The sequence below is a fragment of the Pseudomonas sp. WS 5021 genome, from assembly GCF_012985535.1.
GTDB lineage: Bacteria > Pseudomonadota > Gammaproteobacteria > Pseudomonadales > Pseudomonadaceae > Aquipseudomonas.
Window position 1 is genome coordinate 115,343 of record NZ_JAAQWP010000010.1, and the last position, 57,336, is coordinate 172,678.

Here is a 57,336-nt window from a genome sequence, read left to right on the forward strand (position 1 = left end):
GAACCGATGGCCCCGAGCAGCGCCAGGCCCGCCAAAGTGGTGATAAACGCGCGTGGCAGGACCATGAACAAGGTCGCCAGCGTCACGCCAAACACCCCGACCAGGATGTACAGCGCCCCACACACCAACCCGGCGATGTAGCGTTTGGACGGATCCTGATGGGTATCGCGCCCGGTGCAGATCGCCGCCGTGATCGCTGCGACGTTGAATGCATGGGCGCCGAACGGCGCCATCAGCAAAGAACCCAGGCCGGTGATAGTGATGATCGGGTTGGCGCTGGTCTTGAACCCGTCGTTGCGCAGCACCAGCATGCCGGGGATGTATTGCCCGGTCAGGGTAATCACGAACAGCGGCAAGGCCACGCCAAAAAACGCCGCGATGGAAAAGTGCGGCATTTCAAACACCGGGGCGGCCAGTTGCAGCTCCAGGCTGTGCAGGTCAAGCCGCTGTTGGGCGAGCAGCAACCCCAGGCCAATCAACAGAACTCCGACCATCGCATAACGTGAAGTGAAACGGCGCAGCACCGCGTAGGACACCACCAGGACAATCACCAGCAGCGGGTCCGCGTTGGCCCCGCCAAACGCCGCCACACCAAATTGCAGGAGGATCCCCGCCAGCAAACCCGCAGCAATGCCACCGGGGATCAGCCGCACCAAGCGCTCGAACGCACCGCTCAGGCCCAGCACGATAAAACCGATGGCGCACATCACATAGGCACCGATCACTTCGGCATACGGCGTAAACGCCATGACCGTCGCCAGAAAGGCCACCCCCGGCGTCGACCACGCCGTGATGATCGGCTCGCGATAGCGGTAGCTCAACCACGCACCGGTCACGCCCACGCCAATACTCACCGACCAGACCCAGGACGCGGTTTGCGCCGCGCTCAGTTGCGCCAGGTGCGCGGCCTGGAACACCAGGACAAAGGTCCCGGCGTAATTGACGATGACGGAAATCAGCGCGCTGATGCTCGGTGACAGGTAGTCGGCAAGGCGCAGGCGTGGGGCGGGTCGGTTCATGGCGCATTCCTTTGGTTGAGGCCGCAAAGGCTAACAAGCACCGGACCGCCCGTTCAGTCCACTTCCCGACCTTGCACCAGACCACCCTTGAGCACCTTGGCCAATTGCCGGCTGGCGCTGTCGATTTCACCGGGCGTCAGCGCCGAGAACCCCAGCAGCCAGCCGCCCCTTGCCGGCGGCTGGGCGTAGAGCCGCGTGAGGCCAGGCAGTTGGATACCCACCCGCGCCGCCTGGCGAATCGTCTCCAGCTCCGACCATCCCTCATGCAGCACGCAAGGCAATTGCAAGCCCCCGGGCGGCAAGCTGGCGGTGACCACATGGCTCAAGTGGCGCCCGACCGCCTCGGCCATGGCATCACGTCGCTCGCCGTAGACTTTGCGCATCGCGCGGATATGGCTGCCGAAATGCCCGTCGCTCATAAAGCGCGCCAGGGTCAACTGGGCGATTTGCGGAGTGTGGCCGTCGAGGATGCTGCGGGCGTAAGTCATGGGCTTGACCAACTCCCGGGGCAGCACCATAAAGCCCATGCGCAAGCCGGGGTACAGGGATTTGCTGAAGGTGCCGAGGTACAGCGTGCGCTGGTAACTATCCAGGCCTTGTACACAGGCGGTCGGCAGGCCTTCGTAGTGAAACTGGCTGTCGTAGTCGTCCTCGATGATCCAGCCTTGGCGCTGCTCGGCCCAGGCGATCAGGTCCAGGCGCCGTTCCAGCGCGAGGGTGGCGCCAGTGGGGTATTGATGGGACGGCGTGACATACACGGCATTGGCGCCACTGCGGTCGGCGCGCAAGGCGTCGATACACAGGCCTTTGGCGTCCACCGCCACCGGCACCACCTTGAGCTGGGCCATTTCAAACGCCTTGCGGGCGCCGAAGTAACCGGGGTCTTCCATCAGGATCGGCCGGCCTTCATCCACCAGCACCTGCGCGCACAAATACAGGGCCTGGCGCGTACTCGACAGCACCAGCACCTGATCCGGTGTAACCCGCGCGCCGCGCTCCAGGTTCAGGTAGTCGGCGATGGCCTGGCGCAGGGGTTCGGCGCCTTGCGGGTCGCCGTGCAACAGCAGGTTCGGGCGATAATCCTTCAATGCCTGGCGGTGCAGGCGCTCCCAGATGCCCACGGGAAAGGTGCGCGTTTCCGGCAGCCCCGTGGCAAACGCCTTGACCACTTGCTGGTCGGTAACGCCGCCGCTGGCGAGGATCTGCGCGCCCCTGGCACTCAGCGCCGCCGCCTGGTTCGCCATCACTGGCTGGCGCTTGCGCGTCCCCAGCAGGCTCGGCCCGATTTTCTCGGAGACAAAACTGCCCGAGCCTTCGCGCCGACACAGGTAACCGTCCAATTGCAGTTGGACGTAGGCCATTTCCACGGTATCCCGGGAGATGCCCAGTGACTTGCACAGCGTGCGCGTGGCGGGCAAACGGCTGCCGGGCGCGAGGATGCCCTCGAGGATCAACTGGCGCAGCACCCGTTGCACCCGCACCCGCAAATCCAGCGAGGCCAGCTTGGGGTCCGTCAGGCGGATCTTCAGCGTGTCCAGTTCCAGGTTGTGGGTCATTGACTTGGCCAAGGGCTAAAAAACCATGCATCTTTGTGCGAAGCCGCCGATATGTCCACGAGCAATATCGGCGAGCGTTGCGGGCGGGCGCTACAGGGCCATCCGATACTCGATGCAGCCCGAGTCTTCGGCGATCCAGTTGTAGAGTTTCTGCGCACGTTTATTGGTCTGCTGGGTATGCCAGTACAACCGGGCGCAGCCGTGGTGTTGCGCATAGCGCTGGACCCATTCGATCAACAGCTTGCCGGTGCCGCCGCCGCGCACGGTGGGGGCCACGTACAGGTCTTCGAGGTAGCAGAAATCAGCGACCGCCCAGGTCGAACGATGCAACAGCGCATGCACCAGCCCGACCAACTCATCGCCCTGTACCGCCACGGCGCAGGCCATGGCTTCATCGGCATCGAGCAAGCGACTGAAGGCGGTGCGGGTAGTGGTCTCATCCAGGGTGACTTGATAAAAGTCCTGGTAGGCCAGCCACAGTTGCAGCCATTGCTCATAGTCTTCGGGTTGCAAGGCTCTCACCACGATTGCCTGTGGATCGTTACTCATCGCGTTCTCCTATCGGGAAGCCCGCTCCAGTGTGGATCGGGACCTGGCAATGGTAGGTTTCCCTGGCGGCGGCGAACCGACCACTTCAAGGCTACTTGGCAGGCCAATCCACAACAGGTTCTGCGTTCACAATTTGTTAAGGATTGCCTTCGTATACTCCAACACTACCCCCTCTAGCATCCGGTAACCCACCCCATGACACGCCCTGCCCCGCTGTTGCTGCTGCTTGCCGGTCTGCTGTTCTTCGTGGCCCTGGGTAATCATGAGTTGCAAGGCTCCACCGAAGCCCGGGTGGCCGGGATTGCCATGGCCATGCACCTGGATAATGACTGGGTGGTGCCGCGCCTGTTCGCTGAGCCGTTCCTGGAAAAACCACCCCTGAGCCTATGGCTGGATGCCGGGGCGATTCGCCTGTTTGGCGCCAGCACCGGCGCGGTACGACTGGCCTCGGCGTTTGCCGGGTTGTTCAGTGTGATGCTGCTGTACGGCATGCTGCGCCGCTTCGGACGGCCCAAGCCCCTGGCGTTTGGCGCCGCGCTGGTGCTGGCGACCATGGCCAGTTACTGGAGCAACGTGCGCGGCGTAGGTGAGGATGCGCTGCTCAGCCTCGGCGTGACCCTGGCCCTGCTGGCGTTCTACCAGGCCACCCGCGCGGAATCCCAGCCCGGTGCCAATATCGGCACATGGCTGCTGTTTACCTTGGGGATGACCATCGCCACCTTGAGCAAAGGCGTGCTGGGCCTGGCGATGCCGGGCATTGTGATTTTTGCCTACCTGGCCTGCACCAGCCTGTTGGACAAGCGTGTGCGACCGGGCCAATGGCTGCGGCCCGGCATGTACACCCTACTGGCGCTGGTGCCGTTGTTGATCTGGCTGGGGTTTCTGTATCAACGGGGTGGGATGCAGGCGGTCGGTGAGGTGTTGTGGACCAACAGTGTCGGACGTTTCAGCGGCTCCTTCGTCGAAGCCGGGCATTACGAGCCGATCTACTACTACCTCGCAAAATTGCCCGAAGCCTTTTTGCCGTGGAATATCCTGGTGTACCTGGGCCTGTGGCACTTTCGCAAAAGCCTGGCGAGCAATCGTTACCGGCTGTTTTTCAGCCTGTGGCTGGTGGCGCAATTTACCCTGCTGACCTTCGCCTCCAGCAAACGCATCGTGTATCTGATGGCCCTGACCCCGGCGGCGGCGGTCCTCGCGGCCGAATATGGCGCGGTTCTGCTCAGCCGCGTGCCCGCCTATCGCCGTGGCTTGATCAGCGGCGTGTTTGCCGTGGTGATTGCCGGCTACCTGGGCGCTGCTATCTGGTATGCGCCCAAGGCCGACCGGCGAGAATCCTTCGTGCCGCTGACCCGCCAAATCCAGGAATTACAAGCCCAGGGCCACACGGTGGTGCTGTACCAGCCCAACGAGCGTGTGGCCGGCGCCAGCGTGTTTTACACCCAGAGCAACTTGCCGATCCTGCAGACGGAGGCACAACTGCGCACCTATCTCGATGCCAGGCCGGGCAACGTGGCGTTGCTGGACCGTATCGAGCAACTGACGACTCCGGTCACCGCTCTCAAGCAGATCACCGTGGGCAGCCGGCCCTACTCGTTTGTCGAACAGTAAGGCCTACCAGAGCGCCAGATCGTACGTCAGGTAGACCCGGTAGTTATCGCGGTCACTGGCATAGGTGGAACGGTAGGTGGCCTTGCGCAACTCCACGCCCAGGCCTTTGAGGGTGCTGTCCTGGATCACATAGCGCAGGTGGGTGTCGGACTCCCACTCGCGCGCTTCGCGGCCCTTGAAGTCGCCGTTCTGGCCCTTGTAGTAACGGGTCATGAAGCTCAGGCCCGGCAGCACGGCGGCGAAGTCATAGTCATAGCGCAGCATCCAGGTTTGCTCACCGGCCTGGATGAACTTGCCGACCCCAGCATTGCTGAACGAGTACACCGTCGACACGCTGGCATAGGGCAGCGCGGTATCGCCGCTGACTTTCTGGTAGCCCACGCCCAGTGCCTGCGGCCCCAGGCGATAGGTGAACAGGCCGCTGAACATGTCGCTGTCGACCTTGCCGTTGCGCGCCTTGCCGGCTTCATTGCTGATGAAGTAGCGCAAATCACTGGTCAGGCTGCCCGGGCCCAACGGCTGCTTATGCACCAGGCCGAGGAATTGCTGGCGATAGAATTCGCGCATTTCCCCGTAGTACCAGGTGCCACTGAGCGTAGGCGTGAAGGCATAGGTGGCGCCGGCGAAATCGAAGTCGCTGCCTTTTTTGCCGCTGTAGCCCTGTGGATAAATATCCACGCTGTCGGTGGAGTTACGCAGCTTGAATTGATCCAGGTGCCCGCTGTGCAGGTACAGGTTGCGGATGCCCGTGTATTCGACCTGGGTGCCGCGAAATGTCTGGGGCAGCAGGCGCCCATCGTTGTGCACCAGCACCGGGATCTTGGGCAACAGGGTGCCGGTTTTCACCACGGCCGCGCCGATGCGCATTTTTGCGGTCACGCCGAGGCTGGAGAATTCATTGGCGGCGCGCCCATCATCATGGACCGGCAACAAACCGGTGCCCGCATGGGTGCGGCTGGAGTCGAGCTTGATCCCCGACAGCCCCTGGGCATCCAGGCCAAACCCCACGGTGCCTTCGGTGTAGCCCGACTGCAGGTTGAGCAGAAAGCCTTGCGCCCACTCCTTGCGGTCCTCGCCACCGTCGCGATAACCGTCGTTGAAATAGTAATTGCGCAGGCTCAGCTTGCCCTGGGAATCCTCCCAGAACCCCTGGGCCATCAGCGCCGGCGACAGACTCGCCAGCAAGCCGGCGGTAACTACGCCGCCTCTCGTGAAAAGCTCACGCATCAGTGTTTCCTCAATGCCGTATTGTCGATTTTTATGGGCAGTTGCTCCGTGTGCCAGGCTGGACGCCAGGTCACATTGGGGCGGACACTAACGGCTTGCCGAACGCCCCACAACGTTATGCGAGAAGCGCATGACGCTATGCGCAAAGCCGCCCTTCGACAGGAAATCCACGGTGAACCTCAAGCAACTCGAAGCCTTCAAGGCGATCATGTCCACCGGCTCGACCATCGGCGCGGCCACGCGCATGGGCTTGTCGCAGTCTGCAGTCAGCCGCCTGTTGAGCCAGTTGGAGGACGCCCTGGGGTTTGCCCTGTTCCTGCGCAAAAAGGGCCGCCTGATGGCCACGCCAGAGGCCGAGGAGTTGCTCACCGAGGTCGCCGGCCTGGTGGACGGCATGCAGCGGATCCAGCGTCTGGCCGACGAAATGCGCGTCGGCCGCTCGCGCAAAAGCCTGCTCAAGGTCGGCGTCCCCACCAGCATGACCCAGCAATTGTTGCCGCGGATTGTCGCGGACTTTCTCAAGGACCATGACGACACCGTGGTCGAACTGCTGACCGGCTCCTACGACATGATCGAACGCGCCGTACTGGACCGCTCCGCCGACCTGGGCTTTGTGCGCCTGCCCACCGAGATTCCCGACTTCGATATCGAGCCGGTGCTGCACACCGAAGGCGTGTGCGTGATGCCAGCCGATCACCCGTTGAGTCGCCAAGAGTTCATCGAGGTGCAGCATCTGCGCAACGTGCCGCTGGTGATGCTGGGCCGGCAACGGGCGGTGCGTACCGAGTTGAACCAGATGTTCCGCGCCGCCAACCTGACGCCCCAGGTGCGGGTCGAGGTGCACTCGGTGGGCGCCGCCTGCAGCTTTGTCGCCGAAGGCCTGGGGGTGTCGATCGTCAATGGTTTGCTGGCCAGCCACTTCATGCATCTGCCGATTGTCAGCCGGCCGTTTCGCCCGGCGTTGCCCTATGAATTTGGCCTGGCATTTCGTGCCGACGAGCCACGCTCACAGTTGGTAACGGCCTTCGCCGACCACCTCAAAAGCCGCCTCGCCACCCCACTGTAGGAGCCGGTTTGCCGGCGATGACAGCCGCGCCAACACCATAGCCTCCCAGCCGAACCGCTCAATTTGTGTGTAAAACGCATACCCCAACCCGCCCCACGCATAACGTTGTGGGCCTGCGCGCTTTGCCCTAGTGTCCGCCCACCACAACAATAACAGCGCACTCACCCCGCCCAGACGGGGTCGCGCCGGGGCCGCCAGCATGACCGAACCGCAGATCCTCCGTACCCCGCCGCCCACCGAGGCGGCCGCAGACAAACCCGTGCAACGCAAGCAAATCAACCCGGCGATCATTCTGCTGAGTATCGTCCTGCTCGCCGTCGCCTTCACCTATGCGGTGAATGCCGGCAAGTTCCAGCGCCACAATGGCCTGGTGGTGCCGGGCTCGTACCAGGTGCTGGAAAAGCAGGACTCCTTCAGCCAACTGTTCTCCCTGGAACCACGCAAGGCCGGCGACACAACCGCGCGCCCGGTGTCGTTGGTGGAAGGCTTCATGGCCATCCCCCAAGGCATCGAAAAGCGTGCGGCGCTGATTTTCATGGTGCTGTTCATCGGCGGCATGTTCGGCGTGCTGAACAAGGCCGGGGTAATCGACGCCGGGCTGGAGCGCCTGCTGGGCCTGACGCGGGGCAATATCTACGTGCTGGTGCCGAGCCTGATGCTGGTGTTTTCCGCCGGCAGCACCTTCATGGGGCTGGCCAAGGAGTTCATCCTGATCGTGCCGTTGATGGTGGCCATGGCTAACCGCCTGGGGCTGTCGAACCTGATTGGCCTGGCCATCGTCACCATCTCGGTGAAGATCGGCTACCTGGCGTCCATCTCCAACCCGGTGGCGTTGTCCGTGGCCCAGCCGATGGTCGGCCTGCCGATCTTCAGCGGCTTGAGCATGCGCGTCGCCGCTTACTGCACCTTCCTGCTGGTGGGTATCGCGTTTGTGCTGTGGAGCATTCGCAAGCACGGCTTTGATGCCAGCGCGCAGATCACCTTTGAAAGCAAACCCCTGCCGATTCGCCACCTGCTGAACCTGCTGGTGCTGGGCGGCGGAATCGGCTTCCTGGTGTATGCCTCGAACCGCTGGGGCTGGAAATACCATGAACTGTCGGCGTTCTACCTGCTGCTGACCGTGGCCTTTACGGTGATCGCCGGCCTGGCTGCCAGCACTGCCGCCAGCGCGTTTGTCGATGGCATGAAAAAGGTGCTGATCGCCGGCGTATTGATCGGCCTGGCGACCGCCGTGGAAATCATCCTCAGCACCGGCCAGGTGCTGGACACCATCGTCAACAGCCTGGCCAACCTGGTGGGCGACCACGGGCCGGTGGTCTCGGCCTACGGCATGTTCTTCGCGCAACTGGGGCTGGACGTGCTGATCCCGTCCACCTCAGGCCAGGCGGCGGTGACGATGCCGATCTTCGGGCCGCTGGGCCAGTTGTCCGGGGTCAGCCCGCAAACCACGGTGTTTGCCTTTTTGATGGGCAACGGCCTGACCAACATGATCACCCCGACCTCCAGCGGCCTGCTGGTGCTGCTGGCCACCGCCAACGTCGGCTGGGGCCAATGGGCGCGCTACATCCTGCCGCTGTTCCTGATCTACGCGGTGCTGGCGATGGTGCTGTTGGCCATTGCCGTGCAAACCGGATATTGAGCCGATGAGTGTTTTACCTATGCAAACCCTGCACAACCAGATGATCGCCATGCGCGATGGCATCCACCTGGCCACCGATATCTACCTGCCGGCGGGCGGCGAAGGGCCGTATCCGGTGGTGATCGAACGTACGCCCTATGACAAGCGCAAACCGTCGCGCTCGGAAAAACAGCTCGACGGCCAGCACATCTCCCGCGAGCAGATGGCGGCGCGTTTTACCGCCCAGGGGTTTGTCGCGATATTCCAGGATTGCCGCGGGCGCTACGCCTCCGAAGGGGTGTTCACCAAATACACCGCCGAGGGCGAAGACGGCTTCGACACCCTGGCCTGGATCGTTCGCCAGCCATGGTGCAACGGCAAGATCGGCAGCATGGGCCTGTCCTACGCGGCCCACACCCAGCTGGCGATGGCCTGCCTGCACCCGCCGGGCCTGAGCAGCATGGTGCTCGACAGCGGCGGCTTCGCCAACGCCTACCAATGCGGGATTCGCCAGGGCGGTGCGTTTGAACTCAAGCAGGCTACCTGGGCCTTTCGCCAGGCCAAGGAAAGCCCGCTAGCCCTGGCCGACCCGCAAGTACGCCAGGCGCTGGAAGACGAGGACATCCATGAGTGGTTCCGCCGCATGCCCTGGCAGGCGGGCCAATCACCGTTGCGCCATGTGCCCGAGTACGAAGCCTATCTGCTGGAGCAGTGGGCCCAGGGCACTTTCGGCCCCTACTGGCAGAAGTCGGGAATTTATGCCGAAGGTCATTACGCGGACTTGCCGGATATTCCCGTGTTGTTCATGTCCAGTTGGTATGACGCTTATGTCAGCTCGACCCTGGCCAACTACGCCGCGTTCACCCGCGCCAACCGTGCACCGCAACAGTTGATCATGGGGCCGTGGTTGCACGGTGACCGCAATATCAGCCATAGCGGCGATGTGGAGTTCGGCGCCCAGGCCGCGTTTGACGGCCAGGTGGCGCAAGATTGGTTGAGTTGCCGCCTGCAATGGTTCGAGCAGTCCCTCAAGCCTGGGACGCAGCCACCGCAGGCCCAGGTGCAGGTGTTCCTGATGGGCGGCGGCAGCGGCTTGCCGGATGAAAAGGGGCGCCTGCAACACGGCGGCCGCTGGTTGCAGGCAGAGCAATGGCCGCTGCCCGGCACCCAGGCGCTGACCTTGTACCTGGATGAACAACGGCAATTGACCGAGGTTGCGCCCAGCGCTGACGAGGCCGTCCTGGGTTACTACGCCGACCCGGCCAACCCGGTGCCGACCGTGGGCGGCGCACTGACATCCGGTGCGCCGATCTTCGTCGGTGGCGCCTTCGACCAGCGTGAGCGCGCGGACTTTTTTGGCACCCATGGTGACAATCGCCCCCTGTGCGAGCGCGACGATGTGCTGAGCTTTGAGACCGCGCCCCTGACCGAAGACCTGATCGTCGCCGGCACGGTGCAGATCGAGCTATGGATCGACAGCGACGCGCCGGACACCGACTTCACCGCCAAGCTGGTGGATGTCTACCCGCCGAGCGCCGCTTACCCGCAAGGCTTTGCGATGAACATCACCGACGGCATCCGCCGCTGCCGTTATCGCGACGCGTGGGAGCAGCCCAAACCGCTGACACCCGGCGAGCGGGTGAAAGTGAACATCGAGCCATTTGCCACCTGCAACCTGTTCAAGCAGGGCCATCGCCTGCGCCTGGACATTTCCAGTAGCAATTTCCCGCGCTTCGACGTCAACCCCAACAGCGGCGAAGCCGAGGGCCAGGCCCACGACCCGCGCATTGCCCACAATCGCATCCACCTCAGCCGGGATGCCGCATCGTGTCTGGTCCTGAGCATCCTGCCCAACGGGTGAAGAGCGCCTACATCGGGAGTAATGACCGCTCATCCGCCAATCCCACATTGGCTAAAAAACCGTTTCAGCTCTCGCCCTGCCTGCCGATATCTCCTGACTATCCATCGGCTGGGCGATCTTCCAGCAACTGATGTACACGCAATCTGTTCCTGGAGGAATTCGATGAATACATGGTTTGGCAACATCAGCGTCAACTTGAAACTGGGCCTGGGCTTCGGCCTGGTACTGGTGCTCACCTCGATCCTCGCGCTCACCGGCTGGACCAGCCTGGGCAGCCTGATCGACCGCAGCAACTGGATGAGCGACATCACCCAGCTCAACGCCTCGCTGACCAAACTGCGGATCGTGCGCCTGCAATACATGCTCGCCAACGGCGATGAAACCGTGGCGCAGAACGTCCAGACCACCCTCGACAGTTTTGCCGCGCAGCAACAACAGTTGGTCAACAGCTTCAAGAGCCCGGAAAACCTCAAGCTGCTCAACGAGCAGAAAGACATCATCACCGCCTACCGGCAGTCGCTGAACAAAATGCGCGAGGCCTACCGTAACGGCAACGCGGCTCGCCAGACCATGGGCGAACGCGCCGACGCCGCCGGCCTGGTGATTGCGGCACTGGACCAGAGCGTGCGGCAGTTGCCTGAAAGCAGTGAACGCTTCGCCCAGTACGAAGCCGTCAACCACGCCAAGGAAGAGTTCCAGGTGGCCCGCTATGAAGTGCGCGGCTACACCGGCAACGTCAACCCGGACACCGAAGCCCGTGCCGCGGCGCAGATTGAATCGGCGATCAATGGCCTAAAAGGCTTGAAGAACGTGTTTGGCGAGTCCCAGCAAGCCGAGCTGATCGCCCTGGAAAATGCCCTGGGCGCCTATCGCAATGCGCTACAGGCGTATAAAGCGGCCAACGCCAATATCGTCCTCGCTCGCCAGGAAATGACCGTGCAGGGTGCCGATATCGTGTCGCGCAGCGAAGCGCTGTATGACATCCAGCTGCAACGCCGCGACGCCGAAAGCGCCCAGGCCCGCAGCCTGCAACTGATCAGCACCGTGCTGGCGCTGCTGGTGGGGATTATCGCCGCGCTGGTCATCACCCGGCAGATCACCCGCCCGCTGCAGGAAACCCTGGCCGTGGTCGAGCGCATCGCTTCCGGCGACCTGAGCCACAACATCCAAGTGACCCGCCGCGACGAACTGGGCGTGCTGCAACAAGGCATCCAGCGCATGGGCACCACCTTGCGCGAGCTGATTTCCGGGATCCGCGACGGCGTCACGCAGATCGCCAGCGCTGCCGAAGAGCTGTCGGCCGTGACCGAGCAGACCAGCGCCGGGGTCAACAGCCAGAAAATCGAAACCGATCAAGTGGCCACCGCCATGCATGAAATGACCGCCACCGTGCAGGAAGTGGCGCGCAACGCCGAACAAGCCTCCCAGGCCGCATCCGCCGCCGATGGCCAGGCCCGCGAAGGCGACAAGGTGGTGGCCGAAGCCATCGCCCAGATCGAACGCCTGGCCGACGAAGTGGCACGCTCCACTGACGCCATGGCCCACCTGCAACAAGAGAGCAACAAGATCGGCAGCGTGATGGACGTGATCAAGGCCGTGGCCGAGCAGACCAACCTGCTGGCGCTCAACGCAGCGATTGAAGCGGCGCGCGCCGGTGAAGCCGGGCGTGGGTTTGCCGTGGTCGCCGACGAGGTACGTGGCCTGGCCCAGCGCACGCAAAAATCCACCGAAGAAATCGAAGGCCTGGTCGCCGGCTTGCAGAACGGCACCCAGCAAGTGGCCAATGTGATGAACAACAGCCGCAGCCTGACCGACAGCAGCGTCGAACTGACCCGCAAGGCCGGCGTCTCCCTGGAGAACATCACCCGCACGGTGTCGAACATCCAGTCGATGAACCAACAGATCGCCGCCGCCGCCGAACAGCAAAGCGCCGTGGCCGAAGAGATCAGCCGCAGCATCGTCAATGTACGTGACGTATCGGAACAGACCGCAACGGCCAGCGACGAGACTGCCAAGTCGAGCGTCGAACTGGCACGGCTGGGCAGCCAGTTGCAGCAGATGGTCAGCCACTTCCGGGTCTAAGCAAAAAGCCGCCCCGGCCGAAACCGGGGCGGCTCCACTTCTCAGGCCTTAGCGGTCATCGAAGCTGTCTCGCAGGAATTTCCAGACGTGATAAACACGCAGGCAATTCACTACGAGGTCCCACGTACGTCGTGCAAACTTGGACATACTCGGCCCTCCTAAGAGTTGGGCCTTACCTCCAGCGCACTTACCGGAACACGTGAGCCTTTGGACGCAGGTCGATTACGTCTCTTGAGGTGGCCGGGCTAATGGTCCTTCCGCATGAATCCGGCACGGATTACTAGCCCGTGGCGGCCGGTCCGGAATTCGCCCGCATACCCGACTCACCTAAAAGCGACAGACGCAGAACGGGGGAGATCCTAACCAACATTTAGGCCAAAGGTGTGACCAATAGTGGTCAAACATCCAGTATTTGACGGTAGATTTATTGCAGCTTTTTACAGTCTGCTTTGACGCGAGCAAAGCTTCAGAAGCGATCGGTGCCGATCATCGTTGAACCTTGCGAACCTATATGGCCAACGTTAATATTCGCGGGCAGGTCGATTGCGTCTTTTGAGACAGCAACCCCAGCCACTAACTGGGATTGCAATAAAAAACCGCCCTACCAAGGCGGTTTTTTATTGCCTGAAATTTGTCGATCAGGCTTGCCCTTCCTCGACAAACACCAGCCGATTGCCAAACGGGTCCTTGATGCTCATCTCCCGCGAGCCCCAGGGAGTTTCCTCCACTCCAGGCTTGGCAAAGCGATAATTCTTGGCCTGCAATTGCTGCTGGAACCCATCCACCCCTGGTGCCTGGATCCGCACCGCTGCGCCCGGTGAGGCATCGCCATGGTGCTCGGATAGATGCAGCACGCACTCGCCCAACGACACTTGCAGGTACAACGGAAAATTCGCTTCGAACCGGTGCTGCCAATCGACCTTGAATCCCAGGAAATCGACGTAGAACTCCAGCGCCTTGGCCTCGTCGAAAATCCGCAGGATGGGGGTGACGTTTCCTAACCGCATAAGACTCTCCAAATCCAGAATACTCCCTGTTGAGGCGCCATCACCCTACCCCATAGCCCGTCCACTGTGAATGCCTGACGACGCTGCGTTCAACCATGGGGGATTTTGGTGATCCGCGCGTTCGACAGATCCTCATTGGACACATGCACCTCATCGAACCTATAGGCATTGGCCGCAAACTCATCCAGGCGCCCCTCGTTGCGCAGACGCTCAAGGGTACCGGGTGCAACGCACTGGCGGGCCTCGACGAACTGAGGGTTGGCGTCGATGTTTTCATTGAAGGACACAGAAGGAATGCCGCGGCTGTCGATTTCGTACAAATGGTAATCGCCGCTGAACTCTGTCTCGCCAAAATGCATGGCCGCGGCCTTGGAGCCAGAGGCCACCAGCACCTTGCCATCCATCATTTTTTCGGGCCCGGAAAAGAAGTTTGAGTCCCGAAAACCAACATCCAACGGGTCCCCCCGGCGCTCCACGCGCTCGGCCTTTTCGACGCGATACAACTTGGGCCGGTCGGTGCGCTCGATCATGCCCCGACTGTTGAAATACCCACCGGCAGGCAGGGTGACGCCGGCCTTGAAGGGGTTGGTCTTGATGACATTATCCTCATAGGGATCGTAATCCCCGGATGAAGTGGCATCCGAAGCCACGGAAGGTGGCGACTGCTCATCCTCCGACAGTTCCCCCTCCGAGTCGTCAAGCCTGGGTCTTTTGGGGCTGGGCTGTGGGGTCTCATACCTGGGCTGAACCTGCGGCCGCCGGGATCCCGACTGCAGGTAGATTTCCATGGAGGGATCCCACGCAGGATTCAGCTTGCCCCCCAGCGGCGCGGGTAAACGTGGCGGGCCGTCGGGGCTCATCAGCACGCCAATTTTGCCGTTCACTCGTCGATAATTGAAAAAAGGTCTGGCTCCCGCGCCGTTTGCAGCCTCGCCCTGGCCCGCTGGTGAGGCTGCCTCGACGGCAGGATCGGCAGTGAGAGGAACAGACTTGCCCAGCGCATGAAAAAACCCCATCGTCGCCACGTCCATCACCGCAGCATGCAAGCCACTCGCGCGCTCGGCCTGGGTATCGCCTTGCACAGCCGTGTCGATTTCCAGCCCCACCTGTGCTCCAAACAATGCGGTGCCAAGCGCCAGGCCAATCGGCCCGAGCAATGCCATCGGGATGGCAAAGACCGCATTGCCCGCTTGCAACAGGCCCAGGGCATCGTCCTTGTACACCTCGGCATTGGACTTCATTTCGGTATCGGCATCGTTGTTGATGCGCTCACGTGTCTGGCTGGCCATGAAGGAAAACACATCACCACCGACAGGGTAATTCAGGGTGTCGATATGGCTGTCGTTGGCCGCCAGGTCACGAAAACCTAGTTTTTTCAGGGTACTGTCCACACCGCTGGCAATCAGGGCGCCGAATACCCCCTGCTGGCGATCGCGCAAGGAAAAATGCGCCTCCAGCGCCGTGGCCTTCGCCGGGTCGTTGCTCTGCGCAAGTACCCACTGGTCCACTTCGGCACGGTCCTTGAACGCCAGCAAGGAGGGTTGGCCCCCGGGGATATACAAGGTTTCGCTGCCATCCTTCGCGACAAACCGCAGGATGTTGTTGGAGCGGTAGCCATTAATGTCGAAGCACAACACCCGGGTGTCCGGCCCTGGCGCCGCCTCGGCCTGTAACTGTTCTTTTGACACCGGGCCTTCGAGCGGCACGTTGGGCGCGGCCGCCTGCATGACGCTGGCATACGCCTGCGGGCTCAAGCCCTGGCTGGGATCTTTCTGGTTCAGGCTCCGGGCGGCTCGGGCTTGCATCACAAACTGCTTTTTCGCCAGCATGCGCCACTCGCTGCCGTGCTGGGTCCAGAAGTCGTCCAGCTTGGCAATCACCTTCTTCTGCAAGTCGCCCTCGCGCACCAAATCCAACAACTCGCTGGGCTTCATGCGCAGTTGATTGTCCGCGTTGTAGCTGCCCTTTTGCGGGCCATCCAGGTAGAGGCCGTAGACTGAATCCAGGTCCCGCCAGGCCTCCCGGGCATTGGGTACATCATCATGAATTTTCGAGTAAATGTAGCCAGGCCCGGTTCGATCAAGAACGAACCGGCCCAGACGGCTGAAAAAGTCCGTGACGCTTTCACTTTCAAACAGGGAGAACGGGCTTGTGTTCGAAGACAGGAAATGGGCTACCGCCTGGGCCTTCCCGGCAGCGCCATAGCGCTGCGCCGAGAAAAAATCGCTGGCGACGGCCTCGGTGAGGGTCATGGAGGATTCGGGAGCCCCGTTGTGCTCCCACCCCGTCACCGCACTGGGATTGTGCCTGCTGTGCGCCGACGAAAATTTATGCAGGTAGACCTTGTCAGGGTCGATCCATTGGTTGGTCAGGTTCCAGACTTTTTCCTGGATCCAGCCTTTGATCGTATCGCGGGGGAAAGGAAAGGCTGCCAGCGCATTGGCGGTCGCCGCATGAATGCTGGCAGCAGGGCCACTGGCGTACAACGCGGCCGCAACGTTGGGCGGGTTACCGAAACGACTGACGCTATCATATTGATTTGGCATACAGGCTCTCCGTAAGAAGTCCTGCCCATCTTAGATAGCGCTTCCACCGTCACAACCTACCTTTTGTAAGCCCTCATTGACCACAATCCGACACACCTCACGGCCGATCACACCTGGGCAAAACCCCGCCGCAAATCCCCGCTACGCGCCAGGAAGCGCCCAGCCCGCTGACCATTCGCCTGCCCCTCGCAGTAGCTCAACACACCATTGACCCACACCCCATCAATCCCCTCGGCGGCACGTTGCGGGTCCTTGAAGTCCGCCACATCCCTTACCCGCAACGGGTCGAACAGCACCAGGTCAGCCCAATGCCCCTCGCGGATTTCGCCACGCTCGGCCAGGCCAAAGCGCGCGGCCGACAGGCCGGTCATTTTGTGTACGGCTGTGTGCAGCGGGAACAGTCCCAGGTCGCGGCTGAAATGTCCGAGCACCCGTGGAAATGCGCCCCACAAGCGCGGATGGGGGAACGGGTCTTCCGGCAATCCATCGGAGCCGACCATCGACAGTGGGTGGGCGAGGATGCGCTGCACATCGGCCTCATCCATGCCGTAATAGACCGCCCCCGCCGGTTGCAGGCGGCGGGCGGCGTCCAGCAGGGATACGCCCCATTCGGCCGCGATGTCCTGCAGATCGCGCCCGCCCACTTGCGGGTGCGGCGTCGACCAGGTGATGGTGATGGGAAAGGCATCGGTGACTTGCTTGAGGTCCAGGGTCGAGGAACTGGCGGCATAGGGATAACAATCGCAACCCACCGGGTGGCTCTTCGCCGCCTGTTCCAGGGACGCCAGCAGCTGTGGACTACGCCCCCAGTTGCCGGCGCCGGCACATTTGAGGTGGGAAATGATCACCGGTGCCTTGGCGTGGCGGCCGATCAGAAACGCCTCGTCCATGGCCTCCAGCACTGGCTCGAACTCACTGCGCAGATGGGTGGTGTACACCGCGCCAAACGCCGTCAGCTCTTCACTCAGTTGCAGCACTTCGTCGGTGTCGGCGCTGAACGCGCTGGCGTAGGCCAGCCCTGTGGATAAGCCGAGGGCGCCCGCCGCCAGGCTTTCCTGCAGTTGCTCGCGCATCGCCGCGATTTCGGTGGCGGTGGCGGTGCGGTGCAGGTCGTCCATATGGTTGCTGCGCAAAGCGGTATGGCCAATCAATGCCGCGACGTTGAGGGCCGGGTGAGCGTTTTCCACCGCCGCGCGGTAATCGAGGAAACGCGGATAGGCGAACGCCTCGGCCTTGCCCAGCAGGTTCATCGGGTCCGGTGGGGCACCACGCAGGCTGACCGGCGCGGCGCTGATGCCGCAGTTGCCGACAATCACCGTGGTCACGCCCTGGCTGAGCTTGGGCAGCATCTGCGGCTGGCGGATCACCACGGTGTCGTCGTGGGTGTGCACGTCGATAAAACCCGGCGCCAGTACACGGCCATTGGCCTCGATCTCATGCTCGCCCCGGGCGGCCGACAAGTCGCCGATTTTCTCGATCCGCCCCTCGCGCAGCCCCACGTCGGCGAGATACCCCGGCGTGTTGCTGCCATCAATGATCAGCGCCTGGCGAATCAGCGTGTGGTACTTCATTTCAATCTCCAAGCGGCAGGCTGTCAGGGCCGCCGCGATAGTCGTCCAGGGCCAGCTTGATCCGGCGCAGGCGTTCCTGGTTGTCGTCCGGCATGGCCAGGGCCAGTTCGGTGGCGAGTAAATCGATGGCCAGCAACATGCCGTAGCGCGCCGCCGTGGGTTTGTAGATAAAACTGGTTTCCGCCGGTTGCAGCGGCAGCAGTACGTCAGCCAACTGCGCCAGCGGCGAATCGGCCAGGGTGATGGCGACGACCCGCGCGCCATAATTGCGGGCCAGTTCCACCACGCCCAGCAGCTCGGGCGTCAGGCCGGTGAGGGAGCAGACAATCAGTGCGTGCTCGGCGCTCAACGTGGCGGCCATGACCCGCATCATCACCGGGTCGCGGCAGGCGGCAATCAGGTAGCCCAGGCGTACCAGGCGCACCTGCAACTCTTCACTGCACAGGCTCGACGGGCCGCCCATGCCAAACGCGTGGATCATCCGCGCCTTGCCCAGCAGGTTCACCGCATCGACAAACCCGGCCTGGTTGAAACCCGACAGGTGCTGGCGCAACGTCGCTTCGATATCACCGAGGATCTGGCGATGAAACGCCGACTGCTCGGGCAACCCCGCCGGGTCCAGAAAACGACTGCCCACGCCACTGGCCTGGGCCAGTTGCAGGCGCAGGTCGCGCAAGTCGCGGCAACCGACGCTGCGGGCAAAGCGCGACAAGGTGGCGGTGCTGACCTCGGCCCGCTGGGACAGCTCTTCCAGGCTGGCGGATGCGGCAAAACCTACATCATCGAGCATCAGCCGGGCGATACGCCCTTCGCCAGCGCTGAAGGAATCCTGGCGGGCGCGGATCTGGTAGAGGATGTCCATGGGGTCTCCGGGTTACAGGATGAGGCTCATAAAACAAGAGACAGGCCGTAGGTCAGGCCGAAGGCGACCACTGAAATCAAAGTCTCCAGTACGGTCCAGGTCTTGAAGGTCTGGATCACCGTCATATTGAAGTATTCCTTGATCAGCCAGAAGCCGCCGTCGTTGACGTGGGAAAAGATCACCGAACCGGCACCGGTCGCCAGCACCAGCAATTCCGGGTGTGGGTAACCCAGGCCCAGGGCCACGGGGGCGACAACGCCCGACGCGGTGGTCATGGCCACGGTTGCCGAACCGGTGGCAATGCGCATCAGCGCAGCGAACAACCAGCCCATCACCAGCGGCGACAGGTTGAAGGCATTGGCCATGCCGAGGATTTCATGGGTCACGCCGGCATCTACCAGGATCCGGTTCAAGCCGCCGCCCGCGCCCACCAGCAGGGTGATGCTGGCGGTCGGCGCCAGGCATTCATTGGTGAACTTGAGGATCGACTCGCGGTTGAAGCCCTGGGCCAGGCCCAGGGTCCAAAAACTGACCAGGGTCGCCAACAGCAAGGCGATCACCGAGTTGCCGATAAACAACAGGAACTGGTTGAAGCCGCTGCCAGGCGTGGAGATCAGGTTGGCCCAACCGCCGATCATCATCAGCACCACCGGCAACAGGATGGTGCCCATGGTCAGGCCGAAACTGGGCAGGCGGGTGCGCGGCTCGCGCTCGATGAACTGGCGCTCCAGCGGGTTTTCGGCGGGCAAATGGATGCGCGGCACGATGAACTTGGCGTACACCGGGCCGGCGATGATCGCGGTGGGGATGCCGATCAAAATCGCATACAGCACGGTTTGCCCGACCGAGGCGTTATACGCCAGCACCGCCATCATCGCCGCCGGGTGCGGCGGCACCAGGGCATGCACCACCGACAGGCCGGCGACCATCGGCAGGCCGACCATCAGGATCGACACGCCCACACGCCGGGCCACGGTAAAGGCAATCGGCACCAGTAGTACAAAACCGACCTCGAAAAACAGCGGCAGCCCCACCAGGAAGGCAATGCACACCATGGCCCAGTGGGCATTGCGCTCGCCGAAACGGTTGATCAGGGTGCGCGCCACCTGCTCGGCGCCGCCGGATTCGGCCATCATCTTGCCGAGCATCGTGCCCAGGGCCACCACCAGTGCGATATGCCCCAGGGTCTTGCCGACGCCCGCCTCGTAGGAACCCATGATCGTATCCGCCGGCATCCCGGCCAGCAGCGCCAGGCCGATGGATACCAGGGTGATGACGATAAACGGGTTGAGCCGGTAACGTGCGATCAGCACGATCAATGCAATGATGGCGATGGCAGCGTATGCCAACAGCCAGACGCCCGGTGATGCGGCCATGCGGTACTCCTCGGAAAGGGTCACGTCGAATTGGTTGTGAAACTCATAAATCATTACCGAGGAAGGTTTTCAAATTTTATGAAAGTAATTTTCGCCCACAGGTAAGCGCTGTCGCTTTGGGACATGCCCGCAGAGCCAGGATGAAAATCGGGGGATAGTTCTTACATGCAGCACAGAGCAGATACGGGAAACTCGACTGCTGGCCTAAACTGCAACCCAATAACCGCCAGGAAGCCCAAGATGAACCTGAGAACTTTCACCGCCAGCACGCTGTGGCTGGCCTTGTGCGGCGCCGCAGTGGCCGCCGACAGCAGCCCGGCCCTGCAAAAGTGCCTGGACGCTGCCAACACCACGGCGGCGATGGTCAGTTGCAACGTTGAACAAACCAGGATTCAGGACCAGCGCCTGAACAACGCCTATAAAGCCGCGCTGGATGCCCAGGGCCAGCGCAAGCAACAACTGCAGGATGTGCAACGCCTGTGGATCAAATACCGCGATGCCAATTGCGCCTTCGTCGGCTCCGCGACCGGGGGCAGCATCGATCAGGTCAACGGCTCGGGCTGTGTGCTGGACATGACCCAGACCCGCGCCGAGGAACTGGAAAACCTCGTCGGCCCCTAACCCCCTCGCCTATCCCGCCAGGATCAGTCGTGCTGCACCCGCGCACGCTTGAGCAGTTTCTTGCAGCGCTCCGACAAGTGCAGCACCCGCAGGTGCTTGCCGGCCTTGGCGTAGCGCTCGCGCAAGGTCATCAACGCGGCGATGGCGGAGTAGTCGACAAAGCTCAGGTGCCGGCAGTCCAGCGTTACCTGGGCCGGATCGTTGGCCGGGTCGAACTGGTTCAAGAACGGTGTGGTCGAGGCAAAGAACAAGGTGCCGTGCAGGCGATAGAGCTTGCTGCCATCGGCCTCCAGATGTTCATCGGCGTACAGCTCACGGGCCTGCTGCCAGGCAAAGTTGAGCGCGGCAATCACAATCCCGCACAGCACCGCCGTGGCCAGGTCGGTGAACACCGTGATCACCGTCACCGCGATGATCACCAGCACATCGTTGAGCGGCACCTTGTTGATCACCCGTAGCGACGCCCAGGCAAAGGTCTGCTGGGACACCACGAACATCACCCCCACCAGCGCCGCCAGGGGAATGCGCTCGATCAGCGGCGACAGGAACAAAATAAACAGCAGGATCATCACCCCGGCAAACACCCCGGAAAACCGCCCGCGCCCGCCCGAGCTGAGGTTGATCACCGTCTGCCCGATCATCGCGCAGCCGCCCATGCCGCCAAACACCCCGCTGACCATGTTCGCCGCGCCCAGGGCCACGCTTTCGCGGTCGGGGTAGCCACGGGTCTCGGTGATTTCGTCGGTGAGGTTGAGGGTCAGCAAGGTTTCCAGTAGCCCGACCATGGCCATCAAACACGCATAAGGCGCGATGATGCCCAGGGTTTGCAGGGTCCAGGGGATCTGCGGCAGGGCAAACGTCGGCAGGCCGCCGGCGATGTGGGCCATGTCGCCCAGCGTGCGGGTGGGCAAGCCCAGCAGATACACCGCAAGCCCCACGCCAAGAATCGCCACCAGCGCCGGCGGCACCGCGCGGGTCAGGCGGGGCAGCAGGTAGACGATGGCCATGGTCGCCGCCACCAACCCCGTCATCACATACAACGGCGTGCCGCTGAGCCAGGCCTCAGCGCTTTTGAAATGCTCCAGTTGCGCCAGGGCGATGATGATCGCCAGGCCGTTGACGAAACCGAGCATCACCGGGTGCGGCACCATGCGCACCAACTTGCCCAGGCGCAGCAGGCCGAAGGCAATCATGATCAGGCCGCCGAGCACCACCGTCGCCAGCAGGTACTCCACCCCGTGTTGCACCACCAGCGCGACGATCACCACCGCCATCGACCCAGCCGCCCCCGAGACCATCCCCGGCCGGCCGCCGAACAACGCGGTCAAGGTGCAGATGATAAAGGCGCCATACAGTCCCATCAGCGGGTTGAGGTGGGCTACCAGGGCAAAGGCGATGCATTCGGGCAACAAGGCAAAAGACGTGGTGAGTCCGGCCAGGGCGTCGGCGCGCAGACGAGAGAGCTTCATGGGTTTACCGGGGGAGTTGCGGGGAATGAGGCGGCGATGGTACGCAAAACCACGAAACCGAACCAGTAGGAGCCGGCTTGCCGGCGATGAGGCCAGTTGCATCACCCCACAACCTTCAGGCCGCTATCGCCGGCAAGCCGGCTCCTACAACGGGCAGGTCAACAGGCGTAGCGCGCCAGTTTTTCCTGGATAAAGTCGAGGAAGCATTGGATACGCAGGGCCAGTTGCGAGTTGCGGTAGTACACCGCGTGGATCGGCTGGCGGTAACCGCTGTTGAACGGAGCCAGGACCGTCTGCAAGCGGCCGGCGTTGATGTCTTCGATGGTCATGAAGTGCGACAGGCAGGCGATCCCCTGCCCCTCCAACGCCAGTTGGCGCAGGGTTTCACCGCTGGACGCGGCAATGCCCGGCTCGATCTGCCAGCGGTCGCCCTGCACATGGCGCAGCGGCCAGTGGTTGAGGGTTTCGGTCTGGGTAAAGCCCAGCAACGTATGGTTGGCCAGGTCGGCCACGGTCGCTGGCGTGCCGTGTTGTGCCAGATAGGCCGGGCTGGCAAGGATATGCAGCGGGCTGCAGCCCAGGGAGCGGGCGTGCAGGGTCGAATCCGCCAGGGCGCCGATGCGGATGGCGATATCGGTGCTCTGCTCCAGCAGGTCGATGATCAGGTCGTTGCTGTTGAGCTCCAGCTGGATATCCGGGTACAGGCGGCGGAACTCGGCGACGTACGGCACGATGGCGTGCAGCATGAACGGCGACGCCGCATTGATCCGCAAGCGCCCGGACGGGGTTTTCTGGCGCGACGACAGGCGCTCTTCCAACGCTTGCATCTGTTCCAGGATCAGCTTGGCCTGCTCGAAGAAGTACTTGCCCTCTTCGGTCAGGTCCATGCGCCGCGTGGTGCGGTTGATCAGGGTGGTGTCGAGCTTGGCTTCGAGCCGCGACAGGGTGCGGCTGACCGCCGAGGGCGTCTGCCCGACTTGTTCGGCGGCGGCGGAAATCGAACCGCATTCAATCACGCAGACGAAGATCTGTAGCTCATCGGATCGGGCTTTCAACGTGCATCCTCGTGAATACGGCTGCGTGGATACTAGCCGTATTACGGCGCCAGGTTAAACACCTGGGCCAGATGCTGTTCGTAGCGCAGCACATCAGCCTCGATGGAGGGGCGTTTCATCACGTCCACACAGAGGAAAGTCGGCAGGCCGCTCATGCCGAGGAACTGGTTGGCCTTGTGGAACGGGAAGTACACCGCGTCCACGCCCTTGGCCTCGAAGAAGTCGCTGGGGTCGTCGAATGCGGCCTGCGGCGCGTTCCAGGTCAGCGACAACATGTACTGCTTGCCTTGGATCAGGCCGCCGCTGCCGTATTTTTGCGACGCATCGGAACGGGTGCGGCCATCGCTGGCGTACAGGCTGCCGTGGCCTTCGGTGAAGACCTCGTCGATGTACTTCTTGACGATCCACGGGGCGCCCATCCACCAGCCGGGCATCTGGTAGATGATCACGTCGGCCCAGAGGAACTTGGCGACTTCTTCGGCCACGTCGTAGCCGGCGTCGATATGGGTGACTTTCACGTCGATACCACCCCGGTCCAGCACCGCCAGGGCGGCGTCATGCAGGGTGTTGTTGTAGCGACCATCGGAGTGGGCGAATTTCTTGCCACCGTTGAGCAACAGAACTTTTTTCATGGAGGTTTACCTGAAGGTTGAAAATGTATGAGCGCAGGCTACGGGCAACTCCTCGGGGGAGTAAGCCACGGATCGGCAAAACACTTTTGACCCTAAGGCACGAGTAATCATTTGATTGTTGCGCTAGCCACCCACCAGCAAGTGCCCGCCCAGGGCTGCCATGCCTATAAAGAACACGCGCTTGAACAGCACAGCGCTGATGCGCTGGCGCAGCTTTTGCCCCAGCCACATGCCCAGCAGCGCCGGCACCAGCGCCAGCAACGAAGCATTGAGTTCGCCGGCCCCGAGGTTGCCGCGCCAGAACAGCCCGCCTGCCAGGGCCAGGGTCGACACGCTGAAGGACAGGCCCAGCGCCTGCACCAGTTGGTCACGGCTCAAGCCCAGTGCTTGCAGGTAGGGCACGGCCGGGATCACGAAGACGCCGGTGGCCGAGGTGATGATCCCCGTCAGCAGCCCACACAGCGGGCCCAGCCAGCGCTCGGTGCGGGCAGGCACACGGAACGTCGGCAGCAACAGCCCGCACAGCGCATACACCAGCAACGCCCCGCCCAAGGCCCGCACCACCCAGGGGCCACCGTCCATGCCCAGCCACAGCGAACCGAGCCCGGTGCCCAAGAAAACCAGCAGCAGCATGGGCCACAGGCGTTTGCTCAATGCGCCCAGGTGCCCCCCGAAGCTCAGTTGCCAGAGGTTGGTAATCGTCGAAGGGATGATCAACAAAGCCGCAGCCTGCGCCGGCAACATAGCCAGGCCGAGCAGGCCCATGGCGACGGTGGGCAGGCCCAGGCCGATCACGCCCTTGACGGCACCGGCCAGCAGGAAGGTGCCGATCACCAGCAGAGTCAGGGCTGAGCCCAGGTTTTGGTAGAACGCGAGGAAGGTGGTCATGGGGGCAGTTTGCGGGTTTGGCGCGGGGTTGGAAATTCGCCATATACTGAGGCTGCCTCTTGTTTTGTGTGAGGCTCAGACCGCTATCGCAGGCAAGCCAGCTCCCACATTCTGAATGTGTTCACCCTTCCAAATGTGGGAGCTGGCTTGCCTGCGATAAGGCCCGTCCAGGCACCCGAGAACCCCAGCCATGCACTTTGACCTGACCGACCTGCGCCTCTACCTGCACATCCTCGACACCGGCAACATCACCGCCGGCGCCGCCCGCAGCCACTTGTCCCTGGCCGCCGCCAGTGCGCGCATCCGCGCAATGGAGGCCTCACTGGGCGTCGAGTTCCTGCAGCGCGGCCGCCGTGGCGTGACCCCGACTGCCGCCGGTAACGCCCTGGCCCGGCACGCGCGCCTGCTGTTGCAACAGGCCGAACGCCTGCAACAGGAGCTGGCGGAATACGCCAACGGCGTCAAAGGCCAGGTGCGCCTGCTGTGCAACACCACCGCCCTCAGCGAATACCTGCCGGAGTTGCTGGCGGATTTTCTCTGCGCCCACCCCAACCTCGATATCGACCTGCAAGAGCTGCCCAGCCTGCGCATCACCCACGCCCTGCGCCAGGGCGCGGCGGACCTGGGGATTATTTCCGATGCGGTGGACACCCATGGCTTGCAGACCCGGCCGTTTCGCGATGACCCGTTGGTGTTGATCCTGCCGACGGGTCACGCGCTGACGGCCGGCGCGCTGAGTTTTATCGACAGCCTGCCCTACGACTACGTGGGCCTGGCCGCCGACAGCGCGCTGGCGGTGTACCTGGAGGAACAGGCCCTGCACGCAGGCTTTCGCTTGCAGACCCGGGTGCGGGCCGATGGTTTTGATGGGGTGATGCGCATGGTCGCCCGTGGCGCGGGCCTGGGAATTGTGCCGCTGGCCGCGTTGCAGCGCTGGCCCCGCGCGCGGCCATTCCAGGCCCAGCCCCTGATGGAGGACTGGGCCTGTCGCAAACTGCTGTTGTGCGCGCGCTCGTTCGAGCAGTTACCGGGTTACGCCAGGGCCTTGCTCGATGCCTTGTCCGTGCCTTTGCGGAAAAACACGTAATACACCGCCGAGAGAATCAACAGGAACGGCACGCCAAACACCAGGGTCATCTTGAACGCTTCGGTGAAGAACGTGGTGATCATCACCGCGCCCATCAGCACCAGCCCCAGCAGCGTGCTGTAGGGAAACAGCCGCAGTTGGAACGACAACTTCGGCCCGCCGTGGCGCTTGCGATAGCGGCGGAAGAACAGGTGCGTGAGGAAGATCATGAACCAGGTGAAGATCGCGCCAAACATCGAGATGGCCATCATCAAGGTGAAGGAACTTTCCGGGTACACCACGTTGAGCAGGGTCGCCAGGGCGATGCCCGAACTGGACAGCAACAGGGCATTGAGCGGGATCCCGTTCTTGCTCAAGGCGCCCATGGATTTTGGCGCGAAGCCGGCGCGGGACAGGCTGAACATCATGCGCGTGGTGATGTAGAGCTGGCTGTTCATGGCCGATAGCGCGGCAATCAGGATCACGAAGTTCATCACCCCGGTGGCGCCGGGAATGCCAATGGTCTGCATCACCGTGACAAACGGGCTCTGGCTCTGCCCGGACTGGTTCCAGGGCACGATGGCCAGCATCAGCGCCAGGGTCAGCAGGTAGAACACCACCAGCCGCACAATCGTCGCGCGGAAGGCTTTTTTCACCGCCTGCTCAGGGTCGGCCGCTTCGCCCGCCGCCACCGCGATCATTTCCACGCTCAGGTAGCTGAAGATCGACACGATCACCGCGATCCACATGCCACTCAGGCCATTGGGGAAAAACCCGCCATGGGCCGTGTAGTTCTGCACCCCGTAATCCGGGTTGCCGGAGCCGAACACCACATACACCGCGAGGATGATGAAGCCGACAATCGCGCTGATCTTGATCGTCGAGAACCAGTATTCGAAGTTGCCGAAGGTCTTGACGCTGATGGCGTTGAGCACGATCAGCACACTGGAGAACGAGACGATCCACACCCATTCCGGCACGTTGGCGAACCAGTACTTCATGTACATCGCCACCGCCGTGACCTCGGCGCCCACCGCCAGCACAATCGCCGCCCAGTAGGCATAGCGCACCAAAAAACCGGCCAGGGGGCTGATGTAGAACTCGGCGTAGGCGCCAAAAGAGCCCGAGGTGGAATGGGCCACCGTCATTTCCGCCAGGCAGCCCATCAACAACAAGGTGATCAACGCGCCGATGGCGTAGCTGACCAGCACGCTGGGCCCGGCATAGCCGATGGCGTAGGCACTGCCCATGAACAGCCCGGTACCGATGGCGCCACCGATGGCGATCATGCTCATCTGCCCGGAAGTGAGCTGGCGCCGCAGGCCCAGTTCGCGGTTGGTGATTGCTGCAAAGCCGTTGTCTGGCGTGGTCACGTGCGTGCCCCTTTTATTATTGTGATTGTTACTGCTGGCCAAGCACCTGTGGGAGCTGGCTGTGGGAGCTGGCTTGCCTGCGATGCAGACACCTCGGTAGTCAGTCGGACCGAGGCGATTTCATCGCTGGCAAGCCAGCTCCTACAAGGGTTTTGTGGTGTTTTCAGGTGACGCTGTGGCGCACCTTGAATTGTGGCTGGTCCCAGGTTTTTTCATCGAGGATTTCGCCAAGGATTTCTACCGCATCCCACACCTCGGTAAAGCTGGTGTACAGCGGGGTAAAACCAAAGCGCATGATCTTCGGCTCACGGTAGTCACCGATCACCCCACGGGCGATCAGGGCCTGGACGATGGCGTAGCCTTCAGGGTGTTCAAAGCTCACATGACTGCCGCGCCTGGCGTGCTCGAGCGGGGTGATCAACGTCAGGTCATGGGCCGCGCAGCGGCTTTGCACCAATTCGATAAACAGGTCGGTCAGCGCCAGGGATTTGCGGCGCAGGCTGGCCATGTCGGTCTGGGCGAAGATATCCAGGCCGCACTCGACCATCGCCAGCGAGGTGATCGGCTGGGTGCCGCACAGGTAGCGGGTGATGCCTTTGCCGGCCACGTAGTTGGACTCCATGGCGAACTGGCGGCTATGGCCGAACCAGCCCGACAACGGCTGCGTCACCAACTCGACCAGCGCCGGGTTGACCCAGACAAACGCCTGGGAACCCGGGCCGCCGTTGAGGTATTTGTAGGTGCAACCAATGGCGTAGTCGGCGCCGGCCTGGTGCAGGTCAATCGGCACCGCGCCCGCCGAGTGCGCCAGGTCCCAGATCGCCAGCGCGCCGCACTCGTGGCTCAGGGCGGTCAGCGCCTGCATGTCGTGCATGTAGCCGGTCTTGTAGTTGACGTGGGTGATCATCACCACGGCGGTGTCCTGGTCGATGGCCGCCGGCAGTTCGTCCGGGCTGTTCACCAGGCGCAGGCTGTAGCCCTGCTGCAGCAGTGCCGCCAGGCCTTCGGCGATGTACAGGTCAGTGGGGAAGTTGCTTGCTTCGCTGACAATCACCTTGCGCTGCGGCTGGCGTTGGCGCTGCACGCTCAGGGCGGCGCTGAGCACCTTGAACAGGTTGATTGAAGTGGTATCGGTAATCACCACTTCGGCCTCGCCCGCGCCGATCAGCGGCGCCAGGCGGTTGCCCAGGCGCTGGGACAGGTCGGCCCAGCCGGCACTGTTCCAGCTGCGGATCAAACCATTGCCCCACTCCTCGGCAATCACAGCTTGTGCCCGCGCAAGCGCCGCCACCGGGCGTGCGCCGAGTGAGTTGCCATCGAGGTAGATCACCCCTTCCGGCAGCGCAAATTGGTGGCGCAGTGGCGCCAGCGGGTCTTGGGCGTCGAGGGTCTGGCAATGATTTCGGCTGGTCATGAAAAGTCCTGTTTTTATAGGTGACGATGGACCAAATAATGAACGAAGATTTGCAGAATTTTCGTGCAAAGTGCGCTACAACTGGCTTAATAAGCTGTAGGAAATTCGAATTTAACCTCCAAATACGCGGATTAATTCTAAGCATGATTCTCGACGCCACCGACCTGCGCCTCCTGCATTTCCTGCAACAGGATGGCCGTATCAGCAACCAGGAACTGGCGGAGAAAGTCGCCCTGTCGCCGTCCGCCTGCCTGCGCCGCTTGCGCCTGCTGGAAAGTGAGGGGGTGATCAGCGGTTATCGCGCGGTGCTCAATGCCGAGCAGCTGGGGATCGAGTTGGAAGCCATCGTCCACCTGTCGTTACGCCAGGATGTGGAGGACTGGCACGAGACGTTTATCAAGAAGGTCCAAGGCTGGCCGGAAGTGGCCAGTGCCTATGTGATCACCGGCGCCAGTAACTATGTGCTGCGGGTGCAGGCGCGCAACCTCAAGCACTTCTCGGACTTTATCGTGAACCACCTGAACCGCACGGCGGGGGTGATGGATATCCGCTCGGAGATCGTGTTGCAGAAGATCAAGGACCGGGATGAGGTGCTGGACCTGGTTGTACGCAAATAACCAACACACCGCTGATCACCTGTGGGAGCTAGCTTTTGTGGGAGCCGGGCTTGCCCGCGATACAGACACCTCGGTTTATCTGCAATACCGAGGCGACACCATCGCAGGCAAGCCAGCTCCCACAAAAGCCTGCTCCCACATTGTTTACTGCATTCAGTCTTCGAGGGCGCGTACGCGTTGCATGCGTGTTTGCTCTACGGGCGCGGCCGCCGGCTGCAACTCGAAGTCGAAATCAATCTGCGCAAACTTGCCCTCCACGCCAAACTCCCGCGCCAGCTGCGGGTCTTCGCTGAAGCGAATTTCGGCAATCAGCTCATCCCGGGTCGCGTAGGCAAAGTCATCATGCAGATACGGATCATCCGACAGGTTGATCTGCGTGGTCAGGTGCCGATGCCCCGGTGCCGAGATGAAGAAGTGGATATGCGCCGGCCGCTGGCCGTGGCGCCCCAGTTGATCGAGCAACTGCTGGGTCGGGCCGGTCGGTGGGCAGCCGTAGCCAGACGGCACGATGCTGCGGAAACGATAATTGCCCTGGGCATCGGTCTCGATCCGGCGACGCAGGTTGAATTCCGATTGCGATGGGTCGAACCAGGAGTAAGTACCGCCGGTGTTGGCCTGCCACACATCCACAATCGCCCCGGCCAACGGCTTGCCGTTGATATCGCGCACTTGCCCGCGCATAAACAGCGGCACGGCCGCATCCAGGCCATCGTCCAGCCGCGCTTCGTATTTGGACAGCGGCGCACCCGCCACGTACAGCGGCCCTTCGATGGTGCGCGGGGTGCCGCCGGATTTGCCGGCTTGCTCGTCGGCGGCGTCCATCAACAGGTCCAGGTAATGCTCCAGGCCCAGGCCCGCGGCCAGCAGCCCGGCTTCCTGGTTCTTGCCCAGTTCGTTGAGGTAGTTGACCGCCTTCCAGAACTCTTGCGGGGTCACTTCCAGGTCTTCGATGATATTTACCGTATCGCGCAGGATCCGGTAGATCAGCGCCTTGGCCCGTGGGTTGCCGGCGTCATTGAGGTTGCCGCTGGCTTCTTCGAGGAAGCGTTGGGCGTGGGCAGTCTGGGACAGTCGAATGGACATGGTGCAATCCTCATCTTGTAATTATTAGGTGGCTAGACAGACTCAGCGATCATCCTCATGGATCGACGACGGATGCCGGCACAGGGCATTCACTTCGATGGCCATGTAGGGATAGAGCGGCAGTTGCATCAGCAGGTCATGCAGTTCCTGCACGCTGTCGACATCGAACACGCTGTAGTTGGCATACAGCCCGGCGATGCGCCACAGGTGGCGCCATTTGCCCTGCGCTTGCAGGCGTTGGGCCAGGGCTTTTTCGTCGGCCTTGAGGGCCGCCGCACGCTCGGGGTTCATGTCCACGGGCAGGTTTACGGTCATTTTTACGTGAAACAACATCGCAGGCGTCCTCTTAATGTTTGTCGCGACGGAAGAACGCCAGGCGTTCCTCATCGATGGCCAGGCCCAGGCCCGGGGCGGTCGAGACATGCAGGTGGAAATCGCGATACACCAACGGCTCGCTGAGGATGTCCTCGGTCAGCAGCAGTGGTCCGAACAGCTCGGTGTCCCACGCCAGTTTATTGAGGGTGAGAAACGCGTGGGCCGAGGCCAGGGTGCCAATACCGCCTTCAAGCATGGTGCCGCCATACAGGCCGATACCCGCCGCCTCGGCAATCGCCGCCGTGCGCAGTACGGCGCGCGGGCCGCCGTTTTTCGCGATCTTCAGGGCGAACACCGAGGCCGCGCCTTCGCGGGCCAGGTTGAAGGCATCTTCGACACATTCAATGGACTCGTCAGCCATGATCGGCGCCGGGCTCGAGAGGTTGAGCCGGGCCATGCCGCCACGGTTATTGCGCGAGATGGGCTGTTCGATCAGGTCGATACCGTTATCGCCCAGCACCTTGCAGGCGCGCAGGGCCACGGCTTCGTCCCAGGCCTGGTTGACGTCGACGCGCACGCTGGCACGCTCGCCCAGGGCTTTTTTGATCGCGACCACATGGGCCAGGTCCTGGCTGACTTCACCGGCGCCGATCTTCAACTTGAAGATGCGGTGGCGGCGCAGGTCGAGCATTTTTTCGGCTTCGTCGATGTCTTTTTGCGTATTGCCGCTGGCCAACGTCCAGGCCACCGGCAGGGCATCGCGCACGCGGCCGCCGAGCAGCTCGCTGACCGGCAGGCTCAGGCGCTTGCCAAGGGCATCGAGCAAGGCGCTTTCGATGCCGGACTTGGCAAAGGTGTTGCCACGGATGCTGCGCTCCAGGCGCAACATGGCGGCGTTGATGTTGCTGGCATCCTGGCCGATCAACAGCGGCGCGAAGTGTTGGTCGATATTGACCTTGATGCTGTCGGGGCTTTCGTTGCCGTAGCTCAGGCCACCGATGGTGGTGGACTCGCCGATCCCTTCGATGCCGTCGGCGCACCGCACGCGGATAATCACCAGGGTCTGGTTTTGCATGGTGTGCATCGCCAGCTTGTGCGGGCGGATGGTGGGGAGATCGACGATGATGGTCTCGATCGACTCGATGGCGCAAATCGGCATGGCAATACCCGTTGGGTTCTTTATAGGTCTTGCCCGATTCTGTCGCCCATTGTTGCTGGCTTCCAATATAGAATTGGTCTCGAACAATACCCTTAAGGTATGAGAGGAACCCGTATGGAACTGCGCCACCTGCGTTACTTCCAGGTGCTGGGGGAAACCCTGAACTTCACCCGCGCCGCCGAACGCCTGCACATCGCCCAGCCGCCGTTGAGCCGGCAGATCCAGCAATTGGAAGACGAACTGGGCGTGGTCCTGCTGGAGCGTGGCCGCCCGCTGCGGCTGACCGAAGCCGGGCGGTACTTCTATGAGCACGCCAATGTGCTGCTGGAGCAATTGGCCAAGACCTGCGACAACACCCGGCGCATCGGCCTGGGGCAGAAGACCTGGCTGGGCATCGGTTTTGCCCCCTCGACCCTGTACGGCGTGTTGCCGGAGCTGATTCGCCGCCTGCGCAGCCATGACGCGCTGGAACTGGAGCTGGGGCTGTCGGAGATGACCACCCTGCAACAGGTCGAAGCGCTCAAGGCCGGGCGTATCGACGTGGGCTTCGGGCGGATTCGCATTGATGACCCGGCCATCGTCCAGCGCGTGTTGGTCGAGGATCGGCTGGTGGCGGTGTTGCCGGCCGGGCATGCGCTGCTGGGCGCGCCGGTGACCCTCGCGCAACTGGCCGCCGAGCCGTTGGTGCTCTACCCCGGTAACCCACGCCCCAGCTACGCCGACCATGTGATCGCACTGTTCGACACCCACGGCCTGGCGATCAAAGTCGCGCAATGGACCAACGAGTTGCAGACCGCCATTGGCCTGGTCGGGGCGGGCATGGGGGTGACGCTGGTGCCGGCGTCGGTGCAGATGTTGCACCGGGCGGATATCGGCTATACGCCGATTGTCGAGGCCACGGCGACTTCGCCGATCATTCTCAGCCGGCGGATCAATGATCAGTCGCCGGGGCTGGGTCATTGCCTGCAATTGGTGGAAGAGCTGATCTGAAACAGCCCAGCCACCAATAATACCCTGTGGGAGCTGGCTTGCCTGCGATAGCGGTGGGGCAGTCAGTACATGCAGTGGCTGACCCACCGCTATCGCAGGCAAGCCAGCTCCTACATTTTGATCTGTAGTGTGTTCAGGCACCGCGCATGCGTCGGGCGTCGTTACGCTGCAGCGTCTGGCTGGGGGATTCGTCGAACAGCTTGCGGTACTCCGCCGAGAATCTTCCCAGGTGGGTAAAGCCCCAGCCCAGGGCGATTTCGGAAATGGTGCGGGTGGCGCCATGCTCGAGAATTTCCTGGCGCACCGCGCTCAGGCGGTACTTCTTCAAGTAGGCCATGGGTGACAGCGCGAAGTATTTGCGAAACGCATCGAACAGCTTGAACCGCGACACCCCGGTGGCCGCCTCCAGGTCTTCCAGGTGCAGCGCTTCGCGGGCGTTGTCGTGGATGTATTGGCGAGCGCGGACCAGGTAGTGAGGCAGCTTGACCCCCAGCACGTCGCGCAGCTCTTCGGAGTAGTTGTTCGGCTGGGCCAGGATCAGGCCCTTGATCAGCGAGCTTTCCAGGTCGCGGGTAAACGCGGCCTGGTCGTATAGCTCGCTGCTGTGCTCCAGCTCAGCGATAAAGTGCCGCGCCATGCGCCACCACGCCGCCGGCGCACCCTGCACCGCATCCATCACCGACTCAAAGCGCAGCGGCGCATCAATCGGGCGCTGCAACAGGCCCTCCAGGGTTTCGCTCATCGCCGCGCGGGTGATCACCACTTGCAGCTTGCGGCAGTCGCCGGAGATCGCCAGCACCTGGTGCTCATTGGGCGAGATGATCACACCCTGGTCGCGGTTGGAGCTCAGGCGCTGGCCCCCCTTGCTCAACTCCTGCTCGCCCACCAGCGGCAGGCTCAGGCTGTAGCTGCGAAAGTGCTCGGCGTCTTCGATATCGATGGTCACGTCAGTGCCGTACTCGATCACCCCAAGCGTGGTGGCGCGGGACTTGAACACATTGGCACTGTGGTGGAAGCGCAGGCGCTCCGGGGTGGCGGTTTCCAGCCGATGGGGCCCGCAGATGCCGGACATCCAGCTGCGGGCGCCTTCAAGGTCGAAACGTTCAATACGGATATCGCGTGTATGGCTACTCATCAGGTTGCACTCACGGCGGTTGTGGCCAGCGCGCTCTGACGGCGCGTCCGGTGGATCAAGGCAAGTTCTGCGCCACGTCGGGCACTTGTCCACTGGGTGGATAGCGAGCGTCGACTATGTGGATAAGAAGCCGGCTTTTGCGACAATTGCCTGGCCAGACAGTAGCGCATTCCCCGGCGCCGTTGCACCTGAGTGGGTACTTGCTCCCCAACTATGCGGCCCATCTTCCCCCATTAAGCGGATAGCTGGCCGCCCCCCTGCCCGCCTCTAATGAACCACCGATTAGCTACCCAATAAAAGGTGCCTCCCATGAGTGGTGCAAGAAGCGTCGAGCAGTGGAAAACGTTTATCGAAAGCTGCCTGGATTTTCGTCCGGCCGAGGGTGTGTTCCGCATCGCCCGGGACATGTTCACCGAGCCCGAGCTGTTCGACCTGGAGATGGAACTGATCTTCGAAAAGAACTGGATCTACGCCTGCCACGAAAGCGAACTGGCCAATAACCACGACTTCGTAACCATGCGCGCCGGGCGCCAGCCGATGATCATCACCCGCGACGGCGAAGGCCAGCTCAACGCCCTGATCAACGCCTGCCAGCACCGCGGCACCACCCTGACCCGTGTCGGCAAGGGCAACCAGTCGACCTTCACCTGCCCGTTCCACGCCTGGTGCTACAAGAGCGACGGGCGCCTGGTGAAGGTCAAGGCGCCGGGGGAATACCCGGAGGGTTTCGACAAGGCCACCCGCGGCCTGAAGAAGGCGCGCATCGAGAGCTACAAGGGCTTTGTGTTTATCAGCCTCGACGTGACTGGCACCGACAGCCTGCAAGACTTCCTTGGCGATTCCAAAGTGTTCTTCGACATGATGGTCGCGCAGTCCGCCACCGGTGAGCTGGAAGTGCTGCCCGGCAAGTCGGCCTACACCTACGACGGCAACTGGAAGCTGCAGAACGAAAACGGCCTGGACGGCTACCACGTCAGCACCGTGCACTATAACTACGTGGCCACGGTGCAGCATCGCCAGCAGGTCAACACAGAGAACGGCAGCGCCTGCGGCAGCACCCTGGACTACAGCAAACTCGGCGCCGGCGATGCCAATACCGATGATGGCTGGTTTGCCTTCAACAACGGCCACAGCGTGTTGTTCAGCGACATGCCCAACCCCAGCGTGCGCTCCGGCTACGCCACCATCATGCCGCGCCTGGTGGCAGAACACGGCCAGCAAAAGGCCGAGTGGATGATGCACCGCCTGCGCAACCTGAACGTCTACCCGAGCCTGTTCTTTCTCGACCAGATCAGCTCGCAACTGCGCATCATCCGCCCGGTGGCGTGGAACAAGACCGAGATCATCAGCCAGTGCCTGGGGGTCAAGCACGAGTCCGACGCCGACCGCGAAAACCGCATCCGCCAGTTTGAAGACTTCTTCAACGTGTCCGGCATGGGCACCCCGGATGACCTGGTGGAATTTCGCGAAGCCCAGCGCGGCTTCCAGGGCCGCCTGGAACGCTGGAGCGATATCTCCCGGGGCAGCCATCGCTGGGAAACCGGGCCGACGCCCAACAGCGAGGCCATCGGCATCCAACCGGCCATGACCGGTACCGAATTCACCCACGAAGGGCTGTACGTCAACCAGCACCGCAACTGGCAGACCTTCCTGCTGGACGGTCTGGACGCACAGTCGTTGAAACTGCACGAGGTGAAATGATGAGCGCGCAATTGCAGTATCAGATCGAGCAGTTTTTCTACCGCAAATCCGAGCTGTGCGACGCCCAGGACTGGGACGCCTACGTGCAGTTGTTCGACCCGCAGAGTGAGTTCCACCTGCCGCAGTGGGACTCGGAGCACGTCTACACCCGCGATCCCAAGCGCGAGATGTCGCTGATCTACTACGCCAACCGTTCGGGCCTGGAAGACCGGGTGTTCCGCCTGCGCACCGGCAAGGCCGCGTCCGCCACGCCGATGCCGCGCACCTTGCACCTGATCAATAACGTGCGGATCGCCGAGCAGGCTGATGGCTGCCTGCAGGTGCGATTGAACTGGCACACGCTGTTTTATCGGCTGGCGATGTCGGAGCAGTTCTATGGCCACGCCACCTACACCCTCAAGCCCCACGGCGACAGCTGGCTGATCACGCGCAAGCATGCGCTGCTGCTCAATGACACGATCAACTCGGTGCTGGATTTCTACCACCTCTGACGTTGACGCCCTCCCTTCAACTGTAGGAGCGAGCTTGCTCGCGAAAAAACCAAGGGCTGCGCGTGCATTCAGGATGCCCGCGCCATCGTTAACGTTTTTCGCGAGCAAGCTCGCTCCTACAGGTATTACCCAATCCATGGAGAACGGTGGATGAATCACAAAGTGGCCTTCAGTTTTGCCGATGGCAAGACCTTGTTCTTTGCGGTGGGCAGCAACGAAATCCTGCTGGATGCAGCATTGCGCAGTGGCATCAAGATCCCCCTCGATTGCCGCGAAGGCGTGTGCGGCACCTGCCAGGGGCGTTGCGAGTCCGGCGACTACAGCCAGGACTATGTGGATGACGAGGCCTTGTCCAGCCTCGACCTGCAACAGCGCAAGATGCTCAGTTGCCAGACCCGAGTCCAATCGGATGCGGCGTTTTACTTCGATTTCGATTCGAGCCTGTGCAATGCGCCAGGGCCGGTGCAGGTCAGCGCCAGGGTCTGCGAGGTGCAACAGGTGTCGGCCAGCACCGCGATTCTGGTGGTGCAACTGGAGCAGGCCCTGGACTTTCTGCCGGGGCAATATGCGCGCCTGTCGATCCCCGGCACCGAGTACCAGCGCTCCTACTCCTTCGCCAACCGCCCGGGCAACCGCTTGCAGTTTTTGATCCGCTTGCTGCCGGACGGGGTGATGAGCAATTACATACGCGAGCGCTGCCAGGTCGGCGATGAAATCACCCTGGAAGCACCGCTGGGTGCGTTTTATCTGCGGCACGTCACCCAGCCACTGGTGCTGGTGGCCGGCGGCACCGGGTTGTCGGCACTCTTGGGGATGCTCGATGAATTAGCCGAGCGCGGCTGCGAGCAACCGGTGCACCTGTATTACGGGGTGCGCGGGGCCGAGGATTTGTGCGAGGCCGAGCGCATCAAGGCGTATGCCCAAACCTTGCGCGGTTTTCGCTACACCGAAGTGCTCAGCGACCCATCGCCGCAGTGGCCTGGCAAGCGCGGCTATTTGACCGAGCATTTCGACCTGGCCGAATTGCGGGATAGATCGGCCGATATGTACGTCTGCGGCCCCCCTCCAATGGTCGAATCGATCAAGAAGTGGCTGCAAGAACAGGCACTTGATGGCGTTCAGCTGTATTACGAAAAGTTTACCGAGAGTAATATCTGACCCCTCAGCAGTGAGGGGCGGGTCTGGCGTGCAGGATCAACCCTGAAAAAAACAAGTAGAAGGGAATGTTAATGGCGGATGACATGGTTAACCCGGTGGGCCTCAAGCGTGGCCTGAAAAACCGGCATATTCAGCTGATTGCCCTGGGCGGGGCGATTGGTACGGGCTTGTTCCTCGGTTCGGCCGGGGTGCTGAAGTCGGCGGGGCCGTCGATGATCCTGGGCTATGCGATAGCCGGGTTTATCGCGTTCCTGATCATGCGCCAGTTGGGCGAGATGATCGTCGAGGAACCGGTCGCCGGCTCCTTCAGCCACTTCGCCCACAAGTACTGGGGCGGCTATGCAGGCTTCCTCGCCGGCTGGAACTACTGGGTGCTGTATGTGCTGGTGGGCATGGCCGAATTAACGGCGGTGGGCAAGTACATCCAGTTCTGGTGGCCGGAAATACCGACCTGGGTCAGCGCGGTGGTGTTCTTTATCGCCGTGAACCTGATCAACACCCTGAACGTGAAGTTCTTCGGTGAGACCGAGTTCTGGTTCGCGATCATCAAGGTAGTGGCGATCATCGGCATGATCGTGCTCGGCTGCTACCTGCTGTTCAGCGGTACCGGTGGCCCGCAGGCCTCGATCAGCAACCTGTGGGACCACGGCGGCTTCTTCCCCAACGGCGGCATGGGCCTGCTGATGGCGATGGCGTTCATCATGTTCTCGTTCGGCGGCCTGGAGCTGGTGGGTATTACGGCTGCCGAAGCCAGCGAGCCGCGCAAGGTGATCCCCAAGGCGATCAACCAGGTGGTGTACCGGATCCTGATTTTCTACGTCGGCGCCCTGACCGTGCTGCTGTCGTTGTACCCATGGGATCAACTGCTGCAAACCCTCGGCGCGTCCGGCGATGCCTACAGTGCCAGCCCGTTCGTGCAGATCTTCTCGTTGATCGGTAACGACACCGCCGCGCACATCCTCAACTTCGTGGTGCTGACCGCCGCACTGTCGGTGTACAACAGCGGCGTGTACTGCAACAGCCGCATGCTGTTCGGCCTGGCCGAGCAAGGCGACGCGCCCAAGGCGCTGATGAAGCTCAACAAACAAGGCGTACCGTTGCGCGCCCTGGGCATTTCGGCCTTGGTGACGTTGCTGTGCGTGGTGATCAACTACGTGGCACCCAAGGATGCACTGGTACTGTTGTTTGCCCTGGTGGTTGCTTCGCTGATGATCAACTGGGCGCTGATCAGCCTAACGCACATCAAGTTCCGCAAGGCCATGGGCGAGCAAGGCGTGGTGCCGTCGTTCAAGACCTTCTGGTTCCCGTTCAGCAACTACCTGTGCCTGGCGTTCATGCTGGTGATCGTTGGCGTGATGCTGGCCATCCCGGACATGCGCCCCTCGGTGTATGCGATGCCGGTGTGGGTGGGGATTCTCTTTGCGGCGTACTGGCTGCGTTCGAAGAAGGCCAAGGCCGTCGCCGTCGCACAATAACCTGTGTAGGAGCTGGCTTGTGTGGGAGCTGGCTTGCCTGCGATGGCATCGACTCGGTCTAACTGAATGACCGCGCCGCCTGCATCGCGAGCAAGCCCGCTCCTACAGGGGATCGGCGCTTGACTGACGGGCATTAGGGCAAGCCCGGCTCCCACATGAACAGGGTCACAATAAGAATGCATTGCCAACAAAAAGCCCCGGTACTCAATGAGTGCCGGGGCTTTTTGTTGGGTTTCAATCAGAGCGTCGAGCGCACCCGCCACAGCTCGGGGAACAGCACCGTATCGAGCATCTTGCGCAAGTACCCCACGCCCTCAGTGCCACCGGTGCCTGGCTGGAAGCCGATGATCCGCTCCACCGTGGTCACATGGCGGAAACGCCATTGGCGGAACGAGTCTTCCAGGTCGATAAACTTCTCGGCCAACTGATACAAGTCCCAGTAACGGTTCGGATCGCGATACACCTCGCGCCACGCCGTCTCCACGGATTCGTCGTGAACCGTGGGCGCCGTCGGGTCGCGTTGCGCACGCTGCGGGTCAATCGCCAGGCCCGCCTTGATCATCAGGTTGATCGCCTCGTCATACAGCGACGGCGTGGCAATCGCCACTTGCAGCTCCTTGAGCAACTCCGGGCGATGGGCGTGGGGCCGCAGCAGCGCCGCGCTTTTATTGCCGAGGATGAACTCGATTTCCCGGTACTGGAACGACTGGAAACCCGACGACTGCCCCAGGTACGGGCGGATCGCCTTGTACTCCGATGGCGTCATGGTCGCCAGCACGGCCCAGGCGTGCACCAGTTGGTCGAAAATCCGCGACACTCGCGCCAGCATCTTGAACGCCGGCGCCAGCTCACCCAGGCGCACGTGCTCACGGGCGGCCTTGAGTTCGTGGAGCATCAGCTTCATCCACAACTCGGAGGTCTGGTGCTGGATGATGAACAGCATCTCGTTGTGGTCCGGCGACAGCGGGTGCTGGGCCGTGAGCACTTTGCCCAGGTCCAGGTAATCGCCGTAGCTCATGGACTCGGAAAAATTCAGCTCGGCGTTATGCCACTCTTCAGGCGGCTGGTAATCAGGGGAAAAAGGACACTGGCTCATCGCGTGGGCTCCTTGAGCGGGCGCAGGATTGCTCGTACCGGGCTGGCATCGAGGTTGGCAAAACGCAGCGGCAGCGCGATCAACTCGTAATCGCCCTCCGGCACGTCGTCGAGCACGATACCTTCGAGAATCGCCATGCCATGCCGGGCGACGGCGTTGTGGGCATCCATGGTCTTGGACTGTTGCGGGTCCAGGGACGGCGTGTCGATGCCGATCAGGCGCACGCCGAGGCTGGCCAGCAGCTCGACGGTTTCGTGGGCGACGGCGGTGAAGTTCGAATCCCAGGTGGTCAGCGGCGCCTGTTGATAAGTGCGCAGCAGCACCCGTTCCGGCAGGTTATCCAGGCGACCTTGCAACTGCTCGGGCTGCACCAGCGCGCCGCTGCCCAGGCAATACAGGACCCGGCACGGGCCCAGGTAAACATCCAGCGACACTTCGCCGATGGGCGCACCGTCGGCGCTGTAGTGCAACGGCGCATCGACATGGGCGCCGGTGTGGGGCGAAAGGGTGATGCGCCCCACGTTCACCGGGCATTCAGGGCCGAACTGCCAGACGCGTTCTTCCTGGAAGGGCGTATCGCCCGGCCAGGTCGGGGTGGCGGTGCTCAAGGGCGGGCTGATATCCCACCACGTTTTTATTGGATTCATACGAGGCTCTCGGTTGTTTCTAAAGTGAATGATACGAGGGCCAGCGGTAAATATTCTTGCGAATTCCAGCGCAAAGGCTGATTTCTTTCGTACTTACTGCGAAGAAATGTCTGATTATTGAATGGATCCTTCAGTCGCCGCAGATCAAATGTGGGAGCGGGCTTGTGTGGGAGCGGGCTTGCTCGCGATGGCGGTGTGTCAGTCACCAGACGCAGTGGCTGACCTACCGCCTTCGCGAGCAAGCCCGCTCCCACAGGGGGTTTTGTGTAGTTTTTCAGATTGTGTGAGCTGCGCTTCTGGGCATCCCAGTGTCGAGTTCAGACCACTGGCATCCGGCCCGGGGCTATAGGGTTGGGCTTCACTTCCCTGCCTTGGAGCCATCATGTCCCAGCCGATCACCGTACTGCGCGATACCCATCCCCTGCCGGTCCTGGATGCCTGCAAATGGCAGAAACTCGAGGGCGACCCGCACACCGTCAACCTCAACGCCTACACCAGCGAAGACGGCAGCAAGATCATGGGCACCTGGATCTGCACCCCGGGCAAGTGGTACGTGGAATACGTGAAGTGGGAATACTGCCATTTCCAGGAAGGCTACTGCGTGATCACCCCGGACGGCCTGGAGCCGATCCATTTGCGCGCTGGGGATATCTTTGTGGTGGAGCCCGGTATGAAGGGCACGTGGGAAGTGGTCGAGACAGTGCGTAAGTACTTCGTGTTTGCCTGAGCACGAAAAACCCGGGAGCCCACCCGACGCGGGCTCCCGGAAAATCCCCTATTGAGGCTTGCGATAGCTGTTGATGATCGCCGAGAAGTCCTTGCCTCCTTCCCCACGCTGGCTCATGGCTTGATACAACTGCTGCGCGACCGCCCCCAGGATCACTGGCTGGTGCGCCTGGCGTGCTGCTTCGGTCGCCAGGCCCAGGTCCTTGAGCATCAGATCAGCGCCAAATCCACCGGTATAGCCCCGGGACGACGGCGCGGTCTCGATCACGCCCGGCCATGGGTTGTAGGTGTCCGAACTCCAGCAACGCCCGGTGGAGCTGTTGATGATGCCGGCCAGCACCTGGGTGTCGATGCCCAGCGCATCGCCCAGGGCCATGGCCTCGCTGACGCCGACCATGCTGATCCCCAGCAGCAGGTTGTTGCAGATCTTGGCGATCTGCCCGGTGCCGACTTCACCGCAATGCACGATGTTGCGACCCATCTGCGCCAGCACCGGTTGCAGGGTGGCGAACAGTTCCGGGGTGGCGCCGACCATAAACGTCAGCGTCCCGGCCTGCGCCCCGCCCGTGCCGCCAGAGACCGGCGCATCAGCCATCGCCACACCGTGCTTGGCTGCCGCAGCCGCCACGTCACGCGCGGTCTGCGGGTCGATGGTGCTGCAATCTACAGCGGGCACGCCTTTGCCGATGCCGGCGAGCACGCCGTCTTCGTTCAGCCAGACGCTGCGCACATGGGCGGCAGCGGGCAGCATGGTCAACACCAGTTCGGCGCCTTCTGCTGCCGCGCGCGGTGAGGCGCTGATGGTGCCGCCCAATTCGGCCAGTTCCTTGAGCACGGTCTGGTTCAGGTCGAACAGGTTCAGCGCGTGGCCAGCCTTGATCAGGTTGCGGGCCATGGGGGCGCCCATGTTGCCCAGGCCGATAAATGCAATCTTCATGGTCGTCTCCTTGATCAACGCAGGTTGATGGTGGTGTTGACGCCATCATTGACGCTGTCGTCGTCGAACCAGCGGCTGGTGACGGTTTTGGTCTGGGTGTAGAACTGCACCACTTGCTTGCCGTACGGGCCCAGGTCGCCGAGTTTCGAGCCACGGGAACCGGTGAAGCTGAAGATCGGCACTGGCACTGGGATCGGGATGTTGATGCCCACCTGGCCGACGTCGATTTCGCTCTGGAACTTGCGCGCCGCCGCACCGCTCTGGGTGAACAGGCCGGTGCCGTTGCCGAACGGGTTGGCGTTGACCAGGGCGATGGCTTCGTCGAGGGTATCGACTTCCAGCACCACCAGCACCGGACCGAAGATTTCCTGGGTGTAGATCTGCATGTCGGTGGTCACGCCCGAGAACAGGGTCGGGCCGACGAAGTTGCCTTGCTCGAAGCCCGGCACCTGGATGTCGCGGCCGTCCAGCTCCAGCTTGGCGCCTTCTTTCACGCCGCTTGCGATCAGGTCGAGAATGCGTGCCTTGGCGCGCTTGGAAATCACCGGGCCCACGTCGGTCCCGGCTTCGCTGCCGGCGTTGACTTTAAGCTTCAGCGCCAGGGCCTTGAGGTCCGGCAGCCACTGCTTGGCCGCGCCCACCAGCACCACCACCGAGGTGGCCATGCAGCGCTGGCCGGCCGCGCCGAAACCGGCGCCAACCAGCGCGTTGAGGGTCTGTTCACGGTTGGCATCGGGCAGCACCACCGCATGGTTCTTCGCGCCCATCATCGACTGCACGCGCTTGCCGTGCTTGCCCGCCAGGTCGTAGACGTGGGTGCCAACGGCGGTCGAGCCAACGAAGGACACGGCCTTGATATCTTTGTGGGTGCACAGGGCATCCACCACATCCTTGCCACCGTGGACCACGTTCAGCACGCCCGCTGGCACGCCAGCCTCCAGCGCCAGCTCCACCAGCATCAGGGTCGACAGCGGATCCTGTTCCGAAGGCTTGAGCACGAAGGTGTTACCGCAGGCGATGGCCATCGGGAACATCCACAGCGGGATCATCGCCGGGAAGTTGAACGGGGTGATGCCGGCGCAGACGCCGATGGGTTGGCGCAGGGTGTAGGTATCGACGCCACCGGCGACGTTCTCGGCGAACTCGCCCATTTGCAGGGTGCCGATGGAACAGGCGTGCTCGACCACTTCCAGGCCACGGAAAATATCGCCCTCGGCATCGGCAATGGTCTTGCCTTGCTCGGCACTGAGGACGACGGCGATGCGCTTGGAGTGTTCACGGATCAGCGCCTGCAGCTTGAGCATGATGCGCATGCGCGCGCCGATCGGCGTCAGCTTCCAGGTCTGGAAGGCGCGATGGGCAGCGTCGATGGCCGCGTTGACTTCATCGGCCGTGGCGAAGGGCACACGGGCCAGGACTTGTTGGGTCGCCGGGTTGACGATGTCTTGCCACTCGGTGGTCTTAGACTCGACCCATTCACCGTTGATCAACAGTTTGGCCTGTTTGACGGTGGTATCGGCAGACGTAAGCGATGCGTTCATTGTGGTCTCCAGATCTTGTAGTTATGCAGAGAGCCAAGGCGTGAAGCGCCTTGAGGATGAGGCGTTCGGACGATTTTTGGAGTATAGATGTGCAAACTTCCAATAAGAACCCACATAAAAGCCGGTCCAACATGCAAAAAAACATCACCTCCTTAGGGTCGCTGAACTGGGATGACCTGAAGTTTTTCCTCGAAGTGGCGCGCACCCGCAAGGCCAGCGTCGCCGCCAAGCGCCTGGCGGTGGACTACACCACCGTGTCGCGGCGCATCAGTTCGCTGGAAGGCTCGTTGGGCACCCTGCTGTTCGAGAAATCCCGGACCAGCGGCTTCGTCCTGACCAACGAAGGCCAGCGTTTGCTGGGTTACGCCGAGTCCATCGAAAGCACCTTGCACATGGCCTGCGAGCAAGTCTCCGGCTCCGGCGTGGCGCTGTCGGGGCATGTGCGCATGGGTTGCACCGAAGGTTTCGGCAGCTTTTTCGTCACCCCGCAACTGAGCCACTTCGTCGATACCTACCCGGCGATCTCGGTGGATATCTTGCCCCTGCCCCACTTCATCAGCCTGTCCAAGCGCGAAGCCGACATCGTCATCGCCCTGGAGCGCCCGGAGCACGGGCCCTACGTGTGCTGCAAACTGTGCGACTACAAGTTGCAGCTGTACGCGACCCAGGACTACCTCGACCAACACCCACCCATCCGCCGCCCCGCCGACCTGGCCGACCATCCGTTTATCAGCTATGTGGATGACCTGGCGTTCAGCTCAGAGCTGCTGTACCTGGCCAATGTCGTCCCGGGCGCCAGCGCCAGCCTGCGCAGCACCAGCGTGATCGCGCAGTACGTAGCGGCGCAGCAGGGGCGTTCGCTGGCGATCTTGCCGTGCTTCCTGGCGGCGCAGGACTCGCGGCTGCTGCCGGTGTTGGGGGAGGAGATCAATATTACGCGGCAGTTCTGGATGTACTGCCGGGAGGATTTGCGCAAGTTGAAGCGGATTACCCTGTTGTGGGATTACATCCGTGAGGTGACGGAGCAGAACCAGGGGCTTTTGATGGGCGAGACGCGAGAGATGGTGTTTGCCGACTGAACCGCTATCGCGGGCAAGCCCGCTCCCACAAGTGAGTAGCGGCGGGCGCAGAATTTTGGGGCGACACAAAAACTGTAGGAGCTGGCTTGCCAGCGATCGCGGTGGGTCAGTCAATACATACCCGGCTGAACCACCGCCTTCGCGAGCAAGCCCGCTCCCACAGGTGAGTGGCGTCGGGCGCAGAATTTTGGGGCGACACAAAAACTGTAGGAGCTGGCTTGCCAGCGATAGCGGTGGGTCAATCGATACATACCCGGCTGAACCACCGCCTTCGCGAGCAAGCCCGCTCCCACAGTTGAGTGGCGTCTGTCGCAGAATTTTGGGGCGACACAAAAACTGTAGGAGCTGGCTTGCCAGCGATAGCGCTGGGTCAGTCAATACATACCCGACTGAACCACCGCCTTCGCGAGCAAGCCCGCTCCCACAGGTGAGTAGCGTCGGGCGCAGTTTTGGGGCGACACAAAAACTGTAGGAGCTGGCTTGCCAGCGATAGCGCTGGGTCAGTCAATACATACCCGACTGAACCACCACCTTCGCGAGCAAGCCCGCTCCCACAGGTGAGTAGCGGCGGGCGCAGAATTTTGGGGCGACACAAAAACTGTAGGAGCTGGCTTGCCAGCGATAGCGCTGGGTCAGTCAATACATACCCGGCTGAACCGCCGCCTTCGCGGGCAAGCCCGCTCCCTCAGGTGAGTAGCGGCGGGCGCAGAATTTTGGGGCGACACAAAAACTGTAGGAGCTGGCTTGCCAGCGATAGCGCTGGGTCAATCGATACATACCCGACTGAACCACCGCCTTCGCGAGCAAGCCCGCTCCCACAGTTTGGTTGCACAGTTAGGCCGAGCTGTCGGCTCAGTCGGCGATCACTACAATCGATACCCGACGGTTCTCGGTACGGCCCGCGGCAGTGCTGTTGGAGGCCACCGGCTCGCTGCTGCCCAGGCCACGCAGTTGCACGTTTTCCTCCTTCATCCCCACATCCACCAGGACCTTGCCCACGCTTTTCGCCCGGCGCAGGGACAGTTGCTGGTTGTAGGCTTCCTTGCCCGAAGCGTCGGTGTGGCCGTCTACGCGTACGCGTTCGATGCCCACGCCGGTGAGGGCCTTGCCGATGCGTTCGACGATCTCGGTGCTGGGTTTGTTGAGCTTTTCGACGTCGCTGCCAAACAGCACTTTGCCCGACAGGCCAAACGCCCAGCCTTCGTCGGTCAGTTCGAAGCCTTGTTGCTTGAGCACCGCCACTTGCGCCGGTGTCAGGCCCTTGGGCGGGGCGGTCTGGCAGCCGCTCAGCGCCAGCAGCGCGATAAACAAGGTGATAAAGAGAACACGTGTGTTAGCAAACAAGGGATCAACTCCTGTGTTGAACGTTGGCAGCGGGGTGCTCCGACTCCGCCGTGTGCTGGCCGCCCTGGGAAAGGCGTTTGGCCTGGTACATCGCCGCATCGGCGGCATTGAGCAGGGCGCCGGGAGTGGCGCCATGATCGGGATAAACCGCGATACCGATACTGAGTGAGGTCAACACTTCGGTGTTGCCCGGCAGCGGGATGGGCTGGTCCATGCTGGCGATGATTTTGTCGGCGATGCGCTGGGCATCTTCAAGCTTGTGCAGGGGCGAGAGCAGGATGGCGAACTCATCGCCGCCCAGGCGCGCCACCAGGTCGCTCTCGCGCAGTTGCGCCCGTACGCGCGCGGCGACGGCCACCAGTACCGCGTCACCGGCGGCATGCCCGAAGTTGTCGTTGATGTCTTTGAAGCGGTCGCTGTCGAGAAACAGCACCGCCACCCGTTCGTTGAGCTTGGCCGCACTGCGCAAGGCCCGGATCAGGCGGCCCTCGAAGAAAGCGCGGTTGGGCAGCCCGGTCAGGCTGTCATGGCTGGCCTGGTGGGCGAGGGTTTCGTTTTCGCTTTGCAGGTGGGTTTGCCAGGCTTCGAGCTCGTCGAGCAGGGCATTGAAGTCATTGCCCAGGCTGTCGAGTTCGGCGATCTGTGCCGGCGGCACGCGGCGGTCGAAGGCCCGCTCGCTGCGCGCGGCGTGGGCGACGTCGGCCAGGCTGTGCAATGGGCCGGTGATGCCACGCAGCATGCGCCGCGCCAGGTAAATCGCGACCCAGCCACTCAAGGCGGTGCAGATAATGATCCCCGCCAGGCCGCTGAGCAAAAAGCGCAACAGGCTACCGCCGTGACCGCTCAACTCAACGGTGCCAATCTGCTTGCCTTGGTGCAGGATCGGCTGGCTGATGGCCTCTTCCAGCAACGTATGGGCCAGCTCCAGCTCGACCCTGGACAACATCCCGGTCTCCGGGCGCACCCAATGGGCCAGGGTTTTGCCATTAAGGTCCAGCACCCGGGCTTCGGCCACCTCTTCCGTGGAGGCAATCAACGCCAGGGCTTCGGTGGCCGCCACGCGGTCGTTGAACACCACCGCGGCTTCCACCGTGTAATTGATCGAGCGGGCGATCAGGTGCAGGTTGTGGTCGGCATATACCCGCAGGGCCAGCACGCCCAGCAGGGTCAGGGACACGCTAGCCATGGCGACCGCCAACAGCGCCACACTCAGGTGCCCGCGACCTAAGACCGAACGTAAAGTGGGGCGGCTTGTGGCGTTACGCAGCCTCATGGCTCCGGCGCTCGCCGGCGGGACAATTGCAACACGCTGGGATGAATGCGCACGCCGCTGCGGGCCACGGAGTCGAGGTTGACCTCGAACGACACCTGCTCATCGCCCACCCGCAGGCAGAACAGGCTGCCCACGGTGCATTGGTCGCCACCTTCGCTGATGCTCAGCACCGGGCGGCCGATCAAGGCGGTGAACAAGTGGCTGCGTTCTTCAGTGGAGAGCTTGCCGATATACAGCGCGTCGCAGGCGTTGACGATATTGGGGTTGTCCGCCAGCAGGCGCTGGACCACCACCGGCCGGCCTGTGGCCTGGGTTGTGCCCTTGACCAGGTCATCGGTGTATTGGGTCGGGCCCACGATGCACAAGCGCAGTTGGGTGGGTTCCACCGGCCAGCGGGCGTAGCTGAGAATCCCCAGTACCACCTGGGTGACGGCCTGGGCCCGCTGGTCGGCCGCACTGACAGTGGACGCCTGGGCAAAAGCCAGAGGCGTGACGAGGCACAGAACGGCCGATAGCAGCAATCGTCTCCAGCTCCAACTACGCTCTGCGGGCGAGACAGCCACGTTCATGCAGCGATTCTCTATGATCTTCTCGGGATGATGCCGCAACGATAGCATATTGGCGGAAACCCCATCGAGACGGGGCCTAGGTAGATCCCGCCATTTATTACGAAAAAACCGACATATCAGTCAGGTTTTTCCTACGCATCACACACCCAGCTCCAACATCAGCCCGCTCAACCGTTTCACTTTGCGCCGCACCGCTTCCTCGAATACTGCGCCACGGGTCTCGATCAAGCTGAAGCGGTCCTTGGCACGGGTGATGCCGGTGTAAATCAGCTCCTTGGTCAGTACCGGGTTCAGCGCATCCGGCAGGATCAAGGCAGTGTGGGCGAACTCCGAGCCCTGGGACTTGTGCACGGTCATGGCATAGACGGTTTCCACATCATTGAGGCGGCTGGGCAGTACAAAGCGCACCCCGCCCTGGCCATCGTTGCGCGGGAAGGCCACACGCAGCACCTGCGGCCCGCCGTCGCTTTCGGGCAGCTTCAAGGCGATACCGATGTCACCGTTCATCAAGCCCAGGCCGTAGTCGTTGCGGGTCATCAGGACCGGGCGGCCTTCGTACCATTGCTGGTCGCTGTCGATCAGCCGGGCCTTGAGCAGCGCGGCGGTGATGCGTTGGTTGAGGCCTTCGACGCCCCAGGGGCCCTTGCGCACCGCGCAGAGCAATTGGAAGGCATCGAAGGCTTGCAACAACTGGCGTGCCCAGTCGGTCCAGCGCGGGTCGTCGCGGGGTGTCTGGGCTGGCGGGCGCGTGGTGCGCAGCAGGTTCAGGTAGTAGCGATAGCCCTGGGCATGACCGCCCTGCCCATCCAGCACCAGGCGCTCCAGGGCGCGATCATGCTCGCCCTTGAGGCGCAGGCAAGACAGGTCGTGGCTGCCGGCATCCAGCAGTAGCCGGGCCTGTTCGGGGTTTTGCTGGTTGACCCAACGCGCCAGTTGGCCGATGCCACTGCCTTCGCCGAAACGCCGGGAATAGCGCAGCATCACCACTTGTTGCGCCAGCGGATGGCTGGCATCGAGGTCTTCCTGCAAGCCGCTGCCCGCCAGGCTCTCGCCGCTGACACTTTCCAGCCATTGGCGAGTGCCGGGGCTGTACCAGCCCGCCTCGGCATCGCGGCACAAATCGCCGAGTACCGCGCCGGCCTCCACCGAGGCCAATTGGTCCTTGTCCCCCAGCAGTACCAGGCGCGCATGGGGCGGCAGGGCATCTAGCAGGTTGGCCATCATTTCCAGGTCGATCATCGAGGCTTCATCGACCACCAGCACATCCAGCGGCAACAAGTTGCCCGCGTGATGGCGAAAATGCCGAGTGCCGGGGCGGCTGCCCAACAAGCGGTGCACGGTGGTGACCTCGGTGGGGATTTTTTCGCGCACGGCCTCTGGCACTTGCAGCGAGCGTACTTGCTGGCTGATGGACTCGGTCAAGCGCGCCGCCGCCTTGCCGGTAGGTGCCGCCAGGCGGATGCGCAGGGCCGTGCCCTGCTCCACCGCGGGCGCTTGCAGCAAGGCCAACAAACGCACCACGGTGGTGGTCTTGCCGGTGCCGGGGCCGCCGGTGACGATGCTGAACGCGCCACGCGTGGCCAGGGCACAGGCGAGTTTCTGCCAGTCGACCACGCCATCCGGTGGCGGCTGCTGGAACAGGCCATTCAAGCGCTGGGGCAGGTCCGCCGAGACCGCTTCCTGCGCGGCAAGACGCTGGCGCAGGGCGCTGTCGATGCGCCGCTCATAGGTCCAGTAACGCCGCAGGTACAGGCGCTTGCCCGACAACACCAAAGGCCGGCTCTGCGCCGCCACACTGCCATCCACGGCCAGCGCCACCAGCGGGCTTGCGGCCAGGGCCTGGCACCAATGGTCACCGTCCAGGCCATCGAGCAGTTGCGAGGGCAGCATCACGCCACTGGAAAGATCACCTTCAGGGGGCAACGACAGGGCGAAATCCGGGGCATTCAGGGTCTCGAACAAATCCAGGCACACATGACCGTGGCCCAGCTGGTGACTGGTCAGGGCGGCGGCCAGCAGCACCAGGGGGTCGGCCTGTGGGTCGAGCTCATGGAGGAAGCCGACGAACGCCTTGTCCAGCGCCCGCAGCCAGCCGCGCTCGACCCAGCGCTCCAGCAGGTGCATCAGGTCGTCAGCGCGATCCAGCGGTGCCAGTGCCTCCAGCGGCATTGTCGAGAGGCTCATAGCAGGACTCCTTGTTCCCAGGCCGGTTCGACCTTGGGCGGTTGCGGCTTGCCCTGGAACAGCAAGTCCAGGCGTTCGATCAGCTCCCGTGGCGGCCGGGTGAAGTACGCGCCCTGGCTCACGGCTTGGCTACCGCGCAGGAACAGGTAGAGCGCGCCGCCCACATGCCGGTCGTAATCGTAATCGGGCAGCCGCGCCTTGAGCTGGCGATGCAGGGCCAGCAGGTAGAGGACGTATTGCAGGTCATAACGATGGTCGAGAATCGACTGTTCCATGGCCTCGCGGGTGTAGGCCGCGTCGTCGGCACCGAGCCAGTTGGATTTGTAGTCCGCCACGTAGTAGCGGCCGTCGTGCTCGAAGGTCAGGTCGATAAAGCCCTTGAACATGCCGTTGAGCAATACCGGCTCGGCGGCGACCCGCGACACGCCGTCATGGGTGTACTGGCAGACCAGTTGGTCGAGGGCAAGCACATCGACTTTGTGGCTGGCGAACCAGAACTCCATTTCGATCTGGTAGTGCTGCAGGTCGCTCAGGCTCATCGCTGCCTGCCCATGGCCCAGGCCCAGCGGCACTTGCAACAGGTGCCCGAGCCAGCCGCTGAGGGTGCCGATCCAGCCTTCCCAGCCGCGTCGGTTGCAGCGCCGGGCGACGGCATCTTCGATGGCTTCGCCGGTTACGTTGAAGCCTTCGTTGCCGGCCCACTCCAACAGGCCGTGGAGAAAGGTCCCGGGGTTGGGGCCCCGTGGGAAACGGTGAATATCCCCGCCAGACGCGGCGACTTCGCGCGGTGCATCCGGGTCCAGGCGTTCGTCGTCGAACAGCTTTTGGGCTTGTGGGCTTTCCGGGGCTTCCAGGCTGGCGGCGCTCATGCTTTCGCCGATGCGCAGGGCGCTGTAGGAAGCAATCCACCAGTTTTCCGCCGCCTTGCGCTTGGGCAGGAGCGGCGCGAGCAAGGTCGCGTCATTGCGCGGTGGCTGGTAAGTGTTGCTGTCGGCTTGGGGCATTTGCCCGTAGGCAATTGCCGCGCAGCCGTCCTGCACATCCATCAGCCAGCGGGCCAGGGCTGCGGACTCACCCAGGGCCGCGCCGCCACCCAGCAGATAGCCCAGGGCTGACAGGTGCAGCACCGAACTGTTGTGATTGCCGCGCTTGAGGTCGGCCACGCCGAGCCAACAGGCATGTTTGGCCCGGGTCAGCGCCACGTAGAACAGACGCAGGTCTTCGGCCAGGCGCTCGTCATCGGCCTGGGCGATCAGTTCGGCGGTGGGTTTGAGGCTGACCTGGGACTTGCCTTTGGCATCGTGGTAATGCAACGGCAGGCGGCTGCCGTCGACCGGCTTGGCCGAGCAGATAAACGGCAGGAAAACCAGGTCGTATTCCAGGCCCTTGGACTTGTGGATGGTCACCACCTTGACCAGTTGCTCATCGCTTTCCAGGCGCAGGATCTGCTCTTCGCCGGCCTGGCCCGAGAGCGCCAGGTGCTCTGCAAGATGGCGGATCAGCGCTTGTTCGCCGTCCAGTTCTGCAGCGGCCTGTTGCAGCAATTCGCACAGGTGCAGCAGGTTGGTCAGCACCCGTTCGCCATCGCTGCGGGCGATCAGGGTTTGCGGCAATTTGAAGTCATGCAGCAGGCGCCGCAGCATCGGCAACACGCCCTGGGTGCGCCAGATCACGCGGTAGTCGCGAAACTGCATGACGCGCTGCTCCCAGGCCAGTTCGTCCTGGTTCAGTTGCTCCAGCTGGGGCAGCGACAAGTTAAGGGTGACGCAGGCCAGGGCCGCGCGTAGCGGGCGCTCGACATCCGGTTCGGCGCAGGCCTTGAGCCAGGCGAGCAGGTCGTGGGCTTCCTGGGATGCGAACACCGAATCCTTATCGGACAGGTACACACTGCGCACACCGCGCGCGGCCAGTTCGCCGCGTACGGCCTGGGCTTCCTTGCCGTCACGCACAAGGATGGCGATGTTCGACGGTTGCACGGGGGTAAAGTCCGTCCCCTTGATAAACCCCGCCGTGCCCTGCTGGCCACCATTGAGCAACGCGACAATCTGGCTGGCGCACGCGCCGGCCAATTGCTGGCGATACAGCACATTGGAGATCGGCTGGTCAGTGGCCAGGTGCCAGATATTCAAGGCCGGCAGTGTATGTCCATCGACCTGCAACTGCTCTTTGCGGCCCTGGGACGAGACCGGTAGGAAAGGCACCGGGTTGTCGCCGTCGGGCGTACGAAACAGAAACGCCCCACGCCCGGTTTCCGCACGCTCGAACACATGGTTGACCGCCTCGACCATGGCATGGCTGGAGCGAAAGTTGGTGCCCAGGGTATGCAAGCGCCCGGCGGTGGCCTGGCGGGCGCGCAAGTAGGTGTAGATATCGGCGCCGCGAAACGCGTAGATCGCCTGCTTAGGGTCGCCGATCAGGAACAGGCCGCTGTGCGGGTTGTTGTCTTCGATGCGGTAGATGCTTTCGAAGATCCGGTACTGCACCGGGTCGGTGTCCTGGAATTCGTCGATCAGGGCCACCGGGAATTGCTCGCGGATCACACTGGCCAGGCGCTCGCCCCCCTCGGCTTGCAGGGCGGCGTCCAGGCGGATGAGCATGTCGTCAAAACCCATCTCGGCGCGCCGGCGCTTCTCTTCCTCAAAACGTTTACCGACCCAGGCGGCCGCGTGTTGCAGCACCGCCGCGTCGGGCGTGGGCAAGGCGTCGAGGCTGGCTTTGAGGCCCGCCATGGCATCCAGGCCGGGGTGATGGGGTGCATCGCCCTTCCAGGCTTCAGCCATGCCATCGGGGGTCAGGCGCGTGAAACCGGTGCCGATATCCAGTTGCTCCAGGGTTTCGTCGGCAGCCCAGGCGCTGATTTTCTCGAACCAGGGCTCGAAATAACGAGCCTGCATCTTGCGCCCGTCCACCGCCTTGGCGGCGACGGCTTGCAGGCAGATTTCGCGCAACTCGGCGGCCCATTCCTGCCAAGGGGCCTTGAGCGCCACCAGGGCTTCGCGGCGTTCGTGCAGGCAGGTCTCGATCAGTTCGGCGGGCTCGCGCGGATCGTCAGCGGGGCGCTCGCTGCCAAACAGCGCACGTACTCGGGGCATCAGCGCCGCAGGGCCGCCCCAGTTGCTGCGGACCCAGTTCAGCGCATCGCCGTGCATCGGGTAGCAGAACAGGCGCCAGTAGTCGCGCAACACTTCGCCGAGCAAATCGCTGTGGTCGGTTTCCAGGGTCTGGGTAAACAGGCTGCCACTGTCGAACGCGTGTTCGCGCAGCATGCGCTGGCACCAACTGTGAATGGTCGAGACGGCGGCCTCGTCCATCCATTGCGCAGCGATATCCAGGCGGTTGGCGCAGCCAGGCCATTGCTCGGCGCTGTACTGAGCGCGCAGCTCGACGATCAAGGCGTCGGGCTGCTCGATTTCGTCACGAAAAAAGCGCGCCGCTTGGGCCAGGCGGGTGCGGATGCGTTCGCGCAGCTCTTTGGTGGCAGCATCGGTGAAGGTCACTACGAGGATCTGCGGCGGCAGCAATTCGCGACCAAAACCCGCCTCGTCGCCGCCGTGGCCCAGTACCAGGCGCAGGTACAGCGCGGAGATGGTGAAGGTCTTGCCGGTGCCGGCGCTGGCTTCGATCAGTTGGCTGCCACGCAGGGGGAAGGCCAGGGCCAGGGGTTTGATGGCACTCATGGACGGGCCTCCTCGCTGGTCAGTGATCGCCAGGGTGCGGTTATCAAGGGGCGATACAGGGTTTCAGCCCAGCCTTCGAAATCTTCGCTGGCGACCAGGGCCGCGTAGTCGGGGAACTGCCGGGTGAGGGCCGGGCTTTCACGGCGCTCGCCGTCGCTGGTGATGCCATCGCCTTCGTAGGCTTTAAGGGCGGCGGCCTGGGCTTTATCCGGATCAGTCTGGCCGAGCCAGGCAAACGCCGTCTTGACCGCGACCGGCAGCGGCTCACTCATGCCGGCCTGCCAGGCCAATAACAGATTACCGAGCACATCCTGGGCAAGGTTTTGCTCCAGGGGTGCCAGCAAGAGTGTGTCATCACTCGCCACCAACCCTGTGCTCAACGGCAAGCCGCAGGCACAGGCCACCAGGTGATTGACCCATGGGCGGATCAGGCGATGCCACTTGCGGGTCTTGATCGAGCCGATGCTGTTGGGGATGGTGGTCACGCTGAGCAAGCCGCCATCACTGCGCCGGTGCAAGCCGCTGATCCAGCCGTCGAGCGCAATCCCATGGTGCGCGAAGCTGACGGGCTCTGCGGTGTTGTGTGGCGTGGGCCAGAGAGCCAGGAGTTGCTGGTAGCGTTGCAGCAAGTCAGGCAAAGGTTCGATCAGTTCGTTGCGCAGGCACTCGCCGAAGCCGACCATGGGCAACAGGCCACTGCCTTGAAGACGTTGTGCCTGTGCCTCCAGGGCTTGCTCCAGATGATCCGGGTCGGTCAGCGCGGCGGCGAGCAGGCTGTCGCTCAAGGTGTAGCGCTGCAGGGCGTCGAGGACGAAGGGTTCTTCATCGGCCAGGGGCACTTCGGCAGCTTCGAAAAACACTTTCAGGCGCTGGCTAAAGAAATGCCTGACAGGGTTGCGCAAGAAGTCCTGCAACTGGCCCAGGCTCAAGGGCTCTTCCTGGATGTAGGCTGCCAGGCGCGCTGTTTCGCGGACTTCGTCCTGGGCTTCGTGCAGTAGCTGCCATTCGCGGGCGTAGCTGAACAGAGGGTCACCCTCGTGGAAGTAACGCGCACTGAAGGGTTGCAACGGATGCTCTTGGGTCATCGCCTCCAGCAGTGGTTGCTCCTGGGCGTGCTGCCAGCCGCTGGCGAGGTGATCGCGCAGTTGACCGATCAGCACGGACGCCGGGCGCTCGCTGTTATCGCGGATGCTGCGGCCGACCCAACTGATGTAGAGCTGGTCGCGTGCGGAAAGCAGGGCTTCGAGCAGCAGGTACCGGTCGTCTTCACGCCGGGAGCGGTCGCCGGGGCGGTAGTCGCTGCCCATCAGGTCGAAATCCAGCGGCGGTTGCGCACGCGGATAGTCGCCGTCGTTCATGCCCAGCAGGCACACCAGCTTGAAGGGGATGGCACGCATCGGCATCAGGGTGCAGAAATTCACGGCGCCGGCGAGAAAGCGCTGGGACAGGCGACCCTGGTCGAGGCCGGCAAGCCATGCTTCACGGACGACGGTCAGCGGTAATTCATCGCACAGGCCGACGGACTCGCAGGTTTCCAGCCAGTCTTCCCGCAGTTGCTCGAGTTGGCCCAGTAGATAGTCGTCGTGTTCATTGCTGGCCAGGAAGAAGCGTTGCATCAGGTCTTGCAGGCGTGCACCCCAAGCGTGCGGGGTCGCGGGTTGTGACAGCGCTTGATGTGCAGCGTGCAATGCGTCAAGCAAGGCGACCAGTGGGCCGATCAGCGCCGCGTCGAGGCCGCCGATTTCGTCATAGGGCTCAATGCCATCGCAGGCAGCCCCACTGCCGACGGCGTAGCCCAGCAGCATACGGCGCAGACCAAAACGCCAGCTGTTCTGCTCCAGCGCACTGGGCAAGCCCAGGCCGGCGCGTTGTTCGGCATCGAGCCCCCAGCGGATGCCCGCGCCTTCGATCCACCGGTGCAGGGTGGGCAGGTCGCGCTCCTGGATCGCGAAACGTTCGCGCAAGGCGGGGACGTCCAGCAAATCAAGGATCTCGCTGACCGGGAAACGGCTGTCCGGGAGTTTCAGCAGGTGCTCGACGGCGATCAACAGCGGGTCGCGGCCCCGTTGGCCCTGGTCCGTCAGGGTGAAGGGGATGAAGCGTGGGTCTTTCTTGTCCAACTGGCCGAACACCGCGCGAATATGCGGTGCATAGCTGTCAACGTCCGGGACCATGACGATAACGTCGCGGGGGCGCAACGTCGGGTCCGCGCTGAAGCGCTGGAGCAGTTGGTCGTGGAGGATTTCCACTTCGCGCTGGGCGCTGTGGGCGATGTGGAAGCGGATCGAAGTGTCATGCAGCAGATCAACGGCAGGCCAGCGCTCACGGGTTTCGGGGAGCGGGCGCAGTTCGAGGATATCGTCCTGTAACTGGTTGAGGATGGTGGTCGGTTCGCTGTCGCTGAACAGGTCGATGCGCCCGTCACGGAAGGCCGAACGGTAGCTGTTGGGGTCGTCGTAGCTGTCCAGCAGGTTGATGTAGTCGCGACCTTGCTTGCCCCAGGCGGCCAGCAAGGGGTGGGCATGCTGGTGCAAGGTTTGCGGGTCGATGGTGACGGGCATCCCGGTCTTGCGCGCCTGGCGTTTGTATTCGTTTCGCAGTAGGTCTTTGTCGGCAACGATGTCGGACCAATGGTGACGGCAAGGGTTGTGTACGCAGAGCAACACCTGGCTGAAACGGGCCAGGCCGGCCAATGCTTCAAGGGCCTGGGCTGGCAAGGAGGATATGCCAAACACGATGACTCGCGACGGCAGGCCTTGCGGGGCGGCATCCAGGTTGTTGATGCGTTCGATAAAACGCTGGTGGACCCCGGCACGGCTCTGCGCCATGCCTTGCTCGCCAACGTCCAGCAGCAACGCCCGCCATAACTCGGCCTGCCAGCAGTTGGCCGGGCTCAGGGGCTTGGCTTCGCCTCGGCCATTGCGCAGTTGGTGGCGACCAGCGGCCCAGTCTTCCAGCCAGTCCGCACGGTAGACCTGGTATTGGTCGAACAGGTCGGCCAGGCGTTCCGCCAGTTGGTAGCGTTTACGCAGGTCGGTGTCGTGGGTGAGGAAACGTTGCAGGGGCTCGAAGTGCGGCTGGTCGATCAACTCGGGCAACAGGCGCATAAGGCGCCAGGTCAGTGGGGCTTTATCCAGCAGGGATTTGACCGGGATTTCGTCACGGCCCAAAACCATGCGATAGAGCTGCCACATAAAGCTGCCGGGCAGTTGCACGTCAATTGCAGCGGCGATGCCGCAACCACCCATGTCGTCTTCTTCCGGGTCTTCGGCAAGAGCCAGCTTGAGCCATTGCGCGATTCCGTTGCTTTGTACCAGGGCGATTTCGTTTTCCAGGGGAGCCAGCGGATATCGACGCATCCAACTGACAACCAGGCTGCGCAGTTCATCCAGGCGATTGCCGTGGACGACCATGAATCCAGCGCTGAGGGACGTTGCATCCGGCATAACGGCTTCCTTGGGAAAAGCAAAATCGAGGGTGGGACTTTAGCATTGAAGGGCGTTATGGACAGAGTTGGACGACGTGCCAAATCGCCTCAGCGCCTTTTCGACCGCCCAAAACAAAACCCCAACTGCTTTCGCAATTGGGGTTTCGGAATTTAATCTTGACGATGACCTACTCTCACATGGGGAAACCCCACACTACCATCGGCGATGCATCGTTTCACTGC

44 protein-coding genes and 1 pseudogene (1 of these 45 running past the window's edge) are annotated in these 57,336 nt (G+C 62.6%); 15 read left to right on the forward strand and 30 right to left on the reverse strand.

Translation table 11 applies throughout. From position 1 onward, the window contains the following. The 3 genes from HBO19_RS25340 to HBO19_RS25350 all read right to left on the reverse strand — a co-directional run. Nucleotides 1–1,019: the 5' portion of a benzoate/H(+) symporter BenE family transporter gene (locus HBO19_RS25340; RefSeq protein ID WP_170058529.1), read on the reverse strand. It extends 184 nt beyond the left edge of the window; the window shows 1,019 of its 1,203 coding nt (coding positions 1–1,019); its start codon is at nt 1,017–1,019; its stop codon lies beyond the left edge, outside the window. Nucleotides 1,020–1,072: 53 nt separating this feature from the next. Next, nucleotides 1,073–2,575 carry a PLP-dependent aminotransferase family protein gene (locus tag HBO19_RS25345; RefSeq protein ID WP_170058530.1) on the reverse strand — a complete coding sequence of 501 codons (1,503 nt, stop codon included), beginning with the start codon at nt 2,573–2,575 and terminating at the stop codon, nt 1,073–1,075. Nucleotides 2,576–2,665: 90 nt separating this feature from the next. Then, nucleotides 2,666–3,124: a GNAT family N-acetyltransferase gene (locus tag HBO19_RS25350; protein ID WP_169955112.1), complete on the reverse strand. Its 459-nt coding sequence runs from the start codon at nt 3,122–3,124 to the stop codon at nt 2,666–2,668. A gap of 195 nt (nt 3,125–3,319) precedes the next feature. Here HBO19_RS25350 and HBO19_RS25355 point away from each other — a divergent pair, with 195 nt between their 5' ends. After that, nucleotides 3,320–4,735, forward strand: a complete 1,416-nt coding sequence (locus HBO19_RS25355; RefSeq protein WP_170058531.1) for a glycosyltransferase family 39 protein — start codon at nt 3,320–3,322, stop codon at nt 4,733–4,735. Between the two features lie 3 nt (nt 4,736–4,738). Here the strand turns inward: HBO19_RS25355 and HBO19_RS25360 are convergent, their stop codons facing one another. Further along, on the reverse strand, nt 4,739–5,893 hold the full coding sequence (locus HBO19_RS25360; protein WP_262381132.1) for an OprD family porin: 1,155 nt from the start codon (nt 5,891–5,893) through the stop codon (nt 4,739–4,741). A 241-nt stretch (nt 5,894–6,134) separates the two neighbouring features. Between HBO19_RS25360 and HBO19_RS25365 the strand changes: the two genes are divergently transcribed. The 4 genes from HBO19_RS25365 (at nt 6,135) to HBO19_RS25380 (ending at nt 12,589) form a co-directional block, all read left to right on the forward strand. Then, nucleotides 6,135–7,028 carry a LysR family transcriptional regulator gene (locus HBO19_RS25365; protein ID WP_170058532.1) on the forward strand — a complete coding sequence of 298 codons (894 nt, stop codon included), beginning with the start codon at nt 6,135–6,137 and terminating at the stop codon, nt 7,026–7,028. A 199-nt stretch (nt 7,029–7,227) separates the two neighbouring features. Continuing rightward, the gene (locus tag HBO19_RS25370; RefSeq protein ID WP_169955116.1) at nt 7,228–8,667 is read left to right on the forward strand and encodes a Na+/H+ antiporter NhaC family protein; all 1,440 of its coding nucleotides are present in this window, start codon (nt 7,228–7,230) and stop codon (nt 8,665–8,667) included. Between the two features lie 19 nt (nt 8,668–8,686). Then, on the forward strand, nt 8,687–10,507 hold the full coding sequence (locus HBO19_RS25375; protein WP_170058545.1) for a CocE/NonD family hydrolase: 1,821 nt from the start codon (nt 8,687–8,689) through the stop codon (nt 10,505–10,507). A gap of 162 nt (nt 10,508–10,669) precedes the next feature. Then, nucleotides 10,670–12,589: a methyl-accepting chemotaxis protein gene (locus HBO19_RS25380; protein ID WP_170058533.1), complete on the forward strand. Its 1,920-nt coding sequence runs from the start codon at nt 10,670–10,672 to the stop codon at nt 12,587–12,589. Nucleotides 12,590–13,227: 638 nt separating this feature from the next. Here HBO19_RS25380 and HBO19_RS25385 read toward each other — a convergent pair. The 5 genes from HBO19_RS25385 to HBO19_RS25405 all read right to left on the reverse strand — a co-directional run bounded on the left by HBO19_RS25385 (nt 13,228) and on the right by HBO19_RS25405 (nt 20,005). Next, nucleotides 13,228–13,596 (reverse strand): glyoxalase superfamily protein, encoded by a 369-nt coding sequence (locus HBO19_RS25385; protein ID WP_169955118.1) that lies wholly within the window; start codon nt 13,594–13,596, stop codon nt 13,228–13,230. Between the two features lie 89 nt (nt 13,597–13,685). Further along, the gene (locus HBO19_RS25390; protein WP_170058534.1) at nt 13,686–16,142 is read right to left on the reverse strand and encodes a DUF6543 domain-containing protein; all 2,457 of its coding nucleotides are present in this window, start codon (nt 16,140–16,142) and stop codon (nt 13,686–13,688) included. A 107-nt stretch (nt 16,143–16,249) separates the two neighbouring features. After that, nucleotides 16,250–17,713 (reverse strand): D-aminoacylase, encoded by a 1,464-nt coding sequence (locus HBO19_RS25395; RefSeq protein ID WP_170058535.1) that lies wholly within the window; start codon nt 17,711–17,713, stop codon nt 16,250–16,252. A gap of 1 nt (nt 17,714) precedes the next feature. Next, nucleotides 17,715–18,575: a MurR/RpiR family transcriptional regulator gene (locus HBO19_RS25400; protein ID WP_170058536.1), complete on the reverse strand. Its 861-nt coding sequence runs from the start codon at nt 18,573–18,575 to the stop codon at nt 17,715–17,717. Between the two features lie 26 nt (nt 18,576–18,601). Next, complete coding sequence (locus HBO19_RS25405) at nt 18,602–20,005, reverse strand: gluconate:H+ symporter (protein WP_170043663.1); 1,404 nt, start codon at nt 20,003–20,005, stop codon at nt 18,602–18,604. A 186-nt stretch (nt 20,006–20,191) separates the two neighbouring features. Here HBO19_RS25405 and HBO19_RS25410 point away from each other — a divergent pair, with 186 nt between their 5' ends. Continuing rightward, the gene (locus tag HBO19_RS25410; protein ID WP_170058537.1) at nt 20,192–20,572 is read left to right on the forward strand and encodes a lysozyme inhibitor LprI family protein; all 381 of its coding nucleotides are present in this window, start codon (nt 20,192–20,194) and stop codon (nt 20,570–20,572) included. 23 nt (nt 20,573–20,595) lie between these two features. On the opposite strand, the gene HBO19_RS25415 is transcribed toward HBO19_RS25410, so the two are convergent. The 4 genes from HBO19_RS25415 to HBO19_RS25430 form a co-directional block, all read right to left on the reverse strand. After that, the gene (locus tag HBO19_RS25415) at nt 20,596–22,041 is read right to left on the reverse strand and encodes a SulP family inorganic anion transporter (RefSeq protein ID WP_170058538.1); all 1,446 of its coding nucleotides are present in this window, start codon (nt 22,039–22,041) and stop codon (nt 20,596–20,598) included. A gap of 158 nt (nt 22,042–22,199) precedes the next feature. Beyond that, nucleotides 22,200–23,096 carry a LysR family transcriptional regulator gene (locus tag HBO19_RS25420; RefSeq protein WP_169955125.1) on the reverse strand — a complete coding sequence of 299 codons (897 nt, stop codon included), beginning with the start codon at nt 23,094–23,096 and terminating at the stop codon, nt 22,200–22,202. A gap of 41 nt (nt 23,097–23,137) precedes the next feature. Beyond that, on the reverse strand, nt 23,138–23,728 hold the full coding sequence (locus HBO19_RS25425; RefSeq protein ID WP_169955126.1) for an NAD(P)H-dependent oxidoreductase: 591 nt from the start codon (nt 23,726–23,728) through the stop codon (nt 23,138–23,140). Nucleotides 23,729–23,851: 123 nt separating this feature from the next. Further along, entirely contained in the window at nt 23,852–24,616 is a 765-nt protein-coding gene (locus tag HBO19_RS25430) for a sulfite exporter TauE/SafE family protein (protein WP_170043666.1), read from the reverse strand. Between the two features lie 190 nt (nt 24,617–24,806). Between HBO19_RS25430 and HBO19_RS25435 the strand changes: the two genes are divergently transcribed. Next, entirely contained in the window at nt 24,807–25,703 is an 897-nt protein-coding gene (locus tag HBO19_RS25435) for a LysR substrate-binding domain-containing protein (protein ID WP_170058539.1), read from the forward strand. Here the strand turns inward: HBO19_RS25435 and HBO19_RS25440 are convergent. Together HBO19_RS25440 and kynU are read right to left on the reverse strand one after the other, a co-directional pair. After that, on the reverse strand, nt 25,649–27,055 hold the full coding sequence (locus HBO19_RS25440; protein WP_169955129.1) for an amino acid permease: 1,407 nt from the start codon (nt 27,053–27,055) through the stop codon (nt 25,649–25,651). The two genes, HBO19_RS25435 and HBO19_RS25440, sit on opposite strands and share 55 nt — an antisense overlap. Before the next feature lie 163 nt (nt 27,056–27,218). Beyond that, entirely contained in the window at nt 27,219–28,469 is a 1,251-nt protein-coding gene (gene kynU / locus HBO19_RS25445; RefSeq protein ID WP_169955130.1) for a kynureninase, read from the reverse strand. A 143-nt stretch (nt 28,470–28,612) separates the two neighbouring features. On the opposite strand from kynU, the gene HBO19_RS25450 reads away from it, so the two are divergent. Next, complete coding sequence (locus tag HBO19_RS25450; RefSeq protein WP_017531067.1) at nt 28,613–29,086, forward strand: Lrp/AsnC family transcriptional regulator; 474 nt, start codon at nt 28,613–28,615, stop codon at nt 29,084–29,086. A gap of 153 nt (nt 29,087–29,239) precedes the next feature. Here the strand turns inward: HBO19_RS25450 and catA are convergent, their stop codons facing one another. Genes catA through HBO19_RS25465 form a run of 3 tightly spaced genes read right to left on the reverse strand, consistent with a single transcriptional unit; the run spans nt 29,240 to nt 31,643 of the window. Further along, complete coding sequence (catA, locus tag HBO19_RS25455; protein WP_169955131.1) at nt 29,240–30,169, reverse strand: catechol 1,2-dioxygenase; 930 nt, start codon at nt 30,167–30,169, stop codon at nt 29,240–29,242. A 42-nt stretch (nt 30,170–30,211) separates the two neighbouring features. Continuing rightward, complete coding sequence (gene catC / locus HBO19_RS25460; RefSeq protein WP_029299901.1) at nt 30,212–30,502, reverse strand: muconolactone Delta-isomerase; 291 nt, start codon at nt 30,500–30,502, stop codon at nt 30,212–30,214. A gap of 13 nt (nt 30,503–30,515) precedes the next feature. Then, entirely contained in the window at nt 30,516–31,643 is a 1,128-nt protein-coding gene (locus tag HBO19_RS25465; protein ID WP_170043669.1) for a muconate cycloisomerase family protein, read from the reverse strand. A gap of 114 nt (nt 31,644–31,757) precedes the next feature. Between HBO19_RS25465 and HBO19_RS25470 the strand changes: the two genes are divergently transcribed. Then, the gene (locus HBO19_RS25470; protein ID WP_170043670.1) at nt 31,758–32,633 is read left to right on the forward strand and encodes a LysR family transcriptional regulator; all 876 of its coding nucleotides are present in this window, start codon (nt 31,758–31,760) and stop codon (nt 32,631–32,633) included. 133 nt (nt 32,634–32,766) lie between these two features. On the opposite strand, the gene HBO19_RS25475 is transcribed toward HBO19_RS25470, so the two are convergent. Then, on the reverse strand, nt 32,767–33,768 hold the full coding sequence (locus HBO19_RS25475) for a helix-turn-helix domain-containing protein (protein WP_169955134.1): 1,002 nt from the start codon (nt 33,766–33,768) through the stop codon (nt 32,767–32,769). Nucleotides 33,769–34,077: 309 nt separating this feature from the next. Here HBO19_RS25475 and antA point away from each other — a divergent pair, with 309 nt between their 5' ends. Further along, nucleotides 34,078–35,469 carry an anthranilate 1,2-dioxygenase large subunit gene (gene antA, locus HBO19_RS25480; protein ID WP_169955135.1) on the forward strand — a complete coding sequence of 464 codons (1,392 nt, stop codon included), beginning with the start codon at nt 34,078–34,080 and terminating at the stop codon, nt 35,467–35,469. Next, nucleotides 35,469–35,960, forward strand: a complete 492-nt coding sequence (antB, locus tag HBO19_RS25485; RefSeq protein ID WP_169955136.1) for an anthranilate 1,2-dioxygenase small subunit — start codon at nt 35,469–35,471, stop codon at nt 35,958–35,960. Before antA ends, antB begins: the two co-directional genes overlap by 1 nt. Nucleotides 35,961–35,978: 18 nt before the next feature. Here antB and HBO19_RS28615 read toward each other — a convergent pair. Beyond that, nucleotides 35,979–36,098, reverse strand: a pseudogene (locus HBO19_RS28615) (outer membrane lipoprotein carrier protein LolA); the annotation flags it as partial. Between the two features lie 12 nt (nt 36,099–36,110). On the opposite strand from HBO19_RS28615, the gene antC reads away from it, so the two are divergent. Next, the gene (antC, locus tag HBO19_RS25490) at nt 36,111–37,118 is read left to right on the forward strand and encodes an anthranilate 1,2-dioxygenase electron transfer component AntC (RefSeq protein ID WP_170058540.1); all 1,008 of its coding nucleotides are present in this window, start codon (nt 36,111–36,113) and stop codon (nt 37,116–37,118) included. A 71-nt stretch (nt 37,119–37,189) separates the two neighbouring features. After that, nucleotides 37,190–38,593, forward strand: a complete 1,404-nt coding sequence (locus tag HBO19_RS25495; RefSeq protein ID WP_169955137.1) for an amino acid permease — start codon at nt 37,190–37,192, stop codon at nt 38,591–38,593. 238 nt (nt 38,594–38,831) lie between these two features. On the opposite strand, the gene kynA is transcribed toward HBO19_RS25495, so the two are convergent. Together kynA and kynB are read right to left on the reverse strand one after the other, a co-directional pair. Next, nucleotides 38,832–39,689, reverse strand: coding sequence for a tryptophan 2,3-dioxygenase (gene kynA / locus HBO19_RS25500; protein ID WP_170058541.1), 858 nt, complete (start codon nt 39,687–39,689; stop codon nt 38,832–38,834). Then, entirely contained in the window at nt 39,686–40,336 is a 651-nt protein-coding gene (gene kynB / locus HBO19_RS25505; RefSeq protein WP_169955138.1) for an arylformamidase, read from the reverse strand. Before kynB ends, kynA begins: the two co-directional genes overlap by 4 nt. A 382-nt stretch (nt 40,337–40,718) precedes the next feature. Here kynB and HBO19_RS25510 point away from each other — a divergent pair, with 382 nt between their 5' ends. Next, nucleotides 40,719–41,063 (forward strand): cupin domain-containing protein, encoded by a 345-nt coding sequence (locus HBO19_RS25510; protein WP_076962673.1) that lies wholly within the window; start codon nt 40,719–40,721, stop codon nt 41,061–41,063. A 48-nt stretch (nt 41,064–41,111) separates the two neighbouring features. On the opposite strand, the gene mmsB is transcribed toward HBO19_RS25510, so the two are convergent. Next, complete coding sequence (mmsB, locus tag HBO19_RS25515) at nt 41,112–41,999, reverse strand: 3-hydroxyisobutyrate dehydrogenase (protein WP_057960629.1); 888 nt, start codon at nt 41,997–41,999, stop codon at nt 41,112–41,114. A 14-nt stretch (nt 42,000–42,013) separates the two neighbouring features. After that, nucleotides 42,014–43,540: a CoA-acylating methylmalonate-semialdehyde dehydrogenase gene (locus HBO19_RS25520; RefSeq protein WP_170043672.1), complete on the reverse strand. Its 1,527-nt coding sequence runs from the start codon at nt 43,538–43,540 to the stop codon at nt 42,014–42,016. A 131-nt stretch (nt 43,541–43,671) separates the two neighbouring features. On the opposite strand from HBO19_RS25520, the gene HBO19_RS25525 reads away from it, so the two are divergent. Beyond that, on the forward strand, nt 43,672–44,619 hold the full coding sequence (locus HBO19_RS25525) for a LysR family transcriptional regulator (RefSeq protein WP_170043673.1): 948 nt from the start codon (nt 43,672–43,674) through the stop codon (nt 44,617–44,619). Between the two features lie 852 nt (nt 44,620–45,471). On the opposite strand, the gene HBO19_RS25530 is transcribed toward HBO19_RS25525, so the two are convergent. The 6 genes from HBO19_RS25530 to recC form a co-directional block, all read right to left on the reverse strand. After that, the gene (locus HBO19_RS25530; protein ID WP_169955142.1) at nt 45,472–45,963 is read right to left on the reverse strand and encodes an OmpA family protein; all 492 of its coding nucleotides are present in this window, start codon (nt 45,961–45,963) and stop codon (nt 45,472–45,474) included. 4 nt (nt 45,964–45,967) lie between these two features. After that, nucleotides 45,968–47,236 (reverse strand): diguanylate cyclase, encoded by a 1,269-nt coding sequence (locus HBO19_RS25535; RefSeq protein ID WP_169955143.1) that lies wholly within the window; start codon nt 47,234–47,236, stop codon nt 45,968–45,970. Next, complete coding sequence (locus HBO19_RS25540) at nt 47,233–47,805, reverse strand: YfiR family protein (RefSeq protein ID WP_169955144.1); 573 nt, start codon at nt 47,803–47,805, stop codon at nt 47,233–47,235. The genes HBO19_RS25535 and HBO19_RS25540 overlap by 4 nt, the downstream gene beginning before the upstream one ends. Nucleotides 47,806–47,943: 138 nt before the next feature. Continuing rightward, nucleotides 47,944–49,989 (reverse strand): exodeoxyribonuclease V subunit alpha, encoded by a 2,046-nt coding sequence (recD, locus tag HBO19_RS25545; protein WP_170058542.1) that lies wholly within the window; start codon nt 49,987–49,989, stop codon nt 47,944–47,946. After that, nucleotides 49,986–53,666 carry an exodeoxyribonuclease V subunit beta gene (recB, locus tag HBO19_RS25550; protein ID WP_170058543.1) on the reverse strand — a complete coding sequence of 1,227 codons (3,681 nt, stop codon included), beginning with the start codon at nt 53,664–53,666 and terminating at the stop codon, nt 49,986–49,988. Before recB ends, recD begins: the two co-directional genes overlap by 4 nt. Beyond that, entirely contained in the window at nt 53,663–57,112 is a 3,450-nt protein-coding gene (recC, locus tag HBO19_RS25555; RefSeq protein WP_170058544.1) for an exodeoxyribonuclease V subunit gamma, read from the reverse strand. The genes recB and recC overlap by 4 nt, the downstream gene beginning before the upstream one ends. Between the last annotated feature and the right edge of the window lie 224 nt (nt 57,113–57,336).

Excerpts from the sequence above, each read along its gene's own strand:
- HBO19_RS25345 (WP_170058530.1), bottom strand. The coding sequence starts at position 2,575 with ATGACCCACAACCTGGAACTGGACACGCTGAAGATCCGCCTGACGGAC.
- HBO19_RS25350 (WP_169955112.1), bottom strand. The coding sequence starts at position 3,124 with ATGAGTAACGATCCACAGGCAATCGTGGTGAGAGCCTTGCAACCCGAA.
- HBO19_RS25355 (WP_170058531.1), top strand. The coding sequence starts at position 3,320 with ATGACACGCCCTGCCCCGCTGTTGCTGCTGCTTGCCGGTCTGCTGTTC.
- HBO19_RS25360 (WP_262381132.1), bottom strand. The coding sequence starts at position 5,893 with ATGGCCCAGGGGTTCTGGGAGGATTCCCAGGGCAAGCTGAGCCTGCGC.
- HBO19_RS25370 (WP_169955116.1), top strand. The coding sequence starts at position 7,228 with ATGACCGAACCGCAGATCCTCCGTACCCCGCCGCCCACCGAGGCGGCC.
- HBO19_RS25375 (WP_170058545.1), top strand. The coding sequence starts at position 8,687 with ATGCAAACCCTGCACAACCAGATGATCGCCATGCGCGATGGCATCCAC.
- HBO19_RS25380 (WP_170058533.1), top strand. The coding sequence starts at position 10,670 with ATGAATACATGGTTTGGCAACATCAGCGTCAACTTGAAACTGGGCCTG.
- HBO19_RS25385 (WP_169955118.1), bottom strand. The coding sequence starts at position 13,596 with ATGCGGTTAGGAAACGTCACCCCCATCCTGCGGATTTTCGACGAGGCC.
- HBO19_RS25390 (WP_170058534.1), bottom strand. The coding sequence starts at position 16,142 with ATGCCAAATCAATATGATAGCGTCAGTCGTTTCGGTAACCCGCCCAAC.
- HBO19_RS25395 (WP_170058535.1), bottom strand. The coding sequence starts at position 17,713 with ATGAAGTACCACACGCTGATTCGCCAGGCGCTGATCATTGATGGCAGC.
- HBO19_RS25400 (WP_170058536.1), bottom strand. The coding sequence starts at position 18,575 with ATGGACATCCTCTACCAGATCCGCGCCCGCCAGGATTCCTTCAGCGCT.
- HBO19_RS25405 (WP_170043663.1), bottom strand. The coding sequence starts at position 20,005 with ATGATTTATGAGTTTCACAACCAATTCGACGTGACCCTTTCCGAGGAG.
- HBO19_RS25410 (WP_170058537.1), top strand. The coding sequence starts at position 20,192 with ATGAACCTGAGAACTTTCACCGCCAGCACGCTGTGGCTGGCCTTGTGC.
- HBO19_RS25415 (WP_170058538.1), bottom strand. The coding sequence starts at position 22,041 with ATGAAGCTCTCTCGTCTGCGCGCCGACGCCCTGGCCGGACTCACCACG.
- HBO19_RS25425 (WP_169955126.1), bottom strand. The coding sequence starts at position 23,728 with ATGAAAAAAGTTCTGTTGCTCAACGGTGGCAAGAAATTCGCCCACTCC.
- HBO19_RS25430 (WP_170043666.1), bottom strand. The coding sequence starts at position 24,616 with ATGACCACCTTCCTCGCGTTCTACCAAAACCTGGGCTCAGCCCTGACT.
- HBO19_RS25435 (WP_170058539.1), top strand. The coding sequence starts at position 24,807 with ATGCACTTTGACCTGACCGACCTGCGCCTCTACCTGCACATCCTCGAC.
- kynU (WP_169955130.1), bottom strand. The coding sequence starts at position 28,469 with ATGACCAGCCGAAATCATTGCCAGACCCTCGACGCCCAAGACCCGCTG.
- HBO19_RS25450 (WP_017531067.1), top strand. The coding sequence starts at position 28,613 with ATGATTCTCGACGCCACCGACCTGCGCCTCCTGCATTTCCTGCAACAG.
- catA (WP_169955131.1), bottom strand. The coding sequence starts at position 30,169 with ATGTCCATTCGACTGTCCCAGACTGCCCACGCCCAACGCTTCCTCGAA.
- catC (WP_029299901.1), bottom strand. The coding sequence starts at position 30,502 with ATGTTGTTTCACGTAAAAATGACCGTAAACCTGCCCGTGGACATGAAC.
- HBO19_RS25465 (WP_170043669.1), bottom strand. The coding sequence starts at position 31,643 with ATGCCGATTTGCGCCATCGAGTCGATCGAGACCATCATCGTCGATCTC.
- HBO19_RS25470 (WP_170043670.1), top strand. The coding sequence starts at position 31,758 with ATGGAACTGCGCCACCTGCGTTACTTCCAGGTGCTGGGGGAAACCCTG.
- HBO19_RS25475 (WP_169955134.1), bottom strand. The coding sequence starts at position 33,768 with ATGAGTAGCCATACACGCGATATCCGTATTGAACGTTTCGACCTTGAA.
- antA (WP_169955135.1), top strand. The coding sequence starts at position 34,078 with ATGAGTGGTGCAAGAAGCGTCGAGCAGTGGAAAACGTTTATCGAAAGC.
- antB (WP_169955136.1), top strand. The coding sequence starts at position 35,469 with ATGAGCGCGCAATTGCAGTATCAGATCGAGCAGTTTTTCTACCGCAAA.
- antC (WP_170058540.1), top strand. The coding sequence starts at position 36,111 with ATGAATCACAAAGTGGCCTTCAGTTTTGCCGATGGCAAGACCTTGTTC.
- HBO19_RS25495 (WP_169955137.1), top strand. The coding sequence starts at position 37,190 with ATGGCGGATGACATGGTTAACCCGGTGGGCCTCAAGCGTGGCCTGAAA.
- kynA (WP_170058541.1), bottom strand. The coding sequence starts at position 39,689 with ATGAGCCAGTGTCCTTTTTCCCCTGATTACCAGCCGCCTGAAGAGTGG.
- kynB (WP_169955138.1), bottom strand. The coding sequence starts at position 40,336 with ATGAATCCAATAAAAACGTGGTGGGATATCAGCCCGCCCTTGAGCACC.
- HBO19_RS25510 (WP_076962673.1), top strand. The coding sequence starts at position 40,719 with ATGTCCCAGCCGATCACCGTACTGCGCGATACCCATCCCCTGCCGGTC.
- mmsB (WP_057960629.1), bottom strand. The coding sequence starts at position 41,999 with ATGAAGATTGCATTTATCGGCCTGGGCAACATGGGCGCCCCCATGGCC.
- HBO19_RS25520 (WP_170043672.1), bottom strand. The coding sequence starts at position 43,540 with ATGAACGCATCGCTTACGTCTGCCGATACCACCGTCAAACAGGCCAAA.
- HBO19_RS25525 (WP_170043673.1), top strand. The coding sequence starts at position 43,672 with ATGCAAAAAAACATCACCTCCTTAGGGTCGCTGAACTGGGATGACCTG.
- HBO19_RS25535 (WP_169955143.1), bottom strand. The coding sequence starts at position 47,236 with ATGAGGCTGCGTAACGCCACAAGCCGCCCCACTTTACGTTCGGTCTTA.
- HBO19_RS25540 (WP_169955144.1), bottom strand. The coding sequence starts at position 47,805 with ATGAACGTGGCTGTCTCGCCCGCAGAGCGTAGTTGGAGCTGGAGACGA.
- recD (WP_170058542.1), bottom strand. The coding sequence starts at position 49,989 with ATGAGCCTCTCGACAATGCCGCTGGAGGCACTGGCACCGCTGGATCGC.
- recB (WP_170058543.1), bottom strand. The coding sequence starts at position 53,666 with ATGAGTGCCATCAAACCCCTGGCCCTGGCCTTCCCCCTGCGTGGCAGC.
- recC (WP_170058544.1), bottom strand. The coding sequence starts at position 57,112 with ATGCCGGATGCAACGTCCCTCAGCGCTGGATTCATGGTCGTCCACGGC.